The organism is Streptomyces sp. NPDC005963 (assembly GCF_040638655.1).
GTDB lineage: Bacteria > Actinomycetota > Actinomycetes > Streptomycetales > Streptomycetaceae > Streptomyces.
Window position 1 is genome coordinate 1 of record NZ_JBEXVD010000014.1, and the last position, 57671, is coordinate 57671.

General features: G+C 68.4%; 47 protein-coding genes, 1 pseudogene and 1 riboswitch (1 of these 49 running past the window's edge). Of the genes and pseudogenes, 25 read left to right on the forward strand and 23 right to left on the reverse strand.

Annotated features, from left to right (window positions below):
- Positions 1–140: 140 nt before the first annotated feature.
- Entirely contained in the window at positions 141–953 is an 813-nt protein-coding gene (locus ABZ348_RS19580; protein ID WP_358934652.1) for an SAM-dependent methyltransferase, read from the reverse strand.
- 533 nt (positions 954–1486) lie between these two features.
- Between ABZ348_RS19580 and ABZ348_RS19585 the strand changes: the two genes are divergently transcribed.
- From ABZ348_RS19585 to ABZ348_RS19595, 3 genes are read left to right on the forward strand one after another with little or no spacing between them, the layout of a single operon-like run.
- Positions 1487–2536, forward strand: a complete 1050-nt coding sequence (locus ABZ348_RS19585) for an iron-siderophore ABC transporter substrate-binding protein (RefSeq protein ID WP_358934654.1) — start codon at positions 1487–1489, stop codon at positions 2534–2536.
- Positions 2537–2549: 13 nt separating this feature from the next.
- A complete protein-coding gene (locus ABZ348_RS19590) occupies positions 2550–3581 on the forward strand; it encodes an iron chelate uptake ABC transporter family permease subunit (RefSeq protein WP_358934655.1) in 1032 nt (343 codons plus the stop codon).
- Entirely contained in the window at positions 3578–4690 is a 1113-nt protein-coding gene (locus tag ABZ348_RS19595) for an iron chelate uptake ABC transporter family permease subunit (RefSeq protein ID WP_358934656.1), read from the forward strand. Before ABZ348_RS19590 ends, ABZ348_RS19595 begins: the two co-directional genes overlap by 4 nt.
- Positions 4691–4822: 132 nt before the next feature.
- Here the strand turns inward: ABZ348_RS19595 and ABZ348_RS19600 are convergent, their stop codons facing one another.
- Together ABZ348_RS19600 and ABZ348_RS19605 are read right to left on the reverse strand one after the other, a co-directional pair.
- The gene (locus ABZ348_RS19600) at positions 4823–5767 is read right to left on the reverse strand and encodes a hypothetical protein (RefSeq protein ID WP_358934657.1); all 945 of its coding nucleotides are present in this window, start codon (positions 5765–5767) and stop codon (positions 4823–4825) included.
- 78 nt (positions 5768–5845) lie between these two features.
- Entirely contained in the window at positions 5846–6289 is a 444-nt protein-coding gene (locus ABZ348_RS19605) for a hypothetical protein (RefSeq protein ID WP_358934659.1), read from the reverse strand.
- 218 nt (positions 6290–6507) lie between these two features.
- On the opposite strand from ABZ348_RS19605, the gene ABZ348_RS19610 reads away from it, so the two are divergent.
- Positions 6508–7533, forward strand: coding sequence for a winged helix-turn-helix domain-containing protein (locus ABZ348_RS19610; RefSeq protein ID WP_358934661.1), 1026 nt, complete (start codon positions 6508–6510; stop codon positions 7531–7533).
- A gap of 100 nt (positions 7534–7633) precedes the next feature.
- Here the strand turns inward: ABZ348_RS19610 and ABZ348_RS19615 are convergent, their stop codons facing one another.
- The 5 genes from ABZ348_RS19615 to ABZ348_RS19635 form a co-directional block, all read right to left on the reverse strand.
- Complete coding sequence (locus ABZ348_RS19615; protein ID WP_358934663.1) at positions 7634–9082, reverse strand: glucoamylase family protein; 1449 nt, start codon at positions 9080–9082, stop codon at positions 7634–7636.
- 365 nt (positions 9083–9447) lie between these two features.
- On the reverse strand, positions 9448–11295 hold the full coding sequence (locus tag ABZ348_RS19620; RefSeq protein WP_358934665.1) for a glycoside hydrolase: 1848 nt from the start codon (positions 11293–11295) through the stop codon (positions 9448–9450).
- Between the two features lie 144 nt (positions 11296–11439).
- Complete coding sequence (locus tag ABZ348_RS19625) at positions 11440–12270, reverse strand: carbohydrate ABC transporter permease (RefSeq protein WP_358934667.1); 831 nt, start codon at positions 12268–12270, stop codon at positions 11440–11442.
- Positions 12267–13232 carry a sugar ABC transporter permease gene (locus ABZ348_RS19630; RefSeq protein ID WP_358934669.1) on the reverse strand — a complete coding sequence of 322 codons (966 nt, stop codon included), beginning with the start codon at positions 13230–13232 and terminating at the stop codon, positions 12267–12269. Before ABZ348_RS19630 ends, ABZ348_RS19625 begins: the two co-directional genes overlap by 4 nt.
- Before the next feature lie 4 nt (positions 13233–13236).
- Positions 13237–14478, reverse strand: a complete 1242-nt coding sequence (locus tag ABZ348_RS19635; RefSeq protein ID WP_358934671.1) for a sugar ABC transporter substrate-binding protein — start codon at positions 14476–14478, stop codon at positions 13237–13239.
- A gap of 606 nt (positions 14479–15084) precedes the next feature.
- Here ABZ348_RS19635 and ABZ348_RS19640 point away from each other — a divergent pair.
- Entirely contained in the window at positions 15085–16287 is a 1203-nt protein-coding gene (locus ABZ348_RS19640) for an erythromycin esterase family protein (RefSeq protein WP_358934673.1), read from the forward strand.
- A gap of 79 nt (positions 16288–16366) precedes the next feature.
- On the opposite strand, the gene ABZ348_RS19645 is transcribed toward ABZ348_RS19640, so the two are convergent.
- Entirely contained in the window at positions 16367–17434 is a 1068-nt protein-coding gene (locus ABZ348_RS19645; RefSeq protein ID WP_358934675.1) for a LacI family DNA-binding transcriptional regulator, read from the reverse strand.
- Between the two features lie 280 nt (positions 17435–17714).
- On the opposite strand from ABZ348_RS19645, the gene ABZ348_RS19650 reads away from it, so the two are divergent.
- From ABZ348_RS19650 to ABZ348_RS19665, 4 genes are all read left to right on the forward strand, one after another.
- Entirely contained in the window at positions 17715–17996 is a 282-nt protein-coding gene (locus ABZ348_RS19650) for a DUF1778 domain-containing protein (protein WP_358934677.1), read from the forward strand.
- The gene (locus ABZ348_RS19655) at positions 17993–18391 is read left to right on the forward strand and encodes a fic family toxin-antitoxin system, toxin component (RefSeq protein WP_358934678.1); all 399 of its coding nucleotides are present in this window, start codon (positions 17993–17995) and stop codon (positions 18389–18391) included. The genes ABZ348_RS19650 and ABZ348_RS19655 overlap by 4 nt, the downstream gene beginning before the upstream one ends.
- Before the next feature lie 462 nt (positions 18392–18853).
- Positions 18854–20077: a Cmx/CmrA family chloramphenicol efflux MFS transporter gene (locus tag ABZ348_RS19660; protein ID WP_358934680.1), complete on the forward strand. Its 1224-nt coding sequence runs from the start codon at positions 18854–18856 to the stop codon at positions 20075–20077.
- Between the two features lie 177 nt (positions 20078–20254).
- On the forward strand, positions 20255–21490 hold the full coding sequence (locus ABZ348_RS19665; RefSeq protein ID WP_358934682.1) for an MFS transporter: 1236 nt from the start codon (positions 20255–20257) through the stop codon (positions 21488–21490).
- Positions 21491–21653: 163 nt separating this feature from the next.
- Here ABZ348_RS19665 and ABZ348_RS19670 read toward each other — a convergent pair whose 3' ends face one another.
- Both ABZ348_RS19670 and ABZ348_RS19675 read right to left on the reverse strand, forming a co-directional pair.
- The gene (locus tag ABZ348_RS19670; RefSeq protein WP_358934684.1) at positions 21654–22484 is read right to left on the reverse strand and encodes a nitroreductase/quinone reductase family protein; all 831 of its coding nucleotides are present in this window, start codon (positions 22482–22484) and stop codon (positions 21654–21656) included.
- A 405-nt stretch (positions 22485–22889) separates the two neighbouring features.
- Complete coding sequence (locus ABZ348_RS19675; protein WP_358934686.1) at positions 22890–23132, reverse strand: hypothetical protein; 243 nt, start codon at positions 23130–23132, stop codon at positions 22890–22892.
- Positions 23133–23333: 201 nt separating this feature from the next.
- On the opposite strand from ABZ348_RS19675, the gene ABZ348_RS19680 reads away from it, so the two are divergent.
- Positions 23334–25052 carry a serine/threonine-protein kinase gene (locus ABZ348_RS19680; protein ID WP_358934688.1) on the forward strand — a complete coding sequence of 573 codons (1719 nt, stop codon included), beginning with the start codon at positions 23334–23336 and terminating at the stop codon, positions 25050–25052.
- Complete coding sequence (locus ABZ348_RS19685) at positions 25049–25789, forward strand: hypothetical protein (protein ID WP_358934690.1); 741 nt, start codon at positions 25049–25051, stop codon at positions 25787–25789. The genes ABZ348_RS19680 and ABZ348_RS19685 overlap by 4 nt, the downstream gene beginning before the upstream one ends.
- A gap of 63 nt (positions 25790–25852) precedes the next feature.
- On the opposite strand, the gene ABZ348_RS19690 is transcribed toward ABZ348_RS19685, so the two are convergent.
- Positions 25853–26509, reverse strand: a complete 657-nt coding sequence (locus tag ABZ348_RS19690) for a DUF2165 domain-containing protein (protein WP_358934692.1) — start codon at positions 26507–26509, stop codon at positions 25853–25855.
- A 129-nt stretch (positions 26510–26638) separates the two neighbouring features.
- Between ABZ348_RS19690 and ABZ348_RS19695 the strand changes: the two genes are divergently transcribed.
- The 5 genes from ABZ348_RS19695 (at position 26639) to secD (ending at position 33194) form a co-directional block, all read left to right on the forward strand.
- The gene (locus ABZ348_RS19695) at positions 26639–27673 is read left to right on the forward strand and encodes an SPFH domain-containing protein (protein ID WP_358934694.1); all 1035 of its coding nucleotides are present in this window, start codon (positions 26639–26641) and stop codon (positions 27671–27673) included.
- A complete protein-coding gene (locus ABZ348_RS19700) occupies positions 27670–28560 on the forward strand; it encodes a hypothetical protein (RefSeq protein ID WP_358934696.1) in 891 nt (296 codons plus the stop codon). Before ABZ348_RS19695 ends, ABZ348_RS19700 begins: the two co-directional genes overlap by 4 nt.
- Before the next feature lie 721 nt (positions 28561–29281).
- The gene (locus tag ABZ348_RS19705) at positions 29282–30190 is read left to right on the forward strand and encodes a S1 family peptidase (RefSeq protein WP_358934698.1); all 909 of its coding nucleotides are present in this window, start codon (positions 29282–29284) and stop codon (positions 30188–30190) included.
- A gap of 162 nt (positions 30191–30352) precedes the next feature.
- Entirely contained in the window at positions 30353–30775 is a 423-nt protein-coding gene (locus ABZ348_RS19710) for a hypothetical protein (RefSeq protein WP_358934700.1), read from the forward strand.
- A 124-nt stretch (positions 30776–30899) separates the two neighbouring features.
- Positions 30900–33194, forward strand: a complete 2295-nt coding sequence (secD, locus tag ABZ348_RS19715) for a protein translocase subunit SecD (protein ID WP_358934702.1) — start codon at positions 30900–30902, stop codon at positions 33192–33194.
- 65 nt (positions 33195–33259) lie between these two features.
- On the opposite strand, the gene ABZ348_RS19720 is transcribed toward secD, so the two are convergent.
- The 3 genes from ABZ348_RS19720 to ABZ348_RS19730 form a co-directional block, all read right to left on the reverse strand.
- The gene (locus ABZ348_RS19720; protein WP_358934704.1) at positions 33260–33775 is read right to left on the reverse strand and encodes a GNAT family N-acetyltransferase; all 516 of its coding nucleotides are present in this window, start codon (positions 33773–33775) and stop codon (positions 33260–33262) included.
- 90 nt (positions 33776–33865) lie between these two features.
- The gene (locus ABZ348_RS19725; protein ID WP_358934706.1) at positions 33866–34591 is read right to left on the reverse strand and encodes a siderophore-interacting protein; all 726 of its coding nucleotides are present in this window, start codon (positions 34589–34591) and stop codon (positions 33866–33868) included.
- Positions 34592–34716: 125 nt separating this feature from the next.
- On the reverse strand, positions 34717–35145 hold the full coding sequence (locus ABZ348_RS19730; RefSeq protein WP_358934708.1) for a helix-turn-helix domain-containing protein: 429 nt from the start codon (positions 35143–35145) through the stop codon (positions 34717–34719).
- A 152-nt stretch (positions 35146–35297) separates the two neighbouring features.
- Between ABZ348_RS19730 and ABZ348_RS19735 the strand changes: the two genes are divergently transcribed.
- Positions 35298–35933: an NAD(P)-binding domain-containing protein gene (locus tag ABZ348_RS19735; RefSeq protein ID WP_358934710.1), complete on the forward strand. Its 636-nt coding sequence runs from the start codon at positions 35298–35300 to the stop codon at positions 35931–35933.
- A 455-nt stretch (positions 35934–36388) separates the two neighbouring features.
- Positions 36389–37825, forward strand: coding sequence for a SpoIIE family protein phosphatase (locus tag ABZ348_RS19740; protein WP_358934712.1), 1437 nt, complete (start codon positions 36389–36391; stop codon positions 37823–37825).
- 60 nt (positions 37826–37885) lie between these two features.
- Here the strand turns inward: ABZ348_RS19740 and ABZ348_RS19745 are convergent, their stop codons facing one another.
- A complete protein-coding gene (locus ABZ348_RS19745; protein WP_358934714.1) occupies positions 37886–39379 on the reverse strand; it encodes a hypothetical protein in 1494 nt (497 codons plus the stop codon).
- Positions 39380–39613: 234 nt separating this feature from the next.
- Here ABZ348_RS19745 and ABZ348_RS19750 point away from each other — a divergent pair, with 234 nt between their 5' ends.
- From ABZ348_RS19750 to ABZ348_RS19760, 3 genes and pseudogenes are all read left to right on the forward strand, one after another.
- Positions 39614–40738 carry an aminoglycoside phosphotransferase family protein gene (locus ABZ348_RS19750; RefSeq protein WP_358934715.1) on the forward strand — a complete coding sequence of 375 codons (1125 nt, stop codon included), beginning with the start codon at positions 39614–39616 and terminating at the stop codon, positions 40736–40738.
- A gap of 179 nt (positions 40739–40917) precedes the next feature.
- Positions 40918–41061: pseudogene (locus ABZ348_RS19755) on the forward strand (hemin transporter); the annotation flags it as partial.
- A 499-nt stretch (positions 41062–41560) separates the two neighbouring features.
- Positions 41561–42418, forward strand: coding sequence for an enoyl-CoA hydratase/isomerase family protein (locus ABZ348_RS19760; protein WP_358934717.1), 858 nt, complete (start codon positions 41561–41563; stop codon positions 42416–42418).
- Positions 42419–42539: 121 nt separating this feature from the next.
- Here the strand turns inward: ABZ348_RS19760 and ABZ348_RS19765 are convergent, their stop codons facing one another.
- Complete coding sequence (locus ABZ348_RS19765; RefSeq protein ID WP_358934719.1) at positions 42540–43286, reverse strand: FCD domain-containing protein; 747 nt, start codon at positions 43284–43286, stop codon at positions 42540–42542.
- Positions 43287–43791: 505 nt separating this feature from the next.
- Here ABZ348_RS19765 and ABZ348_RS19770 point away from each other — a divergent pair.
- Positions 43792–45978, forward strand: a complete 2187-nt coding sequence (locus tag ABZ348_RS19770) for a terpene synthase family protein (protein ID WP_358934721.1) — start codon at positions 43792–43794, stop codon at positions 45976–45978.
- Positions 45979–46049: 71 nt separating this feature from the next.
- Here the strand turns inward: ABZ348_RS19770 and ABZ348_RS19775 are convergent, their stop codons facing one another.
- The gene (locus tag ABZ348_RS19775; protein ID WP_329013254.1) at positions 46050–46550 is read right to left on the reverse strand and encodes a hypothetical protein; all 501 of its coding nucleotides are present in this window, start codon (positions 46548–46550) and stop codon (positions 46050–46052) included.
- A gap of 152 nt (positions 46551–46702) precedes the next feature.
- Positions 46703–49630, reverse strand: a complete 2928-nt coding sequence (locus tag ABZ348_RS19780) for an AAA family ATPase (protein ID WP_358934723.1) — start codon at positions 49628–49630, stop codon at positions 46703–46705.
- A 357-nt stretch (positions 49631–49987) separates the two neighbouring features.
- Here ABZ348_RS19780 and ABZ348_RS19785 point away from each other — a divergent pair, with 357 nt between their 5' ends.
- On the forward strand, positions 49988–51760 hold the full coding sequence (locus ABZ348_RS19785) for a SpoIIE family protein phosphatase (protein ID WP_358934725.1): 1773 nt from the start codon (positions 49988–49990) through the stop codon (positions 51758–51760).
- Positions 51757–52203: a response regulator gene (locus ABZ348_RS19790; protein ID WP_358934727.1), complete on the forward strand. Its 447-nt coding sequence runs from the start codon at positions 51757–51759 to the stop codon at positions 52201–52203. Before ABZ348_RS19785 ends, ABZ348_RS19790 begins: the two co-directional genes overlap by 4 nt.
- Positions 52204–52257: 54 nt before the next feature.
- On the opposite strand, the gene ABZ348_RS19795 is transcribed toward ABZ348_RS19790, so the two are convergent.
- From ABZ348_RS19795 to ABZ348_RS19810, 4 genes are all read right to left on the reverse strand, one after another.
- Positions 52258–52728 carry a hypothetical protein gene (locus ABZ348_RS19795; protein ID WP_358934729.1) on the reverse strand — a complete coding sequence of 157 codons (471 nt, stop codon included), beginning with the start codon at positions 52726–52728 and terminating at the stop codon, positions 52258–52260.
- A 343-nt stretch (positions 52729–53071) separates the two neighbouring features.
- Positions 53072–53953, reverse strand: a complete 882-nt coding sequence (locus ABZ348_RS19800) for an NAD(P)-dependent oxidoreductase (protein WP_358934731.1) — start codon at positions 53951–53953, stop codon at positions 53072–53074.
- A 673-nt stretch (positions 53954–54626) separates the two neighbouring features.
- On the reverse strand, positions 54627–55235 hold the full coding sequence (locus ABZ348_RS19805; protein WP_358934733.1) for a hypothetical protein: 609 nt from the start codon (positions 55233–55235) through the stop codon (positions 54627–54629).
- Positions 55236–55336: 101 nt separating this feature from the next.
- Positions 55337–56776 (reverse strand): WGR domain-containing protein, encoded by a 1440-nt coding sequence (locus tag ABZ348_RS19810; protein WP_358934735.1) that lies wholly within the window; start codon positions 56774–56776, stop codon positions 55337–55339.
- A 185-nt stretch (positions 56777–56961) separates the two neighbouring features.
- Positions 56962–57189, forward strand: a riboswitch (cobalamin riboswitch).
- A gap of 169 nt (positions 57190–57358) precedes the next feature.
- Between ABZ348_RS19810 and metE the strand changes: the two genes are divergently transcribed.
- Positions 57359–57671 carry the beginning of a 5-methyltetrahydropteroyltriglutamate--homocysteine S-methyltransferase gene (gene metE / locus ABZ348_RS19815; protein WP_358934737.1) on the forward strand. Its footprint extends 2012 nt past the window's final position, so 313 of the gene's 2325 nt are visible here — the first part of the coding sequence; its start codon is at positions 57359–57361; the stop codon falls past the right edge of the window.

Below are 57671 nucleotides of genomic sequence, written 5' to 3' on the forward strand. Positions count from 1 at the left end.
TTTTTTACTTATCCGGCCACCACCGTTAACTACACCTTCGTGTTAAAACACTTCCCCTCCACCACGCTCTTCCGACCCCGCGCGCCGATCGGCGCGCGGAACAGGGCCGTTGGGGAAGGCCGGCGACTCTGTGGAGCCGGTCAGTCTATGGTGGCCACGCCTCCCCATTCGAGCCACTCGTGCGTCTGCTGCACGGGAGCGAGATCGCTGTCGGGCCGCCAGGTGGAGACTTCGACGAGCCCGGGGTCCAGGATGTTGAACCCCTCGAAGTAGGCGGCGACCTCGCGTTGTTCGCGGACCCGGCCCCAGTGGCCGCCGGTGGCCTCGGCCATGAAGTCGGTCACGAACTTGCGGATCTCGGGCCGGTCGCTGACGAGCTGACACACGACCAGACAACTGCCCGGCACCAGCTTCTCGGCCACCCGGCGGACCAGGGCCGCCGGGTCGTCCTCGTCGGGGATGCAGTGCATCACGGAGACGAAGAGGGCCGCGACGGGCTGGGTGAAGTCGATCAGCCGGGTCGTCTCCTCGTGGGTGAAGATGCCCTCGGTGTCGCGCATGTCCGCTTGGATGACGGCCGTACGGTCGTTCTCGTTGAGCAGGGCACGGCCGTGGGCGAGGACGATCGGATCGTTGTCGACGTAGACGACCCTCGACTCCGGAGCGACCGCTTGGGCGACCTGGTGCACGTTGTCCTGGGTCGGCAGACCTGAGCCGTGGTCGATGAACTGGCGTATGCCGTACTCGCTCGCCAGGAGCCGCACCACTCGCTGGAGGAAGCGGCGGTTGTTGACCGCCAGTTCCTTGGTGCTCGGAACCTGCTTCAGCAGTTCTTCACATGCTTCGCGATCCGACTCGTAGTTGTCACTACCCCCCAGGTAGTAGTCGTACATCCGAGCTACGCTCGGGACGGTCGTGTCAATGGCGTCCGGGCGCCATGACTCCCCACGCATCCAGCCCTCACCCGCGTTTCTTCAACAGGAGCTACAGGGCGACCATGCTAGGGAGCGGGTGCTTCCCCGGATAGGTCATCCGAGCAGGATCGACCTTACGAGAGACATTTTCAGCCATATTCGTACACGCATCCGGAGTTCGATCCAACCCCCCACAGACGGGGCCATGGAGCTCGCACGGTGACAGTGACCCTGTTCGCATGGCTTTGGGTGGGACGGGAGCGGCCGTCGTGTGCACAGACGCCCCCATGGCCACCTGTTGATCTTGGCCGATATCCCGGCACCCCCGTCACGGGAGTTGCCGCACCGTCGACCAGGCCCACACCTCGGGGACCGCGAACACGGGAGTCCACAGCCGTGGACCCTCGGGCCCGCAGGGTGGGTGGTTGAACGTTTCGCCAATCGTAGCTTAGGCTTCCCTAAGTCGATCAGGGCTGCACTGCTCCGTCATGTCCGACATGCCGCAACGGCCGTGTCATCCCTCGCCCGCAACGCATCGACCACTGTGCACTTCAACTCCATGAGGAACATCCATGCTCGGGTTCACCCGCGTGCGTCGTCGCGCGCTCGCCGCCGCGGCCACCGCCGCAGCCGTAGTCCTCACGATCGGCGGTTGCTCCTCCTCCGGCGAGAGCGACAAGAAGACGTCCGAGAACTCCGAGAAGAGCGGGGGCGCGTTCCCCGTTTCGATCAAGAGCGCCCTCGGCACGGCCGACATCCCCGCGGAGCCGAAGCGCGTGGTCACCCTGGGGCAGGGTTCGACCGAGACGGCGATCGCCCTCGGCCACACCCCCGTCGGCATCGAGAGCTACGCCTGGGGCAGTGACAAGACCGGCTACCTCCCGTGGATCCACGAGGCGGTCACCAAGGCCGGCGGCAAGCTGCCCAAGCAGTTCGCCGGTGGCGAGGAGATCGACTTCGAAACGATCACCGAGCTGGACCCCGATGTCATCCTCGCCCCCTGGTCGGGCGTCACCCAGGAGCAGTACGACATCCTGAAGGACATCGCGCCCACCGTCGCCTATCCCGACCTGCCCTGGTCCACCAACTGGGACCAGCAGATCGAGATCATCTCCAAGGCGCTCGGCAAGCCGGCGGAAGCCGCCAAGCTCAAGGCGACCATCGAGAAGCAGCTGGCCGACGCCGCCAAGACCCGGCCGAACTACAAGGACCTCAAGTTCTCCTACATCTACAACACCGGTCCCGGCACCCTCGGCGTCTTCCAGGCCGAGGAGCAGCGGGTCAAGATGGTCTCCTCCCTCGGGCTCACCGTCGACCCGGTGGTGAACACCTTCAAGGAGACGAAGGGCACCGACTCCGCGCTCATCGGTCTGGAGAACGCGGAGAAGCTGAAGGACAGCGATCTGATCTTCACGTTCTACAGCGACGAGAAGAACCGCAAGGAGATCGAGTCCCAGCCGCTGTACAAGGCGATCCCGGCGATCCAGAAGGGTGCCGTGGTGGTCGGTGACAACAATCCGTTCGTCACGGCTTCGTCGATCATCAACCCGCTGACCGTCCCGTGGGTCATCGACCGTTATCTGCCGCTGATCGACAAGGCCGTCGCCGCCGCAGGCAAGTAGGCGCACCCCACAGATGGCTACGGTCACTCCCGTACCGCCGAGCAGTACCACGCGCCGTGGTACTGCTCGGCGGGCGTATGCGCTGGTCATCGGACTGGCCCTGTTGGCGGTCACCCTGCTCGCCAGTGTGATGGTCGGCAGTCGTCCGACGTCACTCGGCGATGTGCTGGATGTGCTGTCCGGTACGGCAGACGTCCAGGTCACGACCATCGTCGAGAGCCGCTATCCGCGGACGGCGCTCGGTGTGCTGGCGGGTCTGGCCCTGGCCGTGGCGGGCACGCTGATGCAGGGCGTCACCCGCAACGCACTCGCCGAACCCGGGCTGTTGGGCATCAACGCCGGTGCATCGGCGAGCATCGTCACCGCAACCGCCTTCTGGGGGGTGACCGGCAACACCGCCGTCATGTGGTGGGCGCTGCCTGGGGCTCTGGTCGCGGGCATCGCCGTCCAGGTCATCGGGTCGGTCGGCTCCAGCAAGAGCCAGGTCAGACTGGTGTTGGCGGGCGCAGTGCTCTCGGCCGTACTGATGGCATACATCCAGGCGGTCACCCTCAGCAAACCGCAGGTGTTCGACAGCTACCGCTACTGGGTGGTCGGGGCGCTCGGCGGCCGGGACTTCGACGTGCTGCAAGCGATGCTCCCCTTCGCCGCCGCCGGATTCCTGCTCGCCGTCCTCCTCGGACGGAGTCTCAATGCGCTGGCGCTCGGGGACGCCACCGCAGCCTCGTTGGGCGTGAACCCCTGGTTGGTCCGCGGGACCGGGCTGCTCGCGGGCACCGTGCTCAGCGCCGCGGCGACGGCGGCCGTGGGCCCGATCGCCTTCGTCGGACTGGCGGTGCCCCACATCGTGCGCGCTGTGGTCGGGGTGGACTTCCGCTGGCAGATCGTGTTCTCCGCGGTCGCGGGACCCACCTTGCTGCTGTTGGCCGACATCGCGGGGCGGGTGGTGATGCGCCCCCAGGAGTTGATGGTGGGAGTCGTGACCGCCTTCGTCGGCGCCCCCGCGCTGCTCCTGGCCGTACGCAGGATGCGGGGGAACGCATGACGAATCCACCGACCGTCACTCCCCCGCCGCCGAGCACGGCGAAGGTCCCGGCGCAACGCACGATTGAACGTCCCGTCAGGGCTCGGACCGTGCTCACCCTGGGACGAAGGGTCGCCGTCCCCTTTCACCGGGTGGCGCTCGTCACCGCCGTCGCCCTGCTGATCCTCACGGCCGCCGCCTCGGTCGCCACCCTGTCCCTCGGTCGACTCGGCATTCCGCTCGACGAACTCGGCGCCGCGCTCTCCGGTGGCGCGGAGGGCAAGAACGCCTTCGTCCTGGAACGGCTGCGCGGCCCGCGGCTCGTCGTAGCCCTGGGCACCGGCTGTGCGCTGGGGGTGTCGGGGGCACTGTTCCAGTCCGCCACGCGCAATCCGCTGGGAAGTCCCGATGTGATCGGACTAGGCGCGGGAGCGGGTGCGGGTGCGGCCTTCGCCGCGCTGTTCCTGCCCGGCGTCGTACCGGTACCCCTCGGGGCGCTGTTGGGAGCGGTCCTCGCGATGGGACTGGTGTACGTCTCCACGGGCACCGGGTTCCGCAATCCTGCCCGGCTGGTCGTGGCGGGGATCGGTGTCGCGGCGATCTGCACCGCGGTGACGCAGTACGTCGTCTACGCCATGGAAAGGGACAAGGCGTCGACCCTGTCGGCGTACGTCAACGGCAGTCTGTCGGCGCGTTCCTGGGACGACGCGACCACGATCTGGGTCGTGGTGCTCTGCACCGCACCGCTCGTGGCCCTGATCTCACGACGTCTGTCGATGGGCGAGATGGGGGACGACATCGCCCAGGGGCTGGGGGCGGGTCCCAAGAACACCAAGACGTTCGCGGTCGTCCTCGCGATCGTGCTGTCCGCGGGTGCGGTCAGCGTGGCCGGCCCCATCGCCTTCATCGCCCTGACCGCACCACAGATCGCACGGCGGATCACCCGGCTCCCCGGACCGCACCTGTTGCTGTCCGCCCTGACCGGTGCGCTGCTCCTGGTCCTGGCAGATCTCTGCGCTCAGCAACTCCCCCTCTTCGAGAACCTGCCGGTTGGTATCTACACGATGGCGATCGGCGGCGCCTACCTCGGCTATCTGCTGATGAGCGAGCGGCGTAAGGGAGCACTCTGAGTGACCTGAGTGATCCGGTCGGGTACGGGGGATTCTGCCGATGCATCGAGGCCGGTAGCACTCACCGCGACGGGTACGCGCAGCAGGCGGCCGGAGGATTTCCCTCCGGCCGCGCCGGGTCGGCCTCACCGATCAGAGACCCGCCAGCACGCGATCCGCACGGGTCACCTGGGTGCTGATGTCCCGGACGACCGCGTCCAGTTCGCTCCGGTGGCGCTCGATGGCACGCCGCTGGTACGCCGCATCGACCGCGGACCAGACGCCGACGACATTGGTCTCCCGCTTGCAGGCGACGTCCGTACGTGCCAGCGCGATCTCCGCCCGGCTCGGGGTCTTGCCGGTGTACTGCGCGGAAGCACCGGGCGCCTCGGTCGGGTCGGCGTATCGATGGCCGTACCGCTCCATGCAGAGGGACCAGGCACGGAAGACGGCCACCACCCGGGCGTCGCGTTGCGACTGCTGGTGACCGCCGATGTTGATGGCTCCGACGAGCTCACGATTACCGATCTTGCCGGGGTCACCTGAGAGCGCGGCGGTGGCCTCACCCAGGCATCCGCCCCGAGGAATCGTTCGCCCGTCACGATCCTTGGGCACGGGCGAACCGTCGTGTTCCGCTCCGGTCGCCACCACCATCACGGCCTCGGGCGGGGCGGGTGCCGGCGGGCCCTTCTTCCGCGTGCGCGCCAGGGGCGAACCCGGAGCCGGATGATAGCCGTACCGCGCCGCCGCGGTCGGATCGGTCAGGCCGTATCGGTGCGCCGTGTTGGCCGGGTTCAGCGTCCCGGTCTCCGCGGACGCAGCGGGCACCGGCCAACTGTGCCCGAAGCGCCGCATGCAGGAAGCCGTCAGAACAGCCCGTGCCCGGAGCACCCGGCCGACCTGGCGATCGGTGAAGAGGTACCGCTCGACGGGCAGTACGAGGGAGTCGACGGAGAGCAGCACGTCCACCCGTCCGACCCTCGGCGGGCTTCCTGCCGCTCCTACGTCCCGGGGTTGCTCACCCGGTGAGCAACCGATGGCGGTGGCGAGCAGAGCGACGGAGGTGACGAGCGCGCGCTGTCCGCGGGTCGTGCTCACGCGTTCCTCCCTGGGGACGGGGCGGGGTCGGGCGTGGGGGCGGCCCGCCCGTGCGAACACGGGCGGGCCGGACACAGCTCACTGCCACCAGCTGAGTGATGCGTTGTTGTTGCGCACCCCGCTGTTGAGCGCGCGGGCGTTGCCGGGGTAGAAGTCGTCGTACGGAGCCGGGCCGCTCGCGTTCTGGTTCTCGTTGTAGTAGATCCGAGCGGTCCAGTTGGCGTCGTTGTTCCAGGCTCGGTAGACGTTGTTCTTGACCTGCTGGCCACTGCCTTCGCCACCGGCGGCAAAGGTGTGGCCGGCGAAGTCGTTCACCCATCCCGCGTACTTGCTCCACGAGCTGTTGGCGGACGCGCTGTAGTAGAGGTAGATGTTCCCGTCCCAGGCCGCGGCCCGCTGGAGACCCTTGGATGCCGATGCGGACTCGGAAGCGGAAGCAGGTCCGGTCGCCAAAACGGCCGTTCCCGCAAGGAGGGCCGCTGCGGTGACGAGCGCCCCTGCTGTACGGCGTACAGATGTCATGGTGTCCTCCGTTGCCGGGGTGTCGGCAGAGGCCGTCGGCGGCCTGTGACTCCACCCCGTGGTGCTTGACATCGACGCTAGGAGCGGTTCGTCGGATGTCCCATCTCTTTCGGTTCTCGCCGAAATACACCTCATGGCGGATTTGGTACTACCGTCCCGGGCAGGGAGCCGGAACAGTGGAGCACCTGGGATAGCAGCCTTTTCACGGGGGTACGTTCGTGCTGCGCATCCACTTCAGTGCGGAGGACCTCAGCCGGATCCGGCTGGCACCGGGACCTGATCCCGCCTGGGAGACACTGCTGAGCCTGCATGTCCTCGCAAGCCACGACAACGATATCGGGATGCTCGGCTGGCGGACCCGGATGCGAGGGTCGCTCGATCCCTCGGCTCGTCCGCTGCTTCGGCTTGCTCCTCCGCGGGGGTACTCGCCCGACTTCCTCACCCCTGCCGCCGGGACCACCTGTACCGAAAGCGGAATCGAGGCGATCCTCTCGACTCCTCGCACACAGCTTCGTACAGATCTCGCCACCCTCGGTCAGGAACAGCGCCTTCCGTCCTGGGCGGACGCCCTTGCACAGGGCGATCCCGGCGCGCTGCGCGGGTTGGGGTCGGCGCTGCGGCGCTATCAGCGGCAGGCGCTGGAGCCGCATTGGACGCAGATCACGTCAGCGGTGGACGCCGAACGATCGGCGCGGGCCCGAGCGTTCCTCTCGGGCGGTACGGAGGAGCTCTTGAACAGCCTCCATCCGGCGGTGCGTTGGAGTCCGCCCGTCCTGGAGGTCGCCTACCCCCATCCGCAGGACCTCTTCCTGCAAGGGAGGGGACTGTTCCTGGTGCCTTCGTACTTCTGCCGGGGGACGCCCATCTCGCTGCGGGACGGTTCGCTCACTCCCGTGCTCGTCTATCCGATCAATCGGGACGCACACTCTCTGACGCTGGATCAGACCGCCTATGCACCTGGCGCCGACACGCTGGCGCGGCTGCTCGGGCGTACGCGTGCGGCCACCCTCCTGTTGATCGCGGATGCGCAGGATGCGACCGGTGGCGAGATCGCCCGGCGCCTCGACATCTCTCCTGCCTCGGCCAGCGAACACGCGACCGTGCTGCGCGAAGCGGGGCTGATCCGGAGCCTTCGGGTGCGGAACACCATCCGTCATACGCTCACACCGTTGGGCGTGGAACTGCTGGAGGGGCCGCTTCCCGCAGGCTTCGGAAACGGCGCACGGTTGGACGCCCACTGCTGATCGCCCCAGGTGCTCACTTGCTTCTGGGTGCCGGTGCCCTCACCGTACTGCGCCCCGGGATCGCCCCGGGGGTGCAGCACGGTGGGGGCAGTCCCCGGGGTCAGATGCTGAACCGTTCCTTCGCCAGCAGCGGCTTGACGCGGGCGGCAAAACCGCCGGTCCGGAAGGGGCGTTGCAGCAGCCCCGGCCGTAGTTCCTGGGCCAGAGCGGCAATGATCATGCCCTGGTCGAGCGCGAGGACGAAGTCACTGACCCGGCCCGTTCGCACATGGATCGAGTCGCGGAATCCGTACCGCTCGTCGTAGGCGTCGAAGTCGCGTGCGATCGCCTTGAGGTTGGCGATGGCTTCCCTGCGGGCGTAGGGGAGGGCGAGGAAGGCGGCATGGGGCGTGACGACGGAACCGGACTGGTAGCCCTCGACCTGCATGCCGATGACGTCGACTCCATACTCGCTGTAGCCGCCTTCGGGGATGTCGGCGGGTGAGAACCCCCAGTATCCGTACTTCTCCTCCGACAGCCCGTGCTCGATCTGAGAGCGCACGTAGCGGTGGTGCGTCACGCCCCATGAACGCCTGGCCCACTCGGGCTCGGGAACGAACAAGGGCACCATCAGCGCTTCGAACATCGAGCCGCCCCAGGTGGGGACGAGTTTGCGGCCCCGATGGGTGTAGTGACCGTTCCAGATCCGGACCCCGTCGACGGTGGTGTACGAGCCGCCGGGCTTCTGCTCCTGCTCGTGCTCGGGGAGCATGGTGCGCAACAAGTGCCAGTAGTGATCGGTGGGGAGCGACCCGTCGGCGATGCCGAGGTAACTCGCCATCCGGGGCTCCGTGTTGAGTGCGCCGTAGTGGTGTCCGGTCGGCTCGCCGGTGTCGGTCCAGAATCCGCCGCGCAGTTGACCAGGACCCTTGACCGGGTCGGCGGGGTCGTAGGGGGTGTAGAAGGTCGACCAGTCGGCGTCGGCGAGGATGCGGCCGACGCGGCGGCGCAATCGCGGGTCCGCGTCCGCCGCAATGATCAGTCCGGTGACGAGCCACGCATTGTCGACGGAGGAGAGGAAGGGCCGGACCGGCGTGCCGTTCTCGGGCCAGGTGGTGAGGACGGAGCCGTCGTACGCGTCGTACCAGTTGAGCCAGAAGCCGCGGTGGCGTTCGAGCTTCTCGATGGCCGCCACCATCTGGGCCAGGCGCCGCTGCATGGTGGTGCGGCTGATGACACCCAGTCCGCCGGCGGCGACGGTGGACCAGAGGCCGCAGCCGATGTTGGTGGGCGAGGTGTTCCGGGACGGGACGGGGCGCCCCGCGACGGTGATGTCAGCCTTGTCGGCAGTGAGACCGAAGTCGGTTGTCAATGCCTCGATCGAGTGATGGGTATCGCGGAACCACTTGCGGAGCAGCGGTGTATCAGAGGCATCTCGCGAGGGATTCTCAGCAGTGGACACCTTGGGGGCGTCCGAGGCGAAGGCGGGCGCGGCGAGTGCCGGCAGGGAGAGGGCGGCTGCGCCTGCCCCGGCGGCGGTCAGGAGTGTGCGGCGGTCGAGACGGTCCATGGACTTCCAGCTCCCGTGGGTCGGTATGGAGTCATGTCGTGGGTACGCGGTGTGATCCGGGCTCGGGGGCCGCCGTCCTGGCACGACGGCGGCCCCCGAGCCGGGTGGGGGGTTGCGCCCCGGGCGGTGCCGTCCTTCGACAGCACCGACCAGCTGCGCAGTGGGGCAACCGGTGGGGCGGGGAGGCTCCTTCACCTCGGGCGCGCCCGCCGGTTCTGAAGCGGTGGGGGTCCCTTCTTCTGGGCCGTTCCAGGCACATGGCCCTTACCGGGCACACAGTCCTTGCCGGGCACACGGTCCCTTCCGGGCACACAGTCCTTGCCGGGCACGCGCGCTCCGGCTCGATCCGAAGGCGGGCCCTTCGGTCAGTCGAGGGCGAGGCGCAGGAAGCGGATGCCCGGGTTGGGCAGATCGATGGTGAGCAGGGCGGCTCCATCGGCGTTGGCGACGAACGCGGGGAGTTGCTCTTCGGGCAGTCGGTCGGCGGCGCGCAGTTTCTCCCACTGCTGGGCGTCGGGCCACTCTCCGCCGTCGAGTTCGTTCCAGACCGCCTGGATGTTGGCGTGCCGTTCGTCCACCCGGCGCGAGACGACGCGGTAGGTGGCTCCGGGGCGCAGCCCGTCGACGTGGACGGAGACGGTGCGATCGAGGGACCGGTCACCGTCGATCTTCGATTGGTCGAGCGTTCCGTTCCAGACGAGGAGGTCGAGGGTGGAGGCGTCCTCTGCCCGGGTGGCGATCGCCTCCACCAGGGCATCCGCTCCGTCGCCGGAGACGGCGACCGGGATGCGCCCGCCTGCCAACTGCGACAGGAGGTAGAGCGCCCAGAACCGCGGCTTGCGGAGGTTTCCGACCGTCAGGAGTCCGAATCCACCATGGAAGAGTCGGTGTGGCCAGCCGAGCTCCTCGAACTGGTCTGACGCGACCCAGTAGGCGAGGCAGTCGGTGGAGGCGAGGGCGCTCTTCATACCGCGCAGCACGAAGGGGGCCGCGAAGACGGAGTCGCTCACCCGATGGAAGTGCGTGGGGGTGACGCCCCACTCGGTCCAGAGGATCTCCGGCTCGGGCCGCCCCGTGGTTTCGGCGAAGGCGCGTGTCATGGGCCGGAAGTCGAGGGGAGCGTTGCCGTAGGTGTGGGTGGAGACGAAGTCGACCGGCACGTCATGGGTTCGGCAGTGCTCCAGCAGGGCGCCCACCCAACCGGCGGCTGCGGAGGAGGGGCCACCGACCCTGATGCGCTCGTCGATGGCCTTGATCGCACGCACGGCCACCTCGTACAGCCGGTGGTAGTCGTCCTGGGTGCCGTTCCAGAAGACTTCGAGGTTGGCCTCGTTCCACACTTCGAACTCCCAGCCCGCCACTTCCTCCTTGCCGTAGCGCTCCTGGAGGTGGAGGACGAGGTCGCGACAGAGGTCTCCCCAGCGCTGCCAGTCGCGGGGGGTGGAGACCAGCGCACGGTAGTCGAAGACGGTGTACTCGGGGTCGGTGGCGAGTTCCTTGGGCATGAAGGAGAGCTCGACCACCGGCTTGAGCCCGGTGGCGAGGAAGCGGTCGTAGACCTCGTCCAGTCCGGAGAAGTCAAAGGAGCCGTCGGCCCGCACCGACACGGTTTCCGGGAGGAAGGTGCCGTGCGCTCGCACGCTGCGCACCCCGATCTCATCGCGGACGATGCCCAGCGCCTGGGCGTACTCCAGGGCGACGTCAGAGCCACCGGCACCCGGCTTGTCCCAGGCCAGCAGCGAGAAGTGTTCGGCACCGATCATGCGGTTCCACACACGGGGCAGTTCGCTGCTGGGTGCGGAGGCGTCGAGGGCCACGGTGACCGCGGCAGGTGTGGCGCCCTCCGCGCGGGCCCGACCGATGGCCGGCTCGGAGAGCTCGCCCGCACCGTTGTCGGACCAGGTGGCGACCTTGTAGTGGTAGGTCCGTCCCGGTGTGGCCAGGGTGTCGGCGTAGGGAGGGTGCGGCACAGCCAGTACATCGCCCCCGAGGTGGTCAAGTGGTGCGTAGGGGCCTTCGGCGCTGTCAGCACGGTGGACGAGGTAGCCGATCGCTCCTTCCACGGGCGTCCAGTGGAGGAGCACCAGTCCGGTTCCGCCTTGAGCGGTCAACCGTCCGGGGGCGGGCAACTCCCCCACCCCGGTGAGACGGGTGTCGCTGGGCTTGCCGATACGGGAATCCCAGTCGACATGAGCGGCAGACTTATCAGTCATAGCAGAACAAACCTCAGCATTTTGGGTATGGGGAAGTGGGCAGTGGTCGGCTCGGGTCGCACGATCGGGCGCTCCCCGAGTTCGACTGCGCGCCGAGCAGTGGAGGGGTCCCGTTTCATCGGGTGCTGCTTCCTGCCGCGGGTCCTACTTCAGACCGGCAGTGGCGATGCCCTGAGTGAAGTGCCGCTGCAACACGGCGAAGACCAGGAGGACCGGAAGGACCACCAGGAAGGAGCCGGCCATCAGAACACCGTTGGCGCCATTGGCCCGGTTGGGGTCCGTGGCGAAGGTCGCCAACGCCACGGGGAGGGTGTACTTGTCGGGGTCGTTCGTCGCGATCAGCGGCCAGACGAAGTTGTTCCACGACTGGAGGAAGGTGAGGATCGCCAGGGTGGCCAGGGCCGGCTTGACCAGCGGCATGACGATCCGCCAGAAGATGTACCACTCGCCGGCACCGTCCAGCCGAGCCGCTTCCAGCAGCTCGTCGGGGACGGACAACATGAACTGACGCATCAGGAAGACCCCGAAGGCACCCGCGGCGAAGGGCAGTACCAACCCCGCATAGGAGTCGATCAGTTGCATCTTGCTCATCAGCACGAAGAGCGGCAGCAGCATCAGATTGCCAGGAACCATCAGGGCACCGAGGACCAGCCCGAAGAGCTTGTTACGGCCGGCGAAGTTCAGCTTGGCCAGGGCATATCCGAGCATCGAACAGAACAGCAGATTGGAGAGCGTCACCAGGGCGGCGACGATCGTCGAGTTGAGGAAGTAGCGGGGCAGATCGAGCAGTTCCAACAGCTCGCGGAAGTTGGCGAGCGTCCACTCCGTGGGGATCCACACCGGCGGGCTGGCTGCGAGATCGGGCTTGGTCTTGAAGGCCGAGAGCACCATCCAGACGAAGGGCGCAGCCATGAGCACCAGGCCGAGCCCGAGCAACACATAGGCCGATGGCCTCTTCAGTCGTACGGCGCTCATGTCGTGTTGTCCTTCAGCAGACGGAGCTGGAGCACGGTGATGCCCATGATCGCGACGAACAGGACATACGCCATGGCGCTCGCGTAACCCATGTGGAAGAAGTTGAAGCCCTCGCGGTACATGTTGAGGGAGACGGTCAACGTGCTGTTGGAAGGGCCTCCGTTCGTCATCACGAACGGCTCCTCGAAGACATTGAGATAGCCGATGGTGGTGATCACGGTGGCGTACAGCAGGGTGGGGCGCAGCAAGGGGACAGTGATCAAGCGGAATTCGTTCCATGCGCCTGCGCCATCGAGCCTGGCAGCCTCACGGACCTCATGGGGAATCGCCTGGAGGCCGGCGATGAAAAGGACCATGACGGTGCCCAGGTTGCGCCAGATGGCCATCACGATCAAGGACGGCATGGCGAGTGTTTCCGATCCCAGGAAGTCCGGGGCCGTCATGCCCAACTCACTCGCAACTCCGGCTACCAGGCCATCCGCTGGATCGAGGACGAAGCGCCAGACCACGGCGATGGCGACGATGCTGGTGACCACGGGAGCGTAGAAGCCGATACGGAAGAAGGTGCGCAGTCGATCGATGCCGTTGTTCAGCAGCACGGCGATGACCAGGCCCGCGGCAATGGTCAGCGGCACACCGACGACCACGAAGTATGCGGTGTTGAACAGGGAGGTGAGGAACTTTTCGTCCTGGAAAAGCTTGGTGTAGTTCTCGAAGCCAATGAACTTGGCCGACAGCGGATCGGTGACATTGCGCAGACCGAAGTCGGTGAAGCTCATCACCAAGGTGGCCAGGATGGGAAGGGCCATGAAGACGGCGAACAGTACGAGAAAGGGGGTGGAGAACAACCACCCTGCCACATTCTGTACGCCGGCCCGACGTCTTTGAGGCCGTGCGCCGGACGGCGAAGGGTGAGCCGCCGCGCCCGCCTTCTCCGCCGGCGTTGTGGTGAGCGTGTCCATGGGACTACTCCACGAGGCCCGAGGTCGCGGACTGCATCTTCTTCGCGGCCTCTTCCGGGGACGCCTTTCCCTGGGTCACCGATTCGATCGCCTCGTCTATCTTGGCGCCGATCTCGGCCCACTGGGCAAGCGCTGGAATGGCCTTGGCGCTCTCCATCTGGGTCCGGAAGACCTTGAGGTTGGGGTCGCTTGCCAGCTTGCCCTCGCTCCACGCACCCTGATGAGCGGGCAGGTCGGTGGTGCGCTCGTACCAGTCGGCCTGCCCCTTGGCGTCCGTGAGGTGTTTGATGAACTCACGGGCAGCTGCCTTGTGCTTACTGTCCTTGGAGATCACCAGGTTGGAGCCGCCGGCGAAGGATGTGGACGAGGTGCCTGCGGGCATGGGGGCAGCTGCCCACTTGCCCTTCAGGCCGGGCTGGTTCTCGGCGATGTTGGTCGTCTGCCACGGCCCGGACATGAACATCGGCACGCTGTCGTTGCCGAAGTCCTTGATCACGTCATAGCCGGGCTGAACGCTCTTCTTCGCAAGGCCCTTGTCGAAGTAGCTGGCGTACTCCTTGAGGGACGTCACCGCCGCCTCGCTGTCCAGTGCGGGCTTGCCGTCCTTGATCAGTTCGCCACCCGCCGAATAGAAGAACGGCAGCCAGTTCTGCCAGGCGTCGAGGTTGTAGGGCTGGAGGGAGATCCCCCACTTGGTCCCCGCCTTGTCCTGGTAAGCGCTCGCGAGTTTCGACAACTCGGCCCAGTTGGCCGGAGGCTTGGCGACGCCGGCCTGCTGTGCCAGGTCGGTGCGGTAGTAGAGGACACGCGTGTCGACGTACCAGGGCACACCGTAGACCTCTCCGTCGACGACATTGCCCTCCCATGCGGCCGGGAAGAAGTCGTCCTTCTTGAACTCCTTGGTGTCCACCGGTTCCAATACGCCGAGTTCGGCGAACTCCCCCATGAAGGTGGAGCCCATCTGCGTCACGTCCGGCAGGTTGCCGGCCGCGGCGGCGGAGACCAGCTTCTGGTGGGCGACGTCCCAACCGATCGGTGTCACCTTGACCGTGACGTGGGGGTTGACCTTCTTGTAGGCGGCGGCGACTTCACCGAGTTTCTCGCCTTCGGTGCCCATGGCCCAGACGGTCAGCGTCTGCTTCTCGTCGGCTGCGAGTCCTGCACCGCCCGAACTCCCGCAAGCGGAGATTCCGAAGGTGGTCGCTACCGCCACCGCGATCGAGACGGTTCTGGCCGTGCGGTGCATGGGCGCTCCTCCTTGAGCCTGCCGGCACGCGTTGAGCCGGTGATGTATGCGCTGCCTGTAAGCGCATACATCACCCTGCGGCAGGCTCCGAGACATCCGCAAGAACCCTGGGGATCACGCTTCCATAACGGCGATGATCCGCGCCTACCCGATGTGGCGATCGCTAGACGTCCGATGTGCGGGAGAGGGCGCCGGCGGTTCGTGACGGCTGCCCCCTCGTGGGACGGCGGCGAGCCGCCCCCGTCGAGCGAGCGGGCACAGTCGACCGTCCACCCGTAGAGGGCACCGCACACCGAGCTCAAGACCGTGCCCGGGCCCGCCTGGCGAGCCCCATTTCCAGAGAGGTGCGCCGGCCCGCCCCGATGCGCCGATCCGGTCGGTCAAGCGCCGCCGGTTGCTGATGCGATGGGCCCTGAGTGACCACTCGGCGGGCTGGAGGACACAGCCCCCTCGCCCTCCCGACCTCCCGTGTGACCCGGTGTGACCTGGCCGTGAACGCGCCGATCCAACCGATCTCCGAAGCTCAACTATGGAGAGTTTTGCTCGATATTTCCCACACCCACAACGAAAAGCTTCAACCGAGTCTTCAAAGATACCGTTGAATCCATGGTTATCGACATCAAGGACATTGCCCAGCCCTTCGACGTATCCGCCGTCCTGGGGCTGCTCTCCACCCGGCCTCGCCTGCTCGCCCTCGGTGAGCCCACTCATGGCGAGGACGCCCTGCTCGACCTGCGCAACGACCTCTTTCGTCAACTCGTCGAAGAAGAGGGGTACCGAACAATCGCGATCGAGAGCGACTGCATGATGGGCCTGGTCGTGGACGAGTACATCACCGTGGGCACGGGCACCCTGGACGAGACGATGGAACACGGGTTCAGCCATGGCTGGGGCGCTTCATCGGCCAATCGTGAGCTCGTGCGCTGGATGCGCGCCTACAACGACGGCCGGCCCGCGTCCGACCAACTCCACTTCGTCGGCTTTGACGGCCCGTTGGAGACCACAGGTGCCGCGAGCCCACGCCAGGCCCTCACCGCACTTCACACCGAACTCTCCACCCGGGTGGATGCAGAGCTGCTTCCCTGCACTGGGGAGACGCTCGACCGCCTCCTCGGCAGCGACGACCGGTGGACCGATTCCGCCGCGATGATGGACCCGACCCGGTCCGTGGGACAGTCGGCCGAGGCCGGCCGACTACGGCTGCTCGCCGACGATCTGGCAGCGCTGGTCGACATGCAGACGCCGCATCTGGTCGCGTCGATCTCACAGGAGGATTGGGACCGGACGCGCCTGTACGCACGCACCGCGACCGGCCTCCTCCGCTACCACCACTGGATGGCCGACACCTCACCGGCCCGTCTGACCCGGCTGGTGGGTCTGCGGGACCAGATGATGGCCCACAACCTCCTCGCCGTCACAGAGCGGGGCCCTGCACTCGTCCACGCGCACAACTCGCATCTCCAGCGGCAGAAGAGCACGGTGTCGATGGGCGGAATGTTGCTGGAGTGGTGGAGCGCAGGTGCACTGGTGAGCGCCCGACTCGGTGCGGAGTACGCCTTCGTGGCCACGGCCCTCGGCACCATCCACCACCAAGGAGTGGGTACGCCTTCGCCGGACACCCTCGAAGGACTTCTGTACGCACTCCCGGAGGACCGCTGTCTCCTCAACGCCTCGCGACTCTCCACCGCCCTCGGTTCCGCGCTGCCCGCGCCCCGGGTATCCCCCTGGTTCGGCTATGCCCCGCTCAACCCGACGCACCTGGTCGGGAACGACGGCCTCGTGTTCGTCAAGGACGTCCCACAGAGGTAGGGCCACCAACAGCGCTGCCGCCGCTCCGGCCATGGATGTGGGGATGGTCGCCTGCCGCGCCCGAAGCCCACGGCAAGGCTCAGGGTCGATGCTCCTGGGCGGCGCAGCCGCAGCTGGTCCGGCGGGTCATCGAAACCGGCAGCATCAGTGAGACGGGCGCGCGGCTGCGGTCACGCAACCGCTTCACCAGGAGGTCCACCGCCTCCTCCCCCAACTGCCGCATGGGCTGCCGTACGGTCGTCAGCGACGGCCGTACGATCCGTCCGAGGGCGATGCCGTCGAAGCCGACCACGGCGATGTCCTCGGGTACCCGCACCCCTCGTTCCTCCAACGCGTGCAGGGCGCCCACCGCCATCTGGTCATTGGCGAACAGCATCGCCTGCGGTGGTTCCCCTTCCCGATCGAGCAGTGTCTCAGCGGCCCGTGCCCCTTCGGCCTGGGTCATCATCACCGCCCGTACGGCCGGTTCGTCCGACGCCGGCAGTCCCGCTTCCCGACAGGCGGCGCGAAACCCGTCGAACCTGGCCTCGGCGTCCGGCGAGTCCTCCTCACCCGCGACGAAGGCGAGGCGACGCAGTCCGTGGTCCTCGATCAAATGGCGGGTCAGCTCGTGTTCCCCGTCGAAGTTGGCCACCTCGATGTGATCGAGGTGGTCGATCTCTCGCGGACCGGCCAGCATCACGACCGGCAGTCTCCGCGAGATCACCTCCAGGTCTTCGGTGGGTACGGTCTTGGCCAGGACGGCGAAACCGTCCACCCTGCCGGCGACCTGCTCCACGAGGCTCTGCGGGCCGCCCTTCAGCGAAGCGGCGATCAACAGGGCGTAGCCGTTGCGTCGGGCCGCTCGTTCCATGCCCCGGATGATCTGATCGGAGTAGAGCATGACGGCGGAGTCGTCCTCGTCCGCTCCGTCTGCTTCGGCGTCCGGGTCGGCGTAGTCGGGAAAGCACAGTCCGAGCACGCCGGTGGTGCGGCTGGCGAGCCCGCGTGCGTTCCCGCTCGGCACGTATCCGAGTTCCTTGGCGGCTTCGAGCACCCTGTCCCGCGTGGGCGGGCGCACCGAGTCGGGGTTGCGGTACACGCGCGAGACGGTCGCGATGGAGACTCCCGACCGTTCGGCGACGTCGTACACAGTGGGAGCGCTCAAGCGTCCGCCCGTCCCCTCTTGGACCGGTGACCGCAGTCCCGTGACCGTTCGTCGAAATACTCTGAAAGCGCATTCACCCTAGGTCGGCTCCCCTACCGTGAGCAAGGCCGGCCTCGCCGTGGTCAGCGATGGGGCATCCGTCCGGGCATCCGCTTCGGGCCAGAGCAGATCATCCTGACGCACCTTTCGGCCATCGCAAAGACCCCCGTGGAAGACCGTCGACGATTTCACCCGGAAAAGACTTCCCTTCAGTCGTGATACCAGTGATACCGTCGATATCATGACCGAGCCGAGGGCCATGAGCCTGCGCTTTCCCGATCCAGAACAGCGCGCCACGATCGCCGCCGCCGCCAAGGCCGCGGGAGTCAGCATGCAGGAGTACATCCTCTCGGCCGCCTATGAACGGGCCACCGCCGTGGAAGCCACCTTCCTCGACCACTTCAAGGCGTCCGTTTCCCGCAGTCACGAGGCATTCGCGGCCGAGGCAGGCAGTGATGACGCCGTCGGCCGACGCCCGTCCCGGCACGACGTCGAACGGGGCGAGCAGGACCACGCCGCGTGACCGATCCCGAGGACGACGAGCCCGAGGCACATCGCATCGACGTCTCGTTCCTGCTGCACGCGGCCGAACTCCTCCCCGGCGACCCCCAGGTCGATGACTACGGCCCCCTGTATGCAGCGGTGGGGCGGGTGTACGCACGGGCGATGGATCGTGACATCTACGGTTCACCCCATCTGAAGGCGGCGGCACTCCTCCAGACCCTGGCCAAGCTCCCCTGCCTGGAACACTCCAACGAGGCCTTCGCCTGGCACAGCACCGAGGCGTTCCTCGCCCTGGGCGGCCATGTACTCGGATACACGCCGAAGGCTGCGGTCGCGCTAGTCCAGGAGGCCGCGTCCGGCGCCCTCGACGTGTCCCGCATCAACCGCCAACTCCATGCGTGGACGGTGGCCTGAACTTCGGCGACGGGGCGGCACCGGGCCGGTGACCCTTCCTTTGGCGATCCCCGGCATCAACGACCCACTCCCCCTTCGCCGCTCGCATTCACTCGAATCGACACCCGTGCGCGCGCACCCGACCGGAAGGTTCGATCGGGCATCGGGAGGCGGCAGCTGAGGATGCATCGGCACGGGCGTCCGCCAACGACGGATCGACTGCCGTACGGAGTACGTACTCCTGCGCGAAAACGTCTGGACAAAGCACGAACACGATCCTTAGCCTGTGCCCGTGTCCAGCCCCGAGGCATCAAGACTGTCGCCACCGGTCGTCCGGTCGCTTCCCGCACTGTCGTACTGACACTCTCCCCGCCTCAGACAACACCCGAGGCGTTCGTCGGAGTGTGTCTCGACACGCATCCGGGTGCTGCCCGCGACCCACCGCTGCCCTCTTCGATTCCATCGTGGCTGTGGAGTTTCGCTGTGCCTCCTCTTCTGTACGTGCTCGGGCTGGCCGTCTTCGCCCAGGGGACGTCCGAGTTCATGTTGTCCGGACTGCTTCCGGACATCGCCCGTGATCTGGATGTCTCCATTCCGGCAGCCGGATTTCTGACCTCGGCCTTCGCCGTAGGAATGGTCATCGGCGCACCGCTGATGGCGATGGCGAGCATGCGCTGGTCCCGTCGACGCGCGCTGCTGGCCTTCCTCCTGACGTTCCTCGTCGTCCATGTCGTGGGCGCGCTCACCACCACCTACGCGGTGCTCCTCGCGACCCGGATCGTGGCGGCACTCGCAAATGCCGGGTTCCTCGCGGTGGCCCTCGCCACCGCGACCGCTCTCGTACCCGCCGGTGCGAGGGGCCGCGCGACCTCGATCCTGGTCGGCGGGATCACCCTGGCCTGCGTTGCGGGTGTGCCGGGTGGGGCCCTGTTGGGCCAGTTGTGGGGTTGGCGTTCGGCGTTCTGGGCCGTGGCGCTGCTGTCCGTTCCCGCAGTCTTCGCCATCCTCAAGACAGTTCCGAACGCCGAGCCGAACTCCGGGCCGTCCGCCGCACCCCGTGGTGTGCGACGGGAACTGCTCGCACTCAAGGAACCCCGACTGCTCATCACCCTGTCGGTGGGCGCCCTGATCAACGGTGCGACGTTCTGCGCCTTCACCTATCTCGCTCCGCTCGTCATCGACGTCACGGCCGTGGGTGCCGGGTGGGTGCCTGCCGTACTGGCGCTGTTCGGTCTGGGCTCGTTCCTCGGAGTGACGGTCGCCGGCCGGATCTCCGACGTACGGCCGTGGCAACTGCTCTCCGTCGGCACGGTCGCGCTGTGCATCGGCTGGGCGGTGTTCGCCCTGTGGGCGCACTCCCTCGTGGTGGCCCTCGGGCTGGTGTTCCTCCAGGGCGCGCTGTCGTTCTCCGTCGGATCGACGATGATCGCCCAGATGCTCGCCGCGGCACCGGCGGCACCGACTCTGTCGGGGGCCTATGCAACGGCCGCGTTCAATGTGGGGGCCGCCATCGGACCGTGGATCGGCGGGGTCGCCATCGCCACTGGTGGAAGCTATCGCTCGCCGCTGTGGGTGAGTGCCCTGCTGGTGGTGCTCGCGCTCATCACCGGCGGAGCGGCAGCGGCGCTGAACCTGCGCGGGGCGGAATCACCCCGCCCCGGGCGGCAGGACTCTCCGTACACTGGTGAGATGCACCAGCGACATTGATCCTCGGCTGAGGATCACTCGGCGCGGCGCGCGCCGGAGTCGGGGCGCGCCGCGCATGAGTGCTGCCCGTCGCCCGAAGTGGGCCGACGGCTGGGAACGGCGGAAGGATGCCGGGGGCCTCCCCTCGGGGCGAGTGGACCTTGCCATCGCCCGTTACCAGCCGAAGGAATGCCTCCCATGCCGCTTTCTCGTGCGCGGGTGCACCCACGCACTTCCGTACCCGTCGGGGTACGCCGTCTTGAGCGCAGGCTGCTCGCCTATGCCGGTCTGGACGATCTCATTCTGTTGTATCCGGTCTATGCGGTGCTCTTCACCGACCACGGGTTGAACACTGCCGAGATCTCATCGTTGTTCATCATCACTTCCCTGACGGGTCTCCTGGTGGAGGTGCCGTCAGGGGTGTGGGCGGACACCGTGTCCCGACGTCGCATGTTGGTCGTCGGTCCCCTGCTGTCATCGGTGGGTTTCGCGTTGTGGGTCCTGCTGCCCGGGTACGGCTCGTTCGCACTGGGGATGGTCCTCTGGGCCGGTGGTGGGGCCCTGCGTTCGGGATCGATGGAGGCGCTGGCCTACGAGGAGTTGGAGCGACTCGGCGCTGCGCACCGGTATGTGCGCCTGATGGGTCGGGCAGCTGCCGCCAGCACGACGGCCACGGCCCTTGCGACCGCCGCTGCAGCTCCGCTGTTCGCCTGGAGCGGCTACTCGGCGTTGGGTGCTGCCAGCGTCCTGGCCTGCGTGGTGTGCTCCTCGGTGGCGTTGACCCTGCCCGAACACCGCAGCGATGCCGATGCGGTACGGGTGGAAGGGGGGCGCGCTGCCGAGCCCCGATCGGCCCTGTCGATGCTCAGGGGTGGCTTGTCCGAAGTCCGAGCAGGTCGAGGAGTACGGTACGCCCTGCTCATGTCCGTACTGTTGACCTCCGTCTGGGGTGCGCTGGAGGAGTACGTTCCGTTGCTCGCCGCCGAGGTGGGTGCAGCGACCCGTGACATTCCGTGGTTCGTCCTGGTGGTTTGGATCGGAGTGACGCTCGGCGGTCTGCTGTCGGAGCGGGCGGAGCGGTTGCCGAACCGGGCCCTGGGCGGGCTCCTGGCACTGGCCGCCGTGCTGTTGGCGGTGGGTGCGCTCACCGGCTCGCTGTGGGGTTTCATCGCGCTCGCCATTGCCTTTCTGGTGTTCCAGTTGGCCGATGTGGTGGCCGATGCCCGCCTCCAGGGCGCCATCACGGGTCCGAGCAGGGCGACCGTGACCTCGTTGGCCGGTTGGGGGACCAGTCTCACCACGCTGGTCGTGTACGGGGTGTACGGGACGGCGTCGGGGCAGATGGCCCACGGCCCGTTGTTCGCCTTCTTCGCCGTCCCGTATCTGGCGGTGTCCGCAATGCTGGCCAGGGGTGTGGTGCGGAGGGGCGTTTGACGGCGAGGCTCCGGATCGACATCGCCGACGAACCTGTCGTCGGCGATGACGCGCCCCGGGCTCCCGGCACGACCAGGGGATGTCGGACGCCCCGGGCTCGTCCGGCGGCAGCGAGGCGCACCTCGCGGCTCCGATCCTCCGGTTTGCCACCCCGAGCAGACGGCTATCCGAGCAGCGGCAGCAGTTGCTCTTCCTCGTAGGTCAGGTGGTCTTCCAACTCCCGCGTCAAACGCTCGACCTCGGCGAGGAGGACGCGAGGCTCCGAGTCGTCGGCAGCGACGACCCGTTGGAGTTCGTCGACGAGTACGGCGATCTTCTGGTGTTCCCGGCCGAGGCGTTCCAGCACGGGAGCTGCTTCCGGGTGGCGTCGGGCGAGGACCGGAAACATCATCGTGTCCTCCCCGGTGTGGTGGTTGTGCAGCCCCTGACACATCGCCAGACAGTTGATCCTCAGTTGCACACCGACCCTGGGACCCGAGGTCCCGATCTCCCTCCGGATCAGGGCGAGTTCACGGCGGAAGCCGTCGTGGATCAGTTTGATCGCCTCTCCCGGTGAGGAAGCGGCGATGTTGGGCGGGCCGGCGGGGATCTCCTGGAGCGCCACGACGGGAATGACCCGTTCGGTCTTCGCTTGGTACTCAGCCCATCCGCCGTCGGACTCCACCGCCCGGGCGAAGGCCGCGTCGCGTTCGGAGCCGACCAATGCCGTGGCCTGGGCTTCGTAGGTGAAGACCCCGGCCTCCACGGTGACACGGGGGTTGGCCAGGAGGTTGTGGTACCAGGCGGGATGTCGGGGTGCGCCCGCTGCGGAGGCGATGACGAGGACGCGGTCATCGCCATCGGGCAGATAGGCGAGGGGGGTGGTGTGACCGGCACCCGAGCGGGCTCCGGTCGTGGTGAGGAGGAGCAGTCTCGCCCCCTCGAACGGGCCGCCGACCACACCGCCCCGGGCCCGGAACTCTTCGATGATCTGTTGGTTGAAATCGTTCGGCATGCTCTGCTTTCTCGTTTTCCTCTGCGCGGCCGACCGGCCCGCGAGGACGCGTGTGGACATGTCGGAGAAGCCGTCGGCAATGGACGGCGGAATCGGTACGGTGATGCTCGCGCCGGAGGATGGGCGCAAGCGGCAGATTTCAACTCGACAGCGCAATGCGCTGGAGGTGTGAAAGCAAAAGGCGGGGCTCTCGCCCGCCTCGGATTCACTCCGAGGCCGGGAACCCAACTCGCTTCTGGCACAAGGCCGACCCGGCAGTCACATCGCGCATCCTATGCAGGCTGCGACGCATGAGGCAATGTGCTCGGGCCGGTGAGCCCAGGTGACCGCGGCCGTGGACGGAGACGTACTTCTCGAAGACTGCGGCAAAGGGGTCAGCGGCGCGGTAGCGGTTCCGGTCGCCCGTCAGGGGGTGGGGGACGGCGGCCCTTGTGCAACGGACCAGTCGTCGGCGCCGCCTCCTCGCCACTGGATCAGATCCGAGTTCACGAGGTCGATCGTCTCGGCGGTCGGGTCCAGCTCGGCGCGGAGCAGCTCGGCGAGCTCCCCGCGGCCGTACACGAATCCCACGATCCGACCGTTCACCGTCACCCGGCGACCACCGCTCGGCGAGGGTGGCTGCACGATGACGGGTGGGTGCCGGGCCATGGTTCCAGCGTGCATCGAGACCGGTGGGGGCGCATCCCGAAATCCCTTGGGGCAACCGGTCACGGGCGGGAACCGCACCCGTGGGCAATGGTGTCTGCACTGGGGAGAGCGGGTGAGTTGCCGTGCGGCAGCCCGGGCCGGTCACTGCGCGCCCGTCGAAGGGCGGCGCGGGGCACCGGCCGTGGCGGCAAGGGGGACGGGATGAGCACGTGGTCGGTTCCGGGGTATACGGATGTCCGAGAGCTGGGCTCCGGTGCGAGCGGACGGGTCGTACAGGCGGTCCATGAAACCACCGGGACACCTGTGGCGATCAAGTACCTCAGTGAACGTCTGAGGTCGAACCCGAGCTTCGTCCAGGGCTTCCGTGCCGAAGCCCGACTGCTCGGTGGGCTTGACTCGCCGCACGTCGTCCGACTGTACGAGTACGTGGAGTCACCACTCGGCGCCGCCATTGTGATGGAGCTGGTCGATGGCATCGCGCTGCGCGCCCTGCTGCGCAACGAGGGTGCGACCACCGGTCCCGAAGCCGCGCTGGTGGTGCTGAAGGGCTCCCTCCTGGGGCTGGCCGCAGCACACCGGACGGGCGTGGTCCACCGTGACTACAAGCCGGACAATGTCCTCGTCGCCGCGGACGGCTCGTCCAAGCTGGTCGACTTCGGCATCGCCGTGGACCACGGTTCGACGGTCGAGGTGGCCGGCACCCCGGCGTACATGGCCCCGGAACAGTGGCAGGGCGAGCCTGCCTCACCCGCGGGTGACGTCTACGCGGCGACGGCGACCTTCTACGAGTGCCTGACCGGGCACAAGCCCTACTCGGGGCAGAACTTCGCGGAACTCGCCCTGCAGCACATCGACGCACCGGTACCGGACGAGGATGCGCCGGAGGCCGTGCGTCCGCTGATCCGGCGGGGGCTGGCCAAGTCGCCCGAGGACCGTCCGGCGAACGCAGCCGTGTTCGTAGCGGAGTTGGAGTCGATCGCACAGGCCGCCTACGGGCCCCATTGGGAGGAGCGCGGGCAGCGCAAGCTCGCCGCCCTCGCCGCGCTGCTGCCCCTCCTCTTCCCCTCGGCCGCCGGTGGAGCCGAAGGCACCACGGAACTGGCCACCACGGCGATTCGCCAACCGGATCCGGCGGCGGGCGGCGGCGGGCCGGACCACGGCGGTGGAATCGGCTCAGGGCTCCGGGGGGCGCTGCCCAGCGCGGTGGCTCTCGCGGTGGCCCTGGCCGTCCTCGTGGGGCTGCTCGCCCTGGCCGTCGTACGGGAGTCCGCCGGGAGCGACCCCGCACGGGTGAGCGCACAGAGCGTCGCCACCACCAGTGCCTCCCCGCAACCGCCGTCTGCGGCACCGACCTCCGAAGCGGAGGGTTCCGATCCGCCCGAGCCCTCTTCCTCATCGCCGGACGATCCCTCATTGCCGGGCGACCCCTCGGCGCTGCCGACGCCCTCCCCGTCGCCGAGCGTCCCGCCCGAGCCTTCCGCGTCCGACACGGTCACTCCCTCGACCTCGCCGTCCTCTTCCGAGCCCGTGGTGTCGCCCTCGGCCAGCCAGCCGCCGAGCAGCCGACCGAGCCCCTCGGCATCGGCCGCTCCGCCGGTTCGGGTCCGCTCGGTTTCCGTCGACGCCTTCCAGCAGCGGCGGCGCGCGCCCGTCGCAGATGCGGCCGTCAGCGTGGTGACCGACGGGACGGGCCCGGTCACCGTCGTCGTCACCTGGTACACCAGTGATGCTCCCGGCGACCTCGGGATCGCCGAGGGGTCGGAGAGCTTCACCCTGAGCGGCGCCCGGGAGTACGGCCTCACCCCCAGCCATGACTTTCAGGGGGCGGGCTGCTATCTGGGCGTCCGTGCCACGACACAGCCGAATGCCAGCGGTGGGGAGTCCACCCGCCAGATCACCCGGGGGTGCGCCCTCCAATGAACGAGCCACCGCTTCCGTACCGTCGGGAGTCCCACGGTGAAGGCGACCCGGCCGCCCCACACGATCTCGGGGACGACTACAGCGCGACCGCTCTGGGCAGCCACTGGTTCGAGGGATCGCGCGCCGGGCAGGGGGTCGACCGTCCCACACTGGTGCAGCCGCTTCCCTGGGGTGCCGTACTGCCGGATCGGGTGGAAGGCGAAGTGCTTCGGTTCGGGCCGGGTGTGACCGCAGCGCCCCGGATCACCCCTGCCCTCTCCAGCGCCGCCGCGGTATGGCACGGCACGCACCCCCTTGCCCTCCAGGACTCCAACCCTCCGGGAGTGCGCGGGCGCGGCCGTGCGCGAGGGCTGCGCCGCTACGCCCTGGCTGCTTCCGTGTTGGCCCTCGTCCTGTCGTTCCTCGCCTGGCAGCGCTACGGCGGCTCCCTCACGGTGCAGGGTGTGACGGTCAGCCCGAGCTCGGCTGCCATCGGCTGTGACAGTGCGGCGGACCTGATCGCGGTGGTGAAGACGAACGGACGCCCCGGAACACTCGTCTACCGCTGGGTGCGCAGCGACGGAACGCGTTCCGGGCGGCTGACGGAGACCATGGCCCGTGGGCAGAAGACGGCTCGGCTGCATCTGCTCTGGACGTTCCACGGCACGGGCGCGTACCGCGCGAGCGCCGAACTCCAGATCGTCTCCCCTTCGACCGAACGCGCGCGCGGCCGGTTCAGTTATGCGTGTGCAAGCTAGCGCCCCGAGCCCCTCAGCGGTTCTCAGCGGTTCTCAGCGGTTCTCAGCGGTTCTCAGCGGTTCTCAGCGGTGCGCCGAACGCTCATGATTCCCTCGAACGCCGGGCAAATGGATCACGATGAGGACCAGGGCCGCCATCATGACATTGCGGCCGGCGGGCTCCAGTCCGTTCCACTGGGACGACTGCCACATTTGGAACCACTCACCCCCGATGGCGATGAATCCGAGCCCGAAGAGGAGCAGCGTCATCATCAGACCGAAGGTGGTCGTCTTCCTCGCGCGCCGGAAATCGCCTCGCCTCAGGCTTTTCGTCCAGAGCCAGGTAGCCGCCGCGAGGACGAGGGCGGCCATCACCTCCCAGACGATGATCGCAACATAGGCGATATCACTGATGGTTCGGGATTCGATAGCGCGCCACATCACATCTTCGTCTTTGAACGTGGTGTCCATCGCCAGGACATGGCGGACGAATTGTCGATTGGTGTCGAAATCAGAGATGTTTCCCCACGCCACCAGGGTCATATAGACCGCAATCGTCGCGGTGAGGGCGGTCGCCGCTCCCGGCAATGTCCCCAATGAGAGAATTCGCCCGTACCAAACGCCCCCTCGGCGCTCAACCGCTGCCATGCTCTTCCCCTGCCCCATGCATTCGGCGACCATTTCCCTTTCCATCGTGGCACGTTTCTCGATGAACTCCGCAGCATGGCGAAATGGCGCCAATCAAGCGACGCTTTCTGGCCGTTGAGTCCGACTGGCGCGACCGGGAGCGGTCGCGAAGGAGCCCATCTCGTCCCCTTGACGATAAGCGGCTCGACCGCTATCGTCAGATAGACGAAAAAGGGGGCAGGTATGGCCGACATCGTCCGGCGATTCGGTTGGCGCCATCTTCGCTCGGCGCCCACCGCACACATTCGCCACCACAAGCGGGGGCAACTCGTCCACGACGGTACGGGATTGAGCTTCTGGTTCCGCGCGTTGACCGCCGCCCTGTGCGAGGTCCCGGTCGACGACCGGGAGGAGTCCATGGTCTTCCACGCCAGGACCTCGGACTTCCAGGACGTGACCGTGCAGGCGACGGTCACCTATCGCATCGCCGATCCGGCTGTTGCAGCCGAGCGCATCGATTTCTCGATCGATCCGGACACCGGGGCATGGCGCGGCGCACCGCTCCCGCAGATCTCCACCCTGTTGACCGAGACCGCCCAACAGCACGCGCTCGACGTGCTGGCCCGTACGCCCCTGGCCGCTGCGCTGGTCGACGGGGTCTCGGCGGTGCGGGAGCGGATCGCCGGCGGGCTGGGGGACGAGCCCCGGCTCTCGGCCACCGGCATCGCGCTCGTCGCCGTTCGGGTGGTCGCGATCCGACCGGAACCGGAGGTGGAACGGGCCCTGCGCACACCTGCGCGTGAACAGATCCAACAGGATGCGGACCGGGCGACCTACGAGCGACGCGCCATGGCCGTCCAGCGTGAACGTGCGATCGCCGAGAACGAGTTGGCGAGCAAGATCGAGCTGGCGCGGCAGGAGGAGCTGCTGGTCGAGCAGCGCGGCACCAACGCCCGCCGCGAAGCGGAGGAGAAGGCCGCTGCCGACGGAGTGCGTACGGAGGCGGAGGCCCTGCGTACCGTGCGGCTCGCGACAGCGCAGGCGGAGGCGGCGCGCGCGGCGGGGGAAGCCCGCGCCGAGGCCCAGTCCGCCTGGCTGCGCATCCACTCCGAGGTGGACACGGCGACCCTGCACGCCCTCACCGGCTCACGCCTCGCGGAGAACCTACCGCGCATCGACAGTCTCACCGTCTCGCCCGACGTCCTCACCGGACTGCTCGCCAAATTGGGCGCCGGCGGAACCGCACCCGATCTCCCGGCCCCTGGGGATCGGCGATGAGCCTGGCCCCTCGGGCCGTGATCGTCCACCGGACCAGCGAGTACGAGGAGTTGCTCGCGCGCCACGGCACCCATGGTCAGGCCGAGTTCTTCCTCTCGTCGCGCGGCCGGGGCATCGACGACGTGGTCGAACGACATCGAAGGAAGCAACGTTCCCTCAGCGAGGTCGAGGCCGCCATTCCGTTGAACTGGCGCCAGACCCGGCTGGAGCGGGCGGACCTGGACCGTTTCCTCTTCGGCCCGGAGGACGTGGTCGTGGTGGTGGGGGCGGACGGACTGGTGGCCAACACGGCGAAGTACCTGTCCGAGCAACCGGTGGTGGGCATCGACACCGAGCCGGGCCGGGGCATCGGGACCCTGGTGCGCCACCGTCCGCGGGACACGGCCCGGCTGCTGTCGGCAGCCGCGACCGGCAGCCGGGGCATCGACGAACTCACCATGGTGGAGGCGGTGGTCGACAACGGTGAGCGACTGTGCGCCCTCAACGAGATCTACTTCGGCAGTCCGGGCCATCAGAGCGCTCGCTACCACCTCACCCCCTCCGCGACCACTTCGGAAACGCAGGCGTCGTCGGGGGTGCTCGTGGGAACGGGCACCGGTTCGACGGGCTGGCTGCGCTCGCTCTGGCAGGAGCGCAGCAGCGCGCTGGCGCTCCCCGCTCCAGCCGACCCCCGGCTGCTGTGGTTCGTGCGTGAGGCTTGGCCGTCCCCCACCACCGGCACCCAGTGGGTCGAAGGAGCGTTGGTCGGCGGAGAGGAGCTTCGACTCACCGTGGAGTCCGACCGTCTGGTCGCGTTCGGGGACGGCATCGAGAGCGATGCACTGGAACTGACGTGGGGCCAGACCGTGCGGGTGGGCATTGCACCGAGACGGTTGCGGCTGGTGTGAGGGCAGTGGCTCGACCTGCGCCGAACGCCGGATGGCGGTCTGCCCGAAAGTGGTGGACGCATGGAGAACCAGTCAAAGCGCTAAGGGGACTCTGCGCGACAAAGAGCCCACTTCGCCGTGGATCGTCAAACACCGATGAGCGTCTTTCACGCGGGACCCCCGACGGTGCAGGGCCCTATTGCGCCATGGAGCGCGGCGCAGGGCCGACCGCCGAGAGGAACGCGGGTGGGACGCGCAGGCCGATGGTGTGGGCGGGCCCCACCGGTCGCGAACCTTCGAAGCACACCAAACACTCGCCCGTGGGCCTCGGTGACCGCTCCTGCGCCTTCGACCACCCGGTGAGCTGGCGGGCTCTTGAGCTCCCCCTTGCCGGGACCAGAGGAAACTCCGCCCTGCAGGAGACGCCCTGGGCAGATCGCCGCGCAATTGCTCGTACGCCAGCGAAAAGGGCGAGTTCTCCCCCACCCGCGGCCGGTGCGACCCACCCTTTCCGTACTCGTTCTTCCGTGGTGGATGCAGCGATCCTGCCAGTCCGGCCGAACGCGACCTATCACGTGATGGCCGTCCGAAAGGCGAACTTGCCCCACCGCTCCCGGTGAGCCGAGGATCACCCTCACGTCGATTGACAGGCTCATGACCGAACCTGGTCCGAGTGCCCGTCGATCGCACTGCCCAGGGCCCGACCTCCCACCGGGCCCTTCGATCTCCATCGGAGGTTGCAGTGAAACTGAAGCGTCTCTTACCGCTGGGCTCGTTCACCGGACGCGCCCGTACGCTCGCGGTCGCGGCCAGCCTGGTCACGATCACCGCACTGGCCGCCCCCAGCGCGATCGCCGAACCGAGCGACGCACGGGCCAGCACGGCCCGCCTCGCGCAGGCCAGTGACGCCGTTCTCGAAGCAGATGTGGCAGGCACGGCCTGGTACACCGACCGAACGAGCGGCAAGATCGTCGTCACCGCCGACCAACGCGTTACGGCAGGACAGCTGACCCAGATCAAGAAGGCCGCCGGGGCCGGCGTCCTGGAGATCAAACGGACGGCGGGCACCTTCAACAGACTGATAGCCGGCGGCGAAGCCATCTACTCGACCGGCGCCCGGTGTTCCCTCGGCTTCAACGCGGTCCGCGGCGGAATCTACTACGCCCTCACCGCGGGACACTGCACCAACGGCCGGAGCACCTGGTACACCAATCCCGCCAGCACCGTACTGCTGGGCACCACCGTGGCATCCAGCTTCCCCGTCGACGACTACGGCATCATCCAGCACGCCAACCGCGCAGCCGCCGACGGCCGCGTCTATCTGTACAACGGCACCTACCGGGACATCATCAATGCGGGCAACCCGGCCGTCGGACAGTTCGTGGAGCGCACCGGCTCCACCACGGGCTACCGCAACGGCCGCGTGACCGGCCTCAACGCCACGGTGAACTACGGCGGCGGCCAGCTGGTCTACGGCCTCATCCAGACCAACGTCTGCGCCCAGCCCGGTGACAGCGGCGGCCCGCTGTTCTCCGGTAACACGGCACACGGCCTGCTCTCCGGCGGCAGCGGCAACTGCACCGTCGGAGGGACCACCTTCTACCAGCCCGTCACCGAGCCCCTCGGCCTGTACGGACTGAGTGTGTTCTAACGCACCGAGCACCCCCGGTGGCCCCCGTCCTTGAGCGACGGGGGCCACCGGGCCGTTCCTTCTCGCGGTCCGGGCAGCGGGGCGGGGGCCGTCGCTGTCGCCCGGGCCACGCCGTCGCCTAAAGTGAAGGTCACCAACGGACCGCGGCGGGAGGGGAAGGCGATGGGCTCACGCACCCGAATCCTCGTCGCGGCGGCGCTGACGTCGATCCTGCTCGCCGTCTGGGGGACCTTCTCGGCCCTGGTCGGCGCACCCACGACCGGTGTCACCACCGCACACGCGGCCCCCGCGGGGCCCTTCGTGCCCGTCCGTGCTGACACGTCCCCGCGGACTGGTGCACACCAGCAGGAGTCACGCACCGAGGTGCGCCGCCTGTCGCACACCGCCGTCGAGCAGGCCGTGGCGGTCGACACCGGCGCCCGTCTGCTCCTCGCGCCACCCGTCCCGGTGGGACCGGTCACCTTCGACTTCCCGCGCCCCTCGGTCAGCGACGCTTCCGTCGGACCGCGTCAGGAGCGTGCGCCTCCCGGCTCGCCCTACAGCCCGCGTCACACCCGCGCACCACCCTCCACATCGAGCAGCTGACGTCCTTCAGCACCTGCCTTCCCCTCCGCACGGCCCGTGCCGGAGTGCCCGAGCAGGTGCTCCTTGACCTTTCCGCTGTCCGCAGACGCCCCTCGGCGCTCTGCGCGCTGCCCGTGGAGTCCTCATGTCTCGTCGCGCCACGCTCTGGCGCGCCCTTCTGGCGCTCGCCCTTATCGCCCTGTCGGTCGGTGTGGCCCTGACCAACCCGCCCCGCCTCGGACTCGACCTACGAGGTGGCACCCGCATCGTCCTGGAAACCCGGGACTCCCCCACCGTCAAGGCCGACGCCGCAGCGACCGACCGGGCGCTGGAGGTGCTCCGGCAACGGGTCGACGCCCTCGGAGTGTCGGAACCGTCGCTGGCGCGCTCGGGCGATCAACGGATCGTCGTCGAACTGCCCGGGGTGCGTGACCCCCGTCAAGCCGCCGAGGTCATCGGCCGCACCGCACAGCTCACCTTCCACCCCGTACAGGAAATGACGTCGGGACCGAAGAGCGGACCCGCTGCGGACGGGTCGCGCGTGCTACCCGACCCGGACGCACCGGGGAGCTTCCTACGGCTGGCACCGCCCGGGCTGACGGGCGAGGGGGTCAAGGACGCGTCCGCCGTCCTGGACACCCAGTCCGGTCGCGGCTGGACCGTCGACCTCTCCTTCCGCGGCGGCGGCAAGGAATGGGCCCGGATGACGGGCGAGGCCGCCTGTGCCGCACCGGGGGATCCGGCACGGCAGGTCGCGATCGTTCTGGACGACGCGATCGTGTCCGCTCCGGGCATGGAGCAGTCCGTCCCATGCGGAGCGGGCATCAGCGGGGGCAACGCCCAGATCACCGGCAACTTCAGCGCGGCGGAAGCCCGTGACCTGGCTGCCCTGGTCAAGGGGGGCGCGCTCCCTGTTCCGGTGACGACGATCGAGCAGAGCGTCGTCGGGCCCACGCTCGGCAAGGAAGCCATCCAGGCGAGCGCACTCGCCGCCGTGATCGGTCTGATCTGTACCGGAGTGTTCATCATCGCCGTGTACCGGCTGGTCGGACTGCTCGCCACGATCGCACTCGCCCTGTACGGCCTGATGTCGTACGCGGCCGTCGTCGCCCTCGGCGCCACGCTGACCCTGCCCGGACTTGCCGGATTCGTGCTGGCGATCGGCATCGCCGTCGATGCGAACGTGTTGGTCTTCGAACGTGCCCGGGAGGAGTACCTACGCGCCCCGGACCGGACGGCGGATCTACGACGCCCCTTGCGCATCGGCTTCGAGAAGGCGTGGAGCGCCGTCGCCGACTCCCATGTGACGACCCTGCTCGCCGCCGGCCTGCTGTTCGTCTTCGCCATCGGACCGGTCAAGGGCTTCGGAGTGACGCTCGCGATCGGTGTGGTGGTGTCGCTGGTGTCGGCGATGCTGATCACCCGACTGCTCGCCGAATGGGCACTGCGTCGGGGCTGGGTGCGCAAGCGCCCCGCGTTCACCGGTCTCACCCTGACCGGACGCGTACGGGCCGCCCTGGCGAAACGCCCCCCACGGCTGATGCGCAACCGACGCCGTTGGCTCGGCGGCTGCGCCGCGCTGCTGCTGTTCGCCCTCGGAGGCATCGGAGTGCGGGGTCTGGAGTTCGGCGTCGAGTTCACGGGCGGGCGGCAGATCCAGTACGCGGCCGAACGCCCGGTCGACGCGGACACCGCCCGGCAGGCCGTGGCGGACGCGGGATTCCCGCGGGCCGTGGTCCAGGCGACGGGCGAGCAGTCCATCACCGTCCGTACCGGTGAGCTCGACAACGAAGAGCAGGAGAAGGTTCGCGGCGCACTGGAGAAGGCCGTGGGCAAGGTCGCGGTCGAGCGGGACGACACGATCGGGCCGAGCCTCGGCAGCGAGTTGCGCCAGCACGCGCTGATCGCCCTGTCAGTGGCGGTGGCAGCACAGCTCGTCTATCTGACCGTGCGGTTCCGCTGGACCTTCGCGACCGCGGCGGTGGCGGCGATGGTCCAGGACGTCCTGCTGGTGGTGGGACTGTTCGCCTGGTTGGGCAAGCCGGTGGACAGCGTCTTCCTGGCGGCCCTGCTGACCGTCGTCGGGTACTCGGTCAACGACACCGTCGTCGTCCTCGACCGGCTGCGAGAGCTGCGCCGCGCGGCGCCGCGCGGCGCCTGGCCGGAGCTGGCGGACAAGGCCGTGGCCCAGACCCTCCCCCGTACGGTCAACACCGGAATGGGTGCGCTGTTCGTCCTGATCGCCCTGGCAGTGCTGGGCGGGGACTCCCTGACCGACTTCTCCGTCGCCCTGCTGGTGGGAGTCGTGGCGGGCATGGCGTCGACGATCTTCACGGCGATGCCCATCGCCGTGGGGCTCCAGCACCGGTATCCCGATCGACCGCGTTCTCGGCCCACGAAGACGAAGCAACGGGACCGCGGTACGGGAGCGGTGGTGTGAACGACTGACGCCATGGGCGCCGACACTGCGGGGCGAGCGGTTGCTCGCCCCGCAGTGGAGGGTGATCAGGGCCCGCACCCCGCCGCATCGAGGTGATCGACACGGAAGACCAACTCGGGCCGATCCCAGTTCACCACGGGCGGCTGCGCGGGGACGGTGCCCGTGCGTTGTGCGCCGACACTGCGGTAGAAGCCCTCCGCGGGGGGATGGGAGACGACGCGCACGGTGGCAAGGCCGGCGGCGCGCGCCTCGGCGATCATGTGGGTGACCAGCTGCCTGCCGACTCCGAGCCCCTGGGCCCGGTCCGCCACGAACATCAGGTCGAGTTCGGGCGGGTCGATGAGGAGTGCGTAGAACCCGAGCAGTGCGTCGTTCTCGTCGGTGGCGATGTGGACCGGGTGGGCCTCGATGTAGTCCGGCCCCACCCGGTACCCGGCGACCATCGACGCGTAGCCGCCCTCGTAGGCGCGTGAGCGGCGCACCAACGCGGTGAGTCGTTTGGCGTCCCGGGCGGTCGCCCGCGCGATCCGGACGGTGGGCCCGCGGCCCCTCCGTCCCCGAGTCGTCATACGTGAACTCATGGAGTGAGTATTACATTCGCTGCTCAGGCATGGAAAAGAGACAGTCCGTACTGGCGGCCGACGTCCCTCCAGCCGAGGTGCCGTACGCGGTCAGGCCGCGCGCCAGTAGCCCAGGGTGTGGATGCGGTCCTTGGGCAGCGCGAGCTCCTTGCGGAGGTACGTCCCGAGGGAGCGCGTGGTGGCCGTGTCGCAGGCGACCCAGACGTACGCGTCCGAGGGGTCGTCGATCAGTGCGGGGAGGGCCGTCTTCACCTGAGCAACCAGCTCGGCGCCACGGTCCTTGCGCGGAACACGGCGCAGATCGTGGCGTTCGGCGTGCAACCGCAGCGGCATGTCCTCCTCGACCACGTCGCCGGTCTCGAACCAGATCGTTGCGGGCGTGTCCGGAAGCGCATCGAGGAGGGAGTTGATCGCGGGCAGGGACGCCGGATCGCCGACGACGAAGAGGCGTTTCGGCAGCGGGGTAGGGGCGCTGAATCCGGTCCCCTGGAGGGTGGCGTCGACAGAGTCCCCCGGACGTGCCGCGCGCGCCCAGTCACTTGCCCGGCCTTCGTGCAGGGCGAACTCGATGCTGAAAGTGCCGGCTCGGGGATCGGGATCCACAAGGGTGTAGGCACGCTGATGGGGCTTGTCGCCGTTGTCGAACCAGACCCGGACCCACATGGTCGGATGGACCCCGGTCTGAGCCAACATCCCGCCGTCCGTGAAGTGCACGCGTCGGAAGCGTTCGGTGACCTGTTCGGTCCCGGTAACGGTGAACACGAAGTCCTTGCCGCGCATCAACTTGAGGACGACGCCCTCCCAGCCGTGCCCCATGCTCGCCCGCCTCCCCAGGTCGTGTCCTGAAGACACTCCCCGCAGCCCGAATGTGTTCCGGGACAGTAGCATCATATTAGGGAAGCCTAACCTCACTAGACTCGTGCGCAGGGCGCGGGAAGGACTCAGCCGGCAGCTCCCGGAGCCGAGGTGGCGCCCGATGATGCGTCATAGACCGAGCGGGCCAGGTCCATCTGCGCGGTGTTCTCCTGCGCCCACCGCCCGATTTCGTCCAACACGGGCAGAAGGCTGAGCCCCAGGGGGGTCAGCGCGTAGTCCACGCGCGCGGGCACCCCTGGGACGAGCGTTCGGGTGAGCAGGCCGTCCCGTTCGAGTCGGCGCAGGGATTCGGTGAGCATCTTCTGACTGGCCCCCGCGATCGAACGGGCGAGCTCGCCGTAGCGCCGAGGTCCGTCGGCCAGTTCCTTGAGCAGGACGGCGACCCACTTCTCGCCCAGTCGCGCAAGGAGTCGGTTGGTCGGGCAGAGGGCGAACGCGTCCTGGTGGACGGTGCGTGCCTCGGCCCGCCGCTGGGCGGCGGTTCGCGTCGTCATGGCTCCCCTTCGCGTGCGTTGGCCACGGTGAAGTGCGTACTCCCCGCCAACGGTAGGCGTCCCTAGGGTCCTTGAGCAGCAGGACGATTCCTGCTGAAGAGAAGATCGAGAGAAATTCAAGAAAAATCCAAGAAAAGGGGAGTGGACCGATCTTGACCACGATCGCAGTCCTGGGGTCGGGCGCGGTGGCGCAGACCCTCACGGGCGGACTCCAGCACATCGGCCATCGACTCCTCGTGGGGGCGCGCGATCCACAGCGCGTGCGCTTCGAGGAGTGCCGGGACCTACGCGCCACCGGGTTGCGCGAGGCGGCCGGTTCGGCGGAGGTCGTCGTCAACACGCTGCCGGGAATCGTATCGGTGGAGGTCCTCACGGCTCTCGGGGCCGAGCTCGCGGGCAAAGTGCTGATCGATGTCGCGAACGCCGTCGAGTCGGACGCGCGCGGCTTCGCGTCCGCCGTCAGGTATCCCGGCGGAAGCCTGGCGGAAGAGATCCAACGGGCCCTGCCCGAGGCCCGTGTGGTGAAGACCCTCAACACCGTCCACGTCTCGCTCATGTCCCGACCCGCTCAAGCGAGCATCCCCCCGAGCGCCTTCCTCTCCGGCGATGACGCGGAGGCCAAGCGGATCGCGGCGGAACTCCTCGGCGATCTGGGCTGGCCACCAGAGTGGATCATCGATCTGGGAGGCGTGAAAACGGCTCGGGGCCCTGAATCCTTCGTTCTGATGATCGGCGATCTGGTCCGCGCCCTGGGCCCGGTGCCCTTCGGGATGGCGATCGCCCGCTGAGCCGGCGGAGTTGCCGGGAGTTGGTGGATCGACCCCCCGGCCCGGCAGCTGGCCCGCCGATTGGGGAGTCGTCGCGTTCCGGTCCGACGCCCTGTGTCCGGAGGTGAGGCACCCGGGGAGGTCACGTCCGAGCTGAGTCTCCGCACCCGCGGACGACTTGAGCTGAACGCCGGAGGGTGAACGAGGGGTGAACTCCGACCGTCAGGAATGCGCCTGAATCAGCTGGAATCCGCCTTGCTCGCCTCTCTGGCACCGGATAAAACGGTGAGGGCGGTGGCCAGCCAGGGTCCTCCGTTCCGAGCCGGACCTACCAGTAGCATATGACCGAGGCACCACCACATCGAGTGTTGCCAAATCCCTTACGGGCCATCGCTCCCTGTGCAAGAGTCGTAACGGTCCATTGTTCAGACCGTGTCTCAGACCTGGCCCCGGCCACGCCTGTATCGGAGTACGACATGCCGTCCCATGTGTTCGCGGACCGTCCTGCCGCGCAGCCCCCCGAGCGCGGCGCCGTCGACGCCTTGATCACCCGGACGCACCGGCTCAGGGGCGATGTGGACGCCGTACGCCGCGACGCTGTCGTGGACATGGACGATCCGGCCGGCAGATGGCAGCGCGCCCTGTGCGACCTCGCCGTTCATCAACTGGACGATCTGGGCACCCATCTGGGCCAGCTCAAGGAAGGACTGCCCGAGAGCCCCGAGGTGGCGAGCCACATCGACCGTTCCCTCCTCGGCCGTGCCGATCAGCGGACCGGATCGCTCGTGAGCCGGGTCGGCAGCGCCGAGTGGAACCTCCTCACCGACGAGGTGAGTTGGTCCGACGAACTCTTCCGGATCGTGGGCCGCTCACCGCAGCGAGGGCCGATGACCCTCGACGAGTTGCCCTCGGTCGTGTTCGCCGAGGACCAGTCGTTGTTGACGGCGATGGTGACCGCATGTCTGGTCGACGGGCGCCCCATCGACGGAGAGTTCCGCCTGGTGCGGGCCGACGGTCGAGTGCGCACCGTCCACATGACCGGCGAACCCGTTCTCGATTCCGATGGATCAACCGCCTCCATGTGGGCCGTGTTCCGGGACGTCAGCGAGTTGCGCCGCAGCGAGCGGGTGGTGCGCGAAAGCCGTGACTCGCTCCACCGCCAACAACACTTCGAGCAGACCGAACGCCGGCTCGCGGTGGAGCTCCAGGAAGCCGTACTGCCTCCCTGGCGCAACTCCGTTCACCTGCCGCTGGGCGACACAGCCGGCCTGGACATGGCCGCGCACTACCTTCCCTCGGTGAACAGCGCGCTGATCGGCGGCGACTGGTACGACGCCCTTCAACTCCCCTCCGGACAATCGATGTTCGGTGTCGGTGACCTCACCGGGCACGGCGTCGCCGCCACGTCCACCATGGCCATGCTGCTCGGTGCCCTGCGCGGGCTCGGAGTGGCCGGAATCGAGCCCGGCGAAGTACTCGGCCACGCCAATCGGCTCCTGGAGACGTCGACGCAGCCAGCGTTGGGAAGCGCCGTGTGCTGCCGCTTCGATCCTGCGAACCGCACACTGTCCTGGGCACAGGCGGGCCACCCCGTCCCCCTGCTGTTCCGCAACGGGACGGGGCGCGCACTGACACGACCCGATGGAGTGCTACTCGGAGCCACTTCCCACGCCGAGTACGAGCAAGCGGAAGTGACCCTTCAGCCCGGAGACCTTCTCCTTCTCCACACGGACGGACTCACCCGCAAGGACGCGGCCGACGAGAACGACGGAGCAGACCGTCTGCTGGCATTGGCACCACGTCTCGCCCAGGCCCAGGACGCCCAGGAATGCGTCCGGATCGTGGTCGAGGCATGTGGCACGGACCAGCGCACGGACGACGCCTGCGTCCTTGCCGCCAAGGTCTGCCCCTAGCGACGAAGCTCATCCGGCTGCCCGAGGACACCAGCACGGTGGAGGGGCGCGCTGACCGGATCAGATGTCGACGCTTCTCGCCCTGAGAGAAGGGCTGTTGGGCAGGGCGAGTCTGATCTCCTGACGAAGATCCTCGATCTTTCCGTGCCCTGAGTACTGCCCGGTGAGTCGATACATCTCCCGCAGTCGGTCCCAGGTGCGGTGCGATGAGGTCTCCCCCATCGACACCAAAGCCAACCTGGCGTAGCGATCGGCCTGCTCGGGATCATCCGCGATGAAGCAGGCCGACGCCAACGAGATGTAGTCGAAGATCTTCGACCGCTGACGGCCGCCGGCACGTAGGTGCAGCGCCTGCTTGGCGTGGTTCTGGGCGATGGTGGCGGCTGAGGGGTCGTGTTCGGCGAGGGTCCGGTACGCCAGGGCTTCCATTCCGTGGAGATCGGCCTCGTCGAACATCTGCATCCAACTCGGTGGCGGTACGTCCCCCTTGTCGGAGACGAAGAGCTCCTCGGCCTCTCCCAGCGTGCGCCGCATCGCCTGCCCCTGGCCCTTCGCCGCCTGCGCCCACGCCTCGATGGTGTGGAGCATGGCCTGCGTGCGGGGGAGCGTCTCCTCCCCCGAACCGGACTTGGCGAGCTTCATCAAGTCGAGCGCGTCGTCGGGACGGCCCAGATGGACCATCTGCCGAGCGGCGCGGGAGAGTGCCTCCCCCGCCCTGGGGCGGTCCCCGCCCTCTCTGGCCGCGTGGGCGGCGATGACGAAGTACTTCTGCGCGGTGGGTTCGAGGCCGACGTCGTGGGACATCCAGCCGGCGAGTACAGCGAGGTTCGCAGCGACCCCCCACAGACGTCGCTGAAGATGCTCGGGATGCCGGTAGGCGAGCATGCCGCCCACTTCGTTCAACTGACCCACGACCGCCTTGCGTTGGAGCCCGCCGCCACGGGATGCGTCCCACGCACGGAAGATGTCGACGGAGCGTTCCAGTGCCTCGATTTCCTGCGACCCGATGGGTGCGGCCTCGTAGCGGTCGTAGCCGGCGGGGTCCGCGTGGAGGGGGTTGTCGGTGTAGGGGACGTCTCGGGCCAGTGCGGGGTCGGTGTGCAGCCATTCGTGCATGGCGCTGCTGAGTGCAGTTCCTGCGGCGAGCGCGGCGCCCGCGCCCACCAAGCCGCGTCGGTTGAGCATGAGGTCCATTCCCGTGAATTCGGTGAGGACCGCCGCCGTCCGGTCGGGCGCCCAGGGAAGGCCGTCAGGGTTGTCCGCTCCCTGCGCGCCCTTCCGTTTACCCGCTCGCCCGTTCCGTGCAAAGCCGAGATCCTCGATGGTCACGACACGGCCGAGCCGCTCGGTGAACAGAGCAGCCAGCACCCGGGGCACGGGGTCACGCGGGGTCTCCCCCATGTCGATCCAGCGCCGTACCCGCGAGGTGTCGGTCGCCAGCTGGGGATGGCCCATGGCCGCCGCCTGCCGGTTCACGAGTCTTGCGAGTTCGCCCTTGGACCAGCCGGCCAGGCCGAACAGGTCGCACAGACGGGTGTTGGGTACTCCGGTCACGTCAAGCCCCCAGGTTCTCGGCTGAGTCGACAGTAACCCTCCGTCAGGTGGGTGGCGACTATTCGCCAGGGTTTCGCCAGGGTGCGCCAGATGGTGTGCCACCCGCGCGCTGGTGTGAGGTAGGAACGCGCCACCCCGGCCCGGCAACCGGTCGCATTCCCCAGGATGCGGTCGCGTTGCCGGGGCGGGGCAGCGCTTGCAGACTGTCGGCGCGCGAAGGGATCTGTCACCCCCATGTACACAGCATCGTCCTCCGTGTCCGCGCCACACCGGCCGCAGCGCGCCACCGTCCCGGTGGGCTCCGGACCGTACTCCAACCCCGTGCACGCGCCAGCCAGGATGCGACGGCCGGCCGTGGTCGCCGGCCAACCCGTCAGCGGAAGACTCGACCTGTCCGGCCCCCAAGGCGCCCAACTGCGCATGGCCGTGGCATCGGTGCACCGGATCTGCCCCGAGTTCAACCCGGTTCAGGTCCTGCGCCGCAGCGGACGCTCCGTACTGATCGTCGGCACCACCGGCCGCACCACCGCCGTTGCCAAGTGCCTACTGGACCACTCTCCCGTCTGGGTCGAGCGGTTCCGGCACGAAATAGCGGTCTACCGGACCTTCGTGCGGCATCGACCGCTGGTCCGGGCCCCGCGGCTGATCGCCGCCGACCCCGACAACTGCACCTTGGTGATCGAGCGGATGCCAGGTCGTCCCGCGGCCCTGGTACGCCATCCGTCCGAGGCACCGCCGCGCGCCGACATCCGGGCGGTTCTCGGTTCGCTCGGCCGACTGAACAACTGGCGGCCACCGGCCGAGGTGTTCGACCGACCGCTCGACTACACCTCCCGCATCGCGCACTATCACGAGCTCGGGTTGTTCACGGATCGCGACCTCGGAGACCTGCACAAGCTGCTGCACGGTCTGGCACAGGTGGGTGGGCGCCAGAGCATGAGCCAGTTCTGCCACGGTGACGCCCTGCTCTCCAACATCCTCCTGTCGCCGACCGGTCCGATCCTCGTGGATTGGGAGCACGCGGGTTGGTATCTGCCCGGCTATGACCTGGCGACGCTCTGGTCCGTTCTCGGCGATGCCCCGGCCGCACGTCGACACATCAGCCAGCTCGCGCAGCGGGAGGGCCCGGCAGCACGTGACGCCTTCCTGGTAAATCTGATGCTGGTGTTGACGCGGGAGATCCGTACGTACGAGACGGCGGTGCAGCGCAGCATTCGTGAGTCCGGCCCGGCAGGCGCGGTCGGTACAGGCGGGCCTGGTCCGGCTGCCGGAGAGGAACAGAGGCTGTTGCTGCGACGGTTGCACGACGACTGCGCAATGGCCCGACGAGCGGTGCGGGCCGCAGTCGGAACACGCTGACCGTCACACCGAGGGGGGACATGCGCTGCGCGCCCGTTGCCGATAGGCCGGGCGCGCAGCGCATGTGTTTCGGGCATCGCCCGGCTTGTTAACGACAAACGGTGCAACGCCGCTCCTGGACCGTGCGCCCGAGCGAGCACGTCCACGCTGAATCCATCGGCCTGTGATCTGCACGGCAACCGGCCGGTGTGACGGCCCATCTCTGCGGTCCGCTGCCGTTCCTGCGCTCGGTCCGCAGCGATCTGCTCCGACGCGGCGTCCCCGCGGAGCAGATCCACTACGAGGTCTTCGCCCCGGACCTCTGGCTCGCTGCCGACCGCTGATGTCCCGGGCGCGGCCCCAGCCCGATGGGCCGCAGGATGCGGGCCGATTCCCGCCGCCGCGACGGTCTCAGCGACGGCGGATTCTGACCGCCAGGCTGTGGGATCGGTCACCGTCCGTCGTGTCCCGGTGTCGGAGATCCGTCGCGCAGTGGCCCTCAGCCTCACAGGCGACCTCCTTGGCGTCACCACTTTGTGGCTCAGCCACTCTAAGAATGCCGACCGACGCCTGTCAACGACAGATCGGGCCCGGGGAGCCGATGGCCCAGTCGACCACACCTCCGACCCGTGACCAGCTGACAGGTGCGGGGCTTGGAGGGGAGACAACACCCAGCGAGGCCACCGGGGGCCGCCCCGGACCTTGACCTGTCTCTTGACCACGAGCTACCTTCACGGAAAGTGGATAAGCCACTATATTTCTTCAGGACCCTAGGCCCTCACGGCCGCCTGCGGTCTTACCCGTCACTTGTACAGAGCACGACCGTTTACGAGGGGGCACACCGTGTCGTTGCAGGAGTTCGTCGCCACCCCGAAGTTCGACGACTACCGGGAGCAGTTCAAGGACTTCTTTGACCTTGAGCGCACCGATGGAGTCATCGTGGCCAAGGCACACACACTCGGAGGGCCCATTCAGCTGAGCGTCCAGAACCACCGCGCGCTCGGACAGATGCTGAAGACCATCGGAGCCGATCCCGAGAACGAAATCCTGATCCTGACGGGTTCCGGCGACGAGTTCATGATGGACGCGGATCCCGAGGGCTTTGCGCTCGAAGAGGAGGACATGCCGTACTGGGCGTACGAGTACGCCTACAAGGACGGCCGCATCAACGTGAGCTCGCTCATCAACGACTTGGAGATTCCCACCATCGGGATCTTCAACGGGTCGGGGTTCCACTCCGAGATCGTGTTGATGTGCGACATCACCCTCTGTGCAGAGGACGCAACCGTCTTCGATCTGCACTTCGACATCGGTTCGGTGCCCGGGGATGGGATCCACAGTTGCTTCCAGGAGCTTCTGGGCGTCAAGCGCGCCGCTTACGCCCTGCTCACCGGTGAGGCGATCTCCGCTCAGCAGGCCCTGGAGTGGGGCATGGTCAACGAGGTCCTGCCGCGCGAGGACCTCCTGGAGCGTGCGAAGGTCATCGCGGATCACATCATGGGGCAGCCGCGCATCACACGCCGTCTGACCACTCAGATCATCCGGCGCCCCTGGCGTCGGCGCATCACGGACGACCTGGACGGCGGCTTCGGCATCCAGATGTTCGGTCACGTCGTGAAGCAGAAGTCGATCCACAGCAAGGGACACATCGCCGACACCGTCGGTTACGTGCGCAAGGGTCGCAAGAACAACTTCGACTGAGTCGACGGGGGACGCCTTCCCGCGTCCCTCTGCTGGTGGCCGTGATCGAGAATGGCCTCGGTCACGGCCATCAGCGATGTCGCGTGGCCGATCCGGGCGACCCTACGGCTTTCGCCGGCCTTCACCGGCTCGCCCGCAGATGCTGCATCATCACCTCATGGTGGTGGCGCACGGCATACAGAGCCCCGTCGACGTCCCGCTTCTGCACAGCACGCAGGATGGGTTCGTGGATCGCCGTCAGCGCAGCGATCTGGCCGGCCTCAAGCCAACTGGGTACCGTGCCCTTGTCTATCCAGGCGCGGTACTCGTAGTTGATCAGCGCAGTGTGGACGCCGTCGAACATCGAGGCGAGATACGCGTTGTGGGACGCACCGATCAAGGTCGCGTGGAAGTAGGTGTCGGCGCTCATCCAACTGGCGGCGTCCCCCGCGCTCTGATCGAGCCTGCGCAGGGCGCGCTCCGCTTCGGCCAGTTCGTCGGACGTCGCCCGCTCGATCGCCTTGATGATGCCGGTCGACTCCAGCCCCAGCCGCAACTCCGCCAAGGCATCGACCGAACCCGGTTCCACATCGAGCATCAGATCGATCGACGTCGCGAGATTCACCTCGGGCCGCATCCGGACGTACGCCCCGGAGCCCCGCCGTGACTCGACGAGTCCCTTGACCACGAGAATGCGAATGGCCTGACTCACCGTGGCCCGGCTCGTCGACAGGAGGGTGGCGAGATCGCGCTCGGACGGCAGTCGTGACCCGTCGGTGAGCTCCTGGGCCAGGATCAGCCTCTGGACCCGTGCCGCGATCTCCTCCGCAGCACCCTCCGATTGGCTGAGTCCGATGCCCTGGAGCGCCTGCCACGGGCTATCGGCCAACACTTCCTTCGTCCGGACCACTCGACTCCTCCACCCGTCCCTGCGGTCGCGCACACAACGCGAGAGATTCGCCCTGCGGGGCGAGCCCACGCGCCCCTCGCGGCTCGCACGTGTTGAGTAGGGCCGTGGAGCTGGGTGCACTCATATCCGTGGCGGCCCCACCGTCCCCTCTACCCGTACGCTACCCCAACACTCGCGGCCGTCGAGGGCGAGCACGGTTCGCAACAACAGCCACCGGTACGGTCACGTCCCTCGGCGGGCAGTGCCGGCCCGCCGTCTCCGACGGAGAGTGTCATGGTGACTTCCTCGACAAGGGACCCGTTCACACGCTTCCGCGAGCACCGTCAGGACCTCGCCGCCGATCAGGACCGGGCAGCGGCGATCACCACCTCCGAGGCGACCCAATGAACCATTAGTGTGACTATTGGTTGGTGTGCGTGGGCCGTTCGGGCCACGGGTAGGGCTGGGGCCGTAGCTTCCGCACCCATCGAAAGGCCCAGCACGCATGGCCCAGCCCTTCGTCCTGCCCGACTTCTACATGCCGTATCCGGCCCGTCTCAATCCCCATGTCGAGGCGGCGCGCACGCACACCAGGGAATGGGCGCGCGGCATGGGGATGCTGGAGGGTTCGGGTGTGTGGGAGGAGAGCGACCTCGAAGCGCATGACTACGCCTTGTTGTGTGCCTACACCCACCCCGATTGCGATGCTGACGCACTGTCATTGGTGACCGACTGGTACGTGTGGGTCTTCTTCTTCGACGACCACTTCCTGGAGATCTTCAAGCGCAGTCAGGACCGCGAGGGCGGCAAGGCGTATCTCGACCGTCTGCCCGCCTTCATGCCCCTGGACCTCTCCGAGCCGATGCCGGAACCGACCAATCCCGTCGAGGCGGGCTTGGCCGACCTCTGGCGGCGCACGGTCCCGGGGATGTCGCCCGCGTGGCGCGCCCGGTTCACCGAGTCCACCAGGAACCTGCTGAATGAATCGATGTGGGAACTGTCCAACATCAATGAGGGACGGATCTCCAACCCCGTCGAGTACATCGAGATGCGCCGCAAGGTGGGCGGCGCGCCCTGGTCGGCGGGGCTGGTGGAGTACGCGGCGGGGTTGGAGGTCCCCGAGGCAGTGGCGCACTCCCGCCAGTTGCGGGTGCTGACGGACACGTTCGCCGACGCGGTGCATCTGCGCAACGACCTGTTCTCGTACCAACGCGAGGTGGAGGACGAAGGCGAACTCAGCAACGGGGTCCTCGTGCTGGAGACCTTCCTCGGCTGCAGCACCCAGGAGGCGGCGGAAGCCGTGAACGACCTCCTCACCTCCCGGCTCCACCAGTTCGAGAACACCGCGCTCACCGAAGTCCCCGCGCTCTGTCTGGAGAAGGGGCTCGATCCCCTGGAGTGTGCCGCCGTGGCCGCTTACGTCAAGGGGCTCCAGGACTGGCAGTCGGGTGGCCATGAGTGGCACATGCGCTCCAGCCGTTACATGAACGAGGGAGCCGTCGGTCCGCAGTCGATGTTCTCCGGAGTACTGGGCACGTCGGCTCTGGACATCACCACGCTGTTCGGGCGGCCCGCGACCGCACGGTTGAGGGCACAGACACACCTTCCACACCAACGCATCGGCGCTTCGCTGCTACCGGAATTCGATCTGCCGTTTCCGCTCACACTGAGCCCGCACCATCGGGACGCGCGCGACAAGTCGGTGGCGTGGGCGGAGCGGATGGGCCTGCTGGGCGAGATCTGGGACGGGCCGATGTTGCGGGGGTTCGACCTTGCGCTCTGCTCTGCGGGCTTGGACCCGGATGCCACCCCGGAGGAGTTGGAACTCAGCGCAGAGTGGCTGACCTGGGGAACCTACGGCGACGACTACTACCCACTGGTCTTCGGCCGCCCCCGCAATCTCGTCGGCGCGAAGTTGTGCCACGACCGGCTGTTGACCTGCATGCCCGTGGAGGAACCCGATGCGGCCCCCGCGTTGGCGGTGAGTCCGATGGAGCGGGCCCTCGCGGACCTCTGGCAGCGCACGGCAGGGCCGATGGATCGCGATGCACGACACCAACTGCGACGCTCCATCGAAACGATGTTGGAGAGTTGGCTGTGGGAACTGCACAACCAAGCCCAACACCGGGTGCCGGACCCGGTGGACTATCTGGAGATGCGGCGCACCACCTTCGGCTCCGACCTGACAATGCTGCTGTCCAAACTGCGGCACCAGGGACAACTCCCGGCGGAACTGCTGGCCAGCGGGACGCTTCGCAGCCTGGAGTACGCAGCGCAGGACTACGGCTGCCTGATCAACGACCTGTTCTCCTATCAGAAGGAGATCGAGGTCGAAGGCGAGGTGCACAACGCAGTGTTGGTGGTGCAGACGTTCTTCGGTTGTGACTATCCCTCGGCCGTCACCATCGTGGACGATCTGATGAAGGGCCGGCTGCGCCAGTTCCTGCACATGAAGGAACACGCACTCCCGCTGTTGTGCGATGACTTCGACCTGGACACGGCCGGGCGGGCAGCGCTCGCCGGGTACATCCGGGAGATCGAGGACTGGCTCGCGGGGATCCTGCACTGGCACCGATCGGTCCGACGCTATGCGGAAGGGGATGTGCACTCCGGGGCCGGCACCACGCTGCTCGGTGGGCCGAAGGGCCTGGGGACGACCGCGGCACGCGTCGCCACGCTCCTCGCCCGCTGATCCGCGACCGCCCGAGCGCCGTGGAGTTCGCTCCACGGCGCCTCACCCGGCGGCCCATGCACCGGCGGGCCTCAGCCCTGCTGGAAGAGCTCGGCAGGCAGGGGCTTGAGCAGGGCATAGAGGTCGTCGGTGATCGGCCGGTCCCAGCTGGCGATGGTCACGAGGACCTGATCGCTGCGATCGAACTGCACACAGGAGATCCGGCTCTCGGAGAGCTTGATCTTCCGCACGATCAGCAGGTTGTCGCCCTGCATCACCGGAACGTCCTCGGTGTCCACGACGACCACGGGCTCGTCGTTCTCCAGGGCGAGCAGCAGCTGGGCCACCTCGAAGGGGACCTGGCCCTCTTCCAGCTCCCGCGCCGGTGAGCCCTGGGGAAGGTTGCCGATGATCATCGCGGGGCCGCGTCCACCGAAGAGGTCGTATCGCAGAAAGACACCCTGACAGGTGCCGTCCGGTGCGGGCAGGAGCCCTGCACCGAGATTGCCGGGCCAGTCCCCCGGGTCCATGGCCAGGACATCGAAGTCCGGGCCCGCGGGTGTGGCGGCGCTGCGGCGGCGGAGGAAGGACATAGCGCCATGGTACGTGGCCGAAGGCCCCGGTAAGACCCCGAGCGGCAGGCCCGTGGTACGGATCGACCATCCCGCCGGAGTTCAACGGACGGTCCGGTGTCAGCCGGCGGCCGGGGCCGTCCGAGGATGACGCCCGGAGGGGGAAGAACGGGTCAGTCGTCGCTCAGCGTCCGCGCGTCGGGGGCGTTGTCCGCGGAGACGGTCGGGAACGCCGCGAGAGCCTGTGGGAGACCGGCCTCGGAGGTACCCATCTTGCGGTAGACAGCCGAGAGCAGTCTGCGTACCGCCTCTTCGTCGGTGTGGAGTGCGGAGGCCACGGACGCCCTGTCGTGCCCCCGGGCGGTGAGGTCGGCGGCCGTGCTCTCCCTCGGGGTGAGGGCGTCGCTCTCGATGGCATGGAGGGGGCGGGGGCGTAACCCGGCGGCGGCGATTTCAGTACGGGCTACCGCCGCGAGCGCATCGGCACCACAGTGACCGGCGGTTTCCAAGCCCCGTTGGAGATGCGCAGCAGCGGCTTTGGGGCGGCCCGATCGGCGCAGCTGGGAGCCGAGGGCGATCAACGACCTGGCGAGTTCGTATGCCGCCGGAGAAGCTTCGAGTTGGCGGACGGACTCTTCCAAGAGGGAGAGGCGTTCACCGTCGCCCGTCACCTCGGCGGCCACGCGCAGTGCCATGCCGACGCCGGAGGGGGCTCCGAAGCGTCGGGCGCGTTCGACCGCGTCGAAGGCGGTCGCCCTGGCACGTTCCGGGGCGTGATGGGCTTGTGCGAGTGCAAGGTGGAGCTGCCAGGGGCACCAGGTGGGGTTGCGCATGCCCCTGGCGTCGAGGCGGCCCCCCACGGCGGTCAGTTCGGCAGCGGCCTCCCTGGTACGGCCTTGGGCGAGGAGGAGTTCGCCGTACACGGTTTGGGCGTCCGGGAAGGTCACGGCGGCCGGGAAGGGGTCCCCGAAGTGGTGGTCGTGGGCGACCCGGGCGGCTTCTTCGGTACAACCGCGTGCGAGGAGCACTTCGACGAGGGTCCCCACCGCGTACCACTCCGCGGGCGTGCGCGGCCCCACCCGTTCGGCGAGGCGCAGCCCTGCCCGCCCGACGTCCTCGGCTTCCGCGAGCCGCCCCCGGCGGAAGCGGATGTAGGCGAGGAGGGTGTACGCGAAGGAGAGGTGGGCGCCGCGCCATCCCTGGCGTTCGAACTCGGCGGTGCCCGCCGCGAACAGTTCCTCCGCACGTCCGGGACGGTCGGCGAAGAGGAAGGTGAGGGCCACCAGCGCGGGAACCTCGAACCCGCGGTCCTCCACCGCCCAACCCAACCCGCCCTTGAGCGCGCGTTCGGCGTGGTGCAGGGCGACGGGGGCGGGTTCGGCGCGCAGCGTGGCGTCCCAGGCACGCAGTCCGATGATGTAACGCTCGGTGAGGTCACGTCCGGTGAGCCGGTCGGCGAGCCTTGCCAGTCGGCGCGAGCGGGCCGGGGACTCGGGTTCGTCGGCCCGGAAGGCGTCCCACATGAACTTCTCCGCCCTCATGCGCAACCGGGTCCGCGGGTCGCTGGTGAGCCGGGCCTCTCGGGCGAGGGTCTCGGACGCTTCGCCGATCCGGTCGGAGTGGGCGAGAACCTGGGAGAGCCGGTAGACGATCCCTTGGCGCAGGGCGGGGTCCGCGATCGGTTCGTCCAGTGCGGCCCGCAGGTGGTTGACCGTGGTCGCGGGTTCGGTGAGGAGGGACGAACAGCCCAGTTCGTATAGGACGGCGGCCCGTTCGTGGGCGGGCGGGGGTTCGCGGAGGGCTCGGGCCAGTTGGCGCCTGGCTGCTTCGGGGGCTCCTGCACGGAGGGTCTCGCGGGCGGCCTCGCGCAGTTGTTGTACGACCCAGGGGTCGCCTTCGGAATGGGTCTCCAGCAGATGGCGGGCAGCGGCCACGGCGCCCAGACCCGCGTCGACGACACACCAGGCGGCCTGACCGTGGAGGGCGACGCGCACCCCGTCGGGGATGGCCCGGTAGACGGCGGTGGCGATCAGCGGGTGGACGAACTCCAGGGTGTCGGTTCCGGTGAGGATGCGGGCGTCGCGGAGCCGGTCGGCGGCGTCGGCGGCTGCCTCGGTGCCGAGCCCGGCCACGGCGGCGGCGAGGGCGGGTGGGATCTCCGTGCCGAGCACGGCTCCCGCCCAGGCGAAGCGGACGGTCGAGGGGCCGAGGCGCTCCAGGCGTGCGATGAGTCCGCTGCCTTTGACGGCGGCTGCGAGATCGCGCAGGAGGGGTGCGCCCGATGCGGTGGGGGTGATGGCACGGTCACGTACCTTGGCGATGAGTTCGATGGCCTCGAAGGGGTTGCCCGCGGTCACCGCCCAGCACTCGCGGCAGAACGTCTCGTCGGCGTGGACGCCGAGCCATTCGCGCACCAATCGGGCCACGGCGGAGACGGTCAGGGGTTCCAGGTCGATGGGTCTCTGGCCGGCCCGTCCCGGTAGATGGCGGAACTGGTTGGCGTGGTCGGGCAGTTCTTCCGGCCGGTAGGCGACCACGAGGAGCATGGGGAGGTCTTCCGCCCGTGGAGCGAAGGAGGCCAGCCAGCTCAGCGACTCGGGGTCGGCCCAGTGCGCGTCGTCGAGGACGACGACGAGAGGGGCCCGCTGCACGGCCAGGTGCGTGAGGACCCAGTCGAGGCCGTCGCGGAGCCCTTGGGGATCCGGGGGCGAGCCCGCTTCGGCGGTGCAGAGTCCGAGGGCCGGGCCGACGATCCCGTACCAACTGCCCAGGCGCATGCGCAGCGCGGCTTCGGACGCTCCTGCGAGCTGTGGCTGTATGAGTTGGCGGGCGACGTGGAAAGCGACCTGTTGTTCCTGCTCCCCGCCGCGGGCGGACAGGACGGTGCACCCCTGGGCCGCGGCGCGGCGGCGCACCTCGGTGAGCAGGGTGGTCTTTCCGAGGCCCGCGTGCCCGGCGAAGGCGAGCAGGGCGCCGCGCGGGTGCCCGGTGCCGCCGTCCGGGGGGATGCCGATGAGTTCGTCCAGTGCCTCGTCGGCAGCGGCCAACTCCGCTTCGCGCTCGAAGAGTCGGCGCCTCACCGCGCCAACACGTCGCGTCATGCAAACCCCCATGACCAGGCGGGCACCCGGCATGATGCGGGGGCTGCCGGGACAGACGTCCTTGAGGAGCATCAGCGTACGCCAGCGAGCGGGTTCAGGGACCTCCCACGGCAGAAATGGGCTGTTGGGAAAGGGTTTCCCTGCGCCGGGTTCCCGTGCGGTGCTTCGTCCGGGGTCGCGGTCCGCCGCCCGTCCGCGCGCGCTTCCTCGCGGTCCGCGGTGGCGCGGTGGCGGTGGCATTTCGTTCCGAGTCATTCCGGGGTCGCCCTCCCGGGGCGTTGCCGGCGGAACGGCGATCAGGAAACCCGGTCGGATTCCGTCAGACAGTCGTGGGCAGTCGAGGAGGCGGGGGTCGATATGCAACACGAGACTGAGACGACGGCCTGCGGCCGATCCGCAGTGCGATGGTCCGAGGCGCTCCACGCCCTGTGGTCGGCCGCGGACGCGGCCGAGGACGTGACGGCACTCGCCGGCAGCCTCTACGCGGTCTTGGCCGAGTTCCCCGGGGTCCTCACGGTGGTGGGTGCGCGTTGGCACGGCGGGCGGCTGCGCTACATGCGCAACCTTCGCCCCACCGATGCGCGCCCCTCCCTCGTGGAAAGCGATCACCAGGGGTGGCCGGAGGCCGCGGCCCGAGCCCCCGGCGCACAGACGCGCGTCAGGGAACACGACACCGCCGATCTCACCGCCGGCTGGCCCGAGGCCGAGATACTGCGCTCGGTGGGTGCGAAGAGGGTCATCGAGTGCGCGTTCGCTCTGGATGCCGGCGACTGGGCATCGCTGGTCATCGGATTGACGACGACGGAGCCGGCTGATCCGGTCCTTCTGCTGCGGCTGCGTCAGACGTCGGAGATCGTCGCCACGTGCAACCGTCGCATCGTCACCCAGCGGGAGGACGAACGGCGTCAGGTGCACGACGCCTTCCTCGCCGAGGCGTCCTTGCAGATGGACGCGAGCCTCGATGTGGAGGAGACGCTCCAGCGCGTGGCGCGGCTCGCGGTGCCCGCGGTCGCCGAGGGCTGCCTTCTCCATCTCCGTGAGGGGCCACGGCTCAAGGCCGTGGCATCCGCTCATGTGGCCGCCGATCGACAGCCCTGGCTCGCCGACGTCGCGCAAGGGGACCCCTGGTTGACCGGAGTGCTGCGGCGCTCCGTGGAGGGTGAGGAGGGGCTGATCCTTAGCGGGGACGCACTCGCCGGCGGACCGTTGGGGGCAAGGGCCCCGGGGGAAGGCGCTTCGGTACGCGTGTTGAGCGTCAATCCGCTGCGTGCCCGCGGCCGGGTCCTCGGGACGCTGACCTTCCTCTTCCATCGTGACGACGGCGCCGACATGCCCCGCTTCCTCACCGATCTCGCGAACCGTGCCGCCCTTGCGATCGACACCAGCACGCTGTACGAGCAGCGCAGACGGCACGTCGTGTCCCTACAGCGGCATCTGCTGCCGGCCGAACTCCCTACGGTTCCGGGGTTGGCGTTGAGTTCCGCCTATGAGGTCGCCGACGACTCCCTCGATGTCGGTGGCGACTTCTACGACGCCGTACCCGGTCCCGGCGGCGGGGTAGCCCTGCTGATCGGTGATGTCTGTGGTCGGGGCGCGGAGGCCGCGGCGCTGACCGGTCTCGCCCGCCACACCCTGCGGACGCTGCTGGAGGACGGTAGCCCCGCCGCCCATACGCTGGTGCGGCTCAACCAGGCGCTGCACCGGGAGAAGGCACGACGGTTCGTCACCGCGCTCGTGGTGTCGCTGCTGCCGGACGGGGCAGGCTTCCGGGCTGAGGTGGCCAACGCGGGTCATCCCCCGCCGTTGGTGCGGCGGTCCGATGGTGAGGTGGCGAGCGTGGAGTGCAGCGGTCTTCTGCTCGGGGTGCAGCCCTCCCCCGCATACGCCTCCGTGCCCCTGTGGCTCGGGCCGGGCGACGGTCTGGTCCTGTTCACGGACGGGTTGACCGAGGCACGGGCGCCCGACGGTCGGTTCTTCGAAGAACTGCTGCCCTCGGCCGTCGCCCGGGAGGGCGGCTCCGCAGCCGCGGATTCACTTGCGGGGCGACTGGTGGCGGCAGGGGTCGAGTTCCGAGCCAGCGGAGAGGACGACGTCGCCGTCCTTGCGGTACATGTACGGGAGGATCGATGAGCCAGAGGCGCAAGAAGGTCGACCGGGAGCGGCTTCTCGTAGCCGTGAACTCGGCGGAGGACGCCGATGCCTTCGGGCGGGCACTCGGCGGGACGCACCCCCATCTGCGGCTGGAATTCATCTCTTCCGGCGATGGAATCGCCGAGCGACTGCTAGCGGCTCGCACCTTGCCGGCGCTGGTTCTCCTCGACCAGCTTCCAGGGCACGGTGACCCTACGCTGGTTCGGACGCTACGGGCCCACCCCGAGCTGAAGAACGTGACCGTCGTCGTCGTCACCTCGTCGACGGCGCCGAGCGAGGTTGAGTCCTGGTACGCGGCGGGCGCCGACAGCTATGTCTACAAGCCGGGCAACTTTGCCCTGTTCAGGACCGTGCTCAAGGGGGCCATCGACTACTGGCAGGATGCCGCGTCCCCTATGAGCGGTTCGCTCCATCGGGCATGACCCGGCTTTCGGGTGTGTGCCTCGGCAGGACCCGACGATGCCCGCAGGTCGCCGCTACTCGTGCGCGGACGACCTGGCCCGGTGGACACGCAGGAGTTGCTGCCGTCCCGGCCAGCCCTCGCGCTGGATGCGATCGACGGCAAAGCCGAGTTCCCGCAGGGTCCGCGCTATCAGATCCAACTGCTCCCGACGATGCTCCGCAGCGCCGGGAGGGTCCGGCTTGCTCATCAGTGACCTGCGGAATTCGGCAGGCGGGTAGTAGGTGACCTCCACACAGAGCTCGACCCCGGCCGGCCACGTTTCGGGATGGATGGCTTCGACGGCACAGAACCCGCCCCGCCACTGGCCCTTCCGGACGGAGCGCGGCGGCGTCAGCCCTGCCTCCTCCAACACCCTCGCGACCTCGGTGGCACCCTCGTAGTAGTCGAACCCCTCGGGAACGGGGCTGCTCGGCGTCTCGGGTGCGGACTCGGCGGACGGAACCGCCGAGAGGGGATGGGCGCGACCGTGGTTGCGCTTGGTCATGCTTCATCCTGCCTCTCTCCGAGCACCGTCACCGCCGTTTTCCGGACACGTCCCACCGAAGTGATGGCCTGGTGCGGTCGGTTGGACGGGATCCCCTCTGGTGGGAACGGCCCTGTCGCCTCGGTGCCGGGACCGGGAGGAGGGCCGAGGTCCGCCACCAGGGCAGGTTTCATAAGTGATCGCTGACACACAAGAGTTGATCGTATGGTCCGACCGCCTCACTTCGCACACGAGAAGGGCAATTGCCGTCCGTTTCCCGGCACCTCGGTGGGACAGGCGCCCTTCACTTGACCGGGTGGGCGGCAGGGGAGACTGCGCGCCCCTGCCCCGCGCGTGGCAGCGCTCAGAGGTCAGTGAATCCGGGGCCAGTGAATCCGGTGCGCCACGTACTGTGCTCGGGGCGCCAGCCGCGGGAGCGTGCCAATTGCTGCGTGGCACCTCGGGCCCATGCCTGCCGACCGGACACCGGCTCGGGTGCGGGCACCCCGAAGGAAGCCGCCAGCAGAGGGAGCCACTCGCGGGCCTCGGCCGGCTCGTCGTCCACGATGTTGACCGGCCCTCCCGGCCAGTCGAGGGCGGCGACGGCCGCGCGCGCCGCGTCGGCCACGTGGAGGAACGAACTGACCGAACGATCGGCTTCGACGCTCCCCAGAAACCGGGCAGTGGGATCGCCGGAAAGGGCGGCGGCAACGGGGCCGTCAGGCGCGTACCAGGTGCCGGGGCCGTAGAGGATTCCGTATCGGAGCACCACGGCCGTGCTGAGCTCGGCCGCCGTCTCCTCCAAGGCGTTCACGGCAGCCACCATCTGCCCGCGGGGCTGATCGGCACGGTGATCGAGGGGTACGGACTCATCGGCGGGGCCCTCCCCGGGGGCGTAGGCCCAAGAGATGGACTGGGCCACGATGCGCTGCACGCCCGCGGCGTGAGCCGCATCCACGAGATGACGGGTGCCGAGGTGGCGCAGTCGACCGTTGGCAGCCCCGTCAGCCCCCGAGAGATCCGTCAACTGATGCATGACGAGGTCGGGTTCGGCTGCCACGAGAGCATGACGAAGCCCTTCGGCATCCAACGCATCGACGGCAACGGCAGCTGCGCCCTGCTGCTGGATCCGCGCGACACCGGCGGGTGTCCGTGAAGTGCCGGTGACCTCGTGGCCGGCGTCCAAGAGCATCGGGAGGAGAAGGCGGCCCACTGCTCCGGTGGCGCCGGCGAGGAAGATACGCATGGGGTTGGGTTGGTCCTCGGGTGGGTTGGGGGGCTGGTGGGTGGTGCTCAGGTTAGCGGGGGGACTCGTGTGCCGTCTTGGGCAGAGCCGTTCATTGGGCTTCGCCCCGGGGGCGGGGGGCTGTCCTTCAGTGCGAGGACGGGCTGAGCTTGGCGGGGCCGTGCCAGTGCCCGGGGGCTGGGGTCTGGCTTGTTCCGGGTGGGGCCGGTCTGTGGGTTCGGCCTTGGGGGGTGGCGGGGTTCCGTCCTCAAACGCCGGACGGGCTGGGGGTGCTCGGATTTTGGGGTGTGCGGGTGGTGGGGGTGCTTTCGGGCGTGACTCCTCACCGTCGGCGGCCCGAAGCTGATCCGTAGGCGTCAGCTCTGGATGCCGCCAACGCTTCCGGGGACACCCCCTGCGCGCCCCCAGTACACCAGCCAGGGGCTTAGGGGTCCTCGGCCCGGTCCCCGCCGGTTGCGGACGGACGTCGGAAGGTACGCGAGTACGAAGCCGCGCTGCTGGTCACGCGTGGAGATCTGATGTCGGTGACGCCCGAGGTGCCACACCAGCCGCCAGCCGTGCCGCCGACTCATAGCTGGGCCGCGGTCGACGGCGGGGGCTCCAAGTCGTCGACCGCCGCCCGCAGGGCGGTGGAACCCAGCGGCGGGAGGGCCCCGGGGAACGCCACCCCTGTCTAGGACGGTTCGGGCCCTGGTGCGCCGAGCCAGTAGAGGGCGATGTCGATGTCGCGTGCGGTCCAGTCCACCGCCAGCCGGTCGCGTTGGGCGAGGAGTCCGTCCAGGAGGTACATATAGCGGCCGTAACGCCCGGAACCGTTGGTCAGATCCAGCCCCAGTGCGGCCAACGCATCGTGAACGCGCCGGTCGTAGACGGCCATGCGATGGGGTGCAGCGGCGGTGAGCAGCGTGGAGGCCAAGGCGTCACCGGTTCTGCATCCCGGCAGTTCCCAGACGACGCTTCGCCCTTTGCGTGCGGCTTCGGCGCGCGAGAGGGACGAGTCGCGGACGGCCTCCATGCCCCTCTTGGTGATCGAGCGTATCTGGGCGTCCGGCAGTCCCATCAGTTCGGCCATCCACGGGGTTCGGGCGGACAGCCGCTTCCATGCGACGAGTGCTCCGATGTCGACCTTTCCCAGGCTTCCGGTGTCCTCGGCGCGCTGCGCCACCTCCCACAGGACCTCGTCGTAGGCGGGCGAGACCGCGGCCTGATAGGCCCTGTGGGCGTCGAGGAGGGCGGGCCAGACACGGCTGGCGTCGGCAGCGGTCACCGAGGTCGATTCCATGACTCTGTTTATCAGTCAATCGCTTGCCGTGACCGCAGTCCTTGGAAGCCCGCCGTCGGTGCGCGCACGCAGGGGCGGAGCCGCCCGCCGCCCATCGTGGCTCAGATCAACCGGCGTATCTCACCGCGCACCCGGTAGAAGCCGCCGGATGCGGGATGCAGGGCGTCCACCACGTAGCGCGCACCCGCTTCCCTGATGCCGCGGGGGAATTGCACGTTCCACGAGGGGTCGAAGCCTTCGGAGACCACGTGCACACGCATGCGGCCCGACTCCTGAATGCACTGCACCACAACGCCGCCGGCCGGTGCCACCGTCACCGTGGCGACCGCGGTGGGCGAGGCCGCCGGGGTGTAGGTGGGCAGGGCCTCGGCGGACTTGACGTCCCGGGCGACGGGAACCGTGCCCTGTTGTGCTGCTGCGATCGCCGCGTCGGTGGCGTCGACACAGACGAGGGAACCATCGGTGGTGACCATGTAGAGGCGCCCGTCGAGGTACTGCATGGAAAGCGCCGAACCGCCTCCCGTGCCCAGCTTCCACAGCCGGTTGCCCTCGGCGTCGAAGCAGTACACCGACGAGGAGGAGTCGCCGGCGAAGACGTAGGTGCCACCGGGTGCCGTGGCGCAGGAGTACACGGAGGCATCGCAGCGATAGGTCGCCTCGATCGCGCCGTTCTTCTTGGAGAGCCGCTGGACCACGTTGCGGCTGGTGCCGGCGTACACCGAGTCCTGTTCCTGCCAGCCGAACAGGACGGATCCGGTTGTCGGGGTGTGCCACAGTTCGCCGTTGCCGTGGGGTGCGTAGGCCGTCACGCCCTTGCCGTGGCCGTGGTAGACGCCCTGGTCGTCGGCACGGACCATCCAGCCGTAGGGGCCGGAGGACGTGCGCGACCACTGGTACTCGTCCTCGTGGTCGATCACGTTCAATCCGCCCCGCGCGTCGGAGACGTTGAGCACGCCCTCACGGATGTCCAGCCAGAAGATGTCGACGTCGGCGGCGATGTCGTAGGCGCCGAACGGAACCTTGGACGACAGGTCGTACACCGTGCCGTTGTCACAGCCTGCATAGATCCAGAAGTCGTCGGCGACCAGGCACTTGACACCGTCCGGAAGGGAGTACTTGGCGAGCACCTCGCCGCTGTGACTGACCGTGTACACCTCGCCCGACTGGTTGCCCACCCAGCAGCGCTCTTCGTCGATGTGGATGCCGAAGGCAGCTGACCCCGTGCGGAAGCGCCAGAGCACCGGGGCGACCGAACGGGCGGTGGAGGGGGCCGAGGTGACCTGGCGGCGGGTCACAGCGCGGGCCGCCCGCTCGCCCTGGACGGCGGGCGCATACCCCTTGCGGACCTTCTCGCCCACCTTCTTGGCCGCCGCCGCCCGGGCCTTGTCCACCGTGGGGAACGTGGAGACCTGGGACTGCCCCTGCGCACCGATGCGTCCGTAGCGCACGGAGACGACCGTGTCGTCCACGGTCACCTCGTAGAACTTGTGCGCCCCTTCGCCGTCCTGGGACAGCTCCAGATACGTCGTGGTACGAGACACAGCAGACTCCTCCCCTGGGTGGAACCGGCGATCTGGTCCGCCGGTTCCCACTGCTGACGACAGTAAGGGGCACCACTGACAACGACGCACTCGGCCGGCCCGAGCCGGGCGACGGACGCGCGGTGGGGCGAGCCCTCGCACATTCCGGAATGTGAACAGCGGTATCCGCACACGTGCGGTGCCTCTAGTCTGAGGGGGCAACTGGTTCGCCCTGTCCGCCAGATGGGTGCGTCGCAAGAGGGAACCCGGTGGGAATCCGGGACTGCCCCGCAGCGGTGAGTGGGAACGACCGCCGTCATGAGCACTGGGTCCATCCGGGCCTGGGAAGCGACGGCCAGTAGGTGTGTGCCCCTTTGACAGGGTGGCGTACGCGCCCGCGAGTCCGAAGACCTGCCCGTTGCCCGCGCACGCCCATCGTGCGCGGACGGCAGTTCCGGTGACCTTCGAGGGCGGGTCGGCGTGCGGATCGATCGGATCACCCGCGGGCCCGTCCCGCAGTGATCGGACCGGTCGGCCAGCCCTGCACGCTTCCTCTCCGATCATCGGGACATGTCGCACGACATGCTCGCGAAGGAGAGTTCTGTGACATCGAAGTCCGCAGTCGCGGCAACACGGGCCACCGTGTACGGCTATCCCCGACAGGGGCAGGGCCGGGAGTTGAAGAAGGCCGTCGAGGGTTACTGGAAGGGTCGCGTCAGTGCTGACGCCCTCCACCGGACGGCGGCGGACCTGCGGCGCACCCACTGGCAGCAGTTGGTCGACGCCGGCATCCATGAGGTGCCCACCGGGGACTTCTCGTACTACGACCACGTTTTGGACACCAGCGTCATGGTCGGCGCCGTGCCCGAACGCCACCGCACGGCCGTGGCCGCCCATCGGCTGGACGGGTACTTCG

Bases quoted from the DNA above. Each gene is read 5' to 3' on its own strand.
- ABZ348_RS19740 (WP_358934712.1), top strand. From the start codon at position 36,389: ATGCCGTCCCATGTGTTCGCGGACCGTCCTGCCGCGCAGCCCCCCGAG.
- ABZ348_RS19695 (WP_358934694.1), top strand. From the start codon at position 26,639: ATGGCCGACATCGTCCGGCGATTCGGTTGGCGCCATCTTCGCTCGGCG.
- ABZ348_RS19725 (WP_358934706.1), bottom strand. From the start codon at position 34,591: ATGGGGCACGGCTGGGAGGGCGTCGTCCTCAAGTTGATGCGCGGCAAG.
- ABZ348_RS19585 (WP_358934654.1), top strand. From the start codon at position 1,487: ATGCTCGGGTTCACCCGCGTGCGTCGTCGCGCGCTCGCCGCCGCGGCC.
- ABZ348_RS19800 (WP_358934731.1), bottom strand. From the start codon at position 53,953: ATGCGTATCTTCCTCGCCGGCGCCACCGGAGCAGTGGGCCGCCTTCTC.
- ABZ348_RS19770 (WP_358934721.1), top strand. From the start codon at position 43,792: ATGGCCCAGCCCTTCGTCCTGCCCGACTTCTACATGCCGTATCCGGCC.
- ABZ348_RS19580 (WP_358934652.1), bottom strand. From the start codon at position 953: ATGCGTGGGGAGTCATGGCGCCCGGACGCCATTGACACGACCGTCCCG.
- ABZ348_RS19615 (WP_358934663.1), bottom strand. From the start codon at position 9,082: ATGGACCGTCTCGACCGCCGCACACTCCTGACCGCCGCCGGGGCAGGC.
- ABZ348_RS19670 (WP_358934684.1), bottom strand. From the start codon at position 22,484: ATGCCGAACGATTTCAACCAACAGATCATCGAAGAGTTCCGGGCCCGG.
- ABZ348_RS19680 (WP_358934688.1), top strand. From the start codon at position 23,334: ATGAGCACGTGGTCGGTTCCGGGGTATACGGATGTCCGAGAGCTGGGC.
- secD (WP_358934702.1), top strand. From the start codon at position 30,900: ATGTCTCGTCGCGCCACGCTCTGGCGCGCCCTTCTGGCGCTCGCCCTT.
- ABZ348_RS19700 (WP_358934696.1), top strand. From the start codon at position 27,670: ATGAGCCTGGCCCCTCGGGCCGTGATCGTCCACCGGACCAGCGAGTAC.
- ABZ348_RS19625 (WP_358934667.1), bottom strand. From the start codon at position 12,270: ATGAGCGCCGTACGACTGAAGAGGCCATCGGCCTATGTGTTGCTCGGG.
- ABZ348_RS19595 (WP_358934656.1), top strand. From the start codon at position 3,578: ATGACGAATCCACCGACCGTCACTCCCCCGCCGCCGAGCACGGCGAAG.
- ABZ348_RS19685 (WP_358934690.1), top strand. From the start codon at position 25,049: ATGAACGAGCCACCGCTTCCGTACCGTCGGGAGTCCCACGGTGAAGGC.
- ABZ348_RS19620 (WP_358934665.1), bottom strand. From the start codon at position 11,295: ATGACTGATAAGTCTGCCGCTCATGTCGACTGGGATTCCCGTATCGGC.
- ABZ348_RS19590 (WP_358934655.1), top strand. From the start codon at position 2,550: ATGGCTACGGTCACTCCCGTACCGCCGAGCAGTACCACGCGCCGTGGT.
- ABZ348_RS19780 (WP_358934723.1), bottom strand. From the start codon at position 49,630: ATGACGCGACGTGTTGGCGCGGTGAGGCGCCGACTCTTCGAGCGCGAA.
- ABZ348_RS19805 (WP_358934733.1), bottom strand. From the start codon at position 55,235: ATGGAATCGACCTCGGTGACCGCTGCCGACGCCAGCCGTGTCTGGCCC.
- ABZ348_RS19795 (WP_358934729.1), bottom strand. From the start codon at position 52,728: ATGACCAAGCGCAACCACGGTCGCGCCCATCCCCTCTCGGCGGTTCCG.
- ABZ348_RS19790 (WP_358934727.1), top strand. From the start codon at position 51,757: ATGAGCCAGAGGCGCAAGAAGGTCGACCGGGAGCGGCTTCTCGTAGCC.
- ABZ348_RS19720 (WP_358934704.1), bottom strand. From the start codon at position 33,775: ATGAGTTCACGTATGACGACTCGGGGACGGAGGGGCCGCGGGCCCACC.
- ABZ348_RS19635 (WP_358934671.1), bottom strand. From the start codon at position 14,478: ATGCACCGCACGGCCAGAACCGTCTCGATCGCGGTGGCGGTAGCGACC.
- ABZ348_RS19785 (WP_358934725.1), top strand. From the start codon at position 49,988: ATGCAACACGAGACTGAGACGACGGCCTGCGGCCGATCCGCAGTGCGA.
- ABZ348_RS19675 (WP_358934686.1), bottom strand. From the start codon at position 23,132: ATGGCCCGGCACCCACCCGTCATCGTGCAGCCACCCTCGCCGAGCGGT.
- ABZ348_RS19630 (WP_358934669.1), bottom strand. From the start codon at position 13,232: ATGGACACGCTCACCACAACGCCGGCGGAGAAGGCGGGCGCGGCGGCT.
- ABZ348_RS19665 (WP_358934682.1), top strand. From the start codon at position 20,255: ATGCCGCTTTCTCGTGCGCGGGTGCACCCACGCACTTCCGTACCCGTC.
- ABZ348_RS19730 (WP_358934708.1), bottom strand. From the start codon at position 35,145: ATGACGACGCGAACCGCCGCCCAGCGGCGGGCCGAGGCACGCACCGTC.
- ABZ348_RS19605 (WP_358934659.1), bottom strand. From the start codon at position 6,289: ATGACATCTGTACGCCGTACAGCAGGGGCGCTCGTCACCGCAGCGGCC.
- ABZ348_RS19775 (WP_329013254.1), bottom strand. From the start codon at position 46,550: ATGTCCTTCCTCCGCCGCCGCAGCGCCGCCACACCCGCGGGCCCGGAC.
- ABZ348_RS19750 (WP_358934715.1), top strand. From the start codon at position 39,614: ATGTACACAGCATCGTCCTCCGTGTCCGCGCCACACCGGCCGCAGCGC.
- ABZ348_RS19710 (WP_358934700.1), top strand. From the start codon at position 30,353: ATGGGCTCACGCACCCGAATCCTCGTCGCGGCGGCGCTGACGTCGATC.
- ABZ348_RS19650 (WP_358934677.1), top strand. From the start codon at position 17,715: ATGACCGAGCCGAGGGCCATGAGCCTGCGCTTTCCCGATCCAGAACAG.
- ABZ348_RS19640 (WP_358934673.1), top strand. From the start codon at position 15,085: ATGGTTATCGACATCAAGGACATTGCCCAGCCCTTCGACGTATCCGCC.